Source organism: Acidithiobacillus concretivorus (genome assembly GCF_018853445.1).
GTDB classification, from domain to species: domain Bacteria; phylum Pseudomonadota; class Gammaproteobacteria; order Acidithiobacillales; family Acidithiobacillaceae; genus Acidithiobacillus; species Acidithiobacillus concretivorus.
On the sequence record NZ_JABELD010000118.1, the window covers coordinates 1 to 53655 of the forward strand.

Annotated in this window: 71 protein-coding genes (1 of these 71 only partly in view); 40 read left to right on the plus strand and 31 right to left on the minus strand. The window is 49.9% G+C overall.

All coding sequences use genetic code 11. The features are described from left to right. Positions 1 to 960 (plus strand): ADP-ribosylglycohydrolase family protein (locus tag HJG40_RS12700; protein ID WP_226857441.1); only part of this gene is annotated, 960 nt, incomplete at its 5' end. 217 nt (positions 961 to 1177) lie between these two features. On the opposite strand, the gene HJG40_RS12705 is transcribed toward HJG40_RS12700, so the two are convergent. From HJG40_RS12705 to HJG40_RS12740, 9 genes are all read right to left on the minus strand, one after another. Beyond that, on the minus strand, positions 1178 to 1438 hold the full coding sequence (locus HJG40_RS12705; protein WP_215864534.1) for a hypothetical protein: 261 nt from the start codon (positions 1436 to 1438) through the stop codon (positions 1178 to 1180). Positions 1439 to 1500: 62 nt separating this feature from the next. Then, positions 1501 to 1749, minus strand: coding sequence for a hypothetical protein (locus HJG40_RS12710; protein ID WP_215864535.1), 249 nt, complete (start codon positions 1747 to 1749; stop codon positions 1501 to 1503). 410 nt (positions 1750 to 2159) lie between these two features. After that, positions 2160 to 2345 (minus strand): antitoxin PaaA2 family protein, encoded by a 186-nt coding sequence (locus HJG40_RS15460; protein WP_368356169.1) that lies wholly within the window; start codon positions 2343 to 2345, stop codon positions 2160 to 2162. 114 nt (positions 2346 to 2459) lie between these two features. Continuing rightward, the gene (locus tag HJG40_RS12715; protein WP_215864536.1) at positions 2460 to 2681 is read right to left on the minus strand and encodes a hypothetical protein; all 222 of its coding nucleotides are present in this window, start codon (positions 2679 to 2681) and stop codon (positions 2460 to 2462) included. 10 nt (positions 2682 to 2691) lie between these two features. Then, complete coding sequence (locus HJG40_RS12720; RefSeq protein WP_215864537.1) at positions 2692 to 2886, minus strand: hypothetical protein; 195 nt, start codon at positions 2884 to 2886, stop codon at positions 2692 to 2694. 188 nt (positions 2887 to 3074) lie between these two features. Next, complete coding sequence (locus HJG40_RS12725; RefSeq protein WP_264317570.1) at positions 3075 to 3563, minus strand: M48 family metalloprotease; 489 nt, start codon at positions 3561 to 3563, stop codon at positions 3075 to 3077. 13 nt (positions 3564 to 3576) lie between these two features. Then, positions 3577 to 4047: a hypothetical protein gene (locus tag HJG40_RS12730; protein ID WP_215864602.1), complete on the minus strand. Its 471-nt coding sequence runs from the start codon at positions 4045 to 4047 to the stop codon at positions 3577 to 3579. Next, positions 4044 to 4829 carry a L,D-transpeptidase gene (locus HJG40_RS12735; protein WP_215864538.1) on the minus strand — a complete coding sequence of 262 codons (786 nt, stop codon included), beginning with the start codon at positions 4827 to 4829 and terminating at the stop codon, positions 4044 to 4046. The genes HJG40_RS12730 and HJG40_RS12735 overlap by 4 nt, the downstream gene beginning before the upstream one ends. A 209-nt stretch (positions 4830 to 5038) precedes the next feature. Beyond that, a complete protein-coding gene (locus HJG40_RS12740) occupies positions 5039 to 5527 on the minus strand; it encodes a COG4315 family predicted lipoprotein (RefSeq protein WP_215864539.1) in 489 nt (162 codons plus the stop codon). Positions 5528 to 5847: 320 nt separating this feature from the next. Between HJG40_RS12740 and HJG40_RS12745 the strand changes: the two genes are divergently transcribed. The 12 genes from HJG40_RS12745 (at position 5848) to HJG40_RS12805 (ending at position 13889) form a co-directional block, all read left to right on the plus strand. After that, positions 5848 to 6585, plus strand: coding sequence for an MBL fold metallo-hydrolase (locus HJG40_RS12745; protein WP_215864540.1), 738 nt, complete (start codon positions 5848 to 5850; stop codon positions 6583 to 6585). After that, positions 6582 to 6944 (plus strand): ArsR/SmtB family transcription factor, encoded by a 363-nt coding sequence (locus tag HJG40_RS12750; RefSeq protein ID WP_081577664.1) that lies wholly within the window; start codon positions 6582 to 6584, stop codon positions 6942 to 6944. The genes HJG40_RS12745 and HJG40_RS12750 overlap by 4 nt, the downstream gene beginning before the upstream one ends. Continuing rightward, complete coding sequence (locus tag HJG40_RS12755; protein WP_226857443.1) at positions 6941 to 8152, plus strand: MFS transporter; 1212 nt, start codon at positions 6941 to 6943, stop codon at positions 8150 to 8152. Before HJG40_RS12750 ends, HJG40_RS12755 begins: the two co-directional genes overlap by 4 nt. Positions 8153 to 8289: 137 nt before the next feature. Further along, positions 8290 to 8571 carry a BufA1 family periplasmic bufferin-type metallophore gene (locus tag HJG40_RS12765; RefSeq protein WP_081577720.1) on the plus strand — a complete coding sequence of 94 codons (282 nt, stop codon included), beginning with the start codon at positions 8290 to 8292 and terminating at the stop codon, positions 8569 to 8571. 111 nt (positions 8572 to 8682) lie between these two features. Beyond that, entirely contained in the window at positions 8683 to 9171 is a 489-nt protein-coding gene (locus tag HJG40_RS12770; RefSeq protein ID WP_215864541.1) for a DoxX family protein, read from the plus strand. An 85-nt stretch (positions 9172 to 9256) separates the two neighbouring features. Beyond that, positions 9257 to 9559, plus strand: coding sequence for a BufA1 family periplasmic bufferin-type metallophore (locus HJG40_RS15605; protein WP_153940342.1), 303 nt, complete (start codon positions 9257 to 9259; stop codon positions 9557 to 9559). A 92-nt stretch (positions 9560 to 9651) separates the two neighbouring features. Further along, on the plus strand, positions 9652 to 10530 hold the full coding sequence (bufB, locus tag HJG40_RS12780; RefSeq protein WP_215864542.1) for an MNIO family bufferin maturase: 879 nt from the start codon (positions 9652 to 9654) through the stop codon (positions 10528 to 10530). Continuing rightward, complete coding sequence (locus tag HJG40_RS12785; RefSeq protein WP_215864543.1) at positions 10523 to 11239, plus strand: HvfC/BufC family peptide modification chaperone; 717 nt, start codon at positions 10523 to 10525, stop codon at positions 11237 to 11239. Before bufB ends, HJG40_RS12785 begins: the two co-directional genes overlap by 8 nt. A gap of 80 nt (positions 11240 to 11319) precedes the next feature. Next, positions 11320 to 11952 (plus strand): thioredoxin fold domain-containing protein, encoded by a 633-nt coding sequence (locus tag HJG40_RS12790; RefSeq protein WP_215864544.1) that lies wholly within the window; start codon positions 11320 to 11322, stop codon positions 11950 to 11952. A gap of 135 nt (positions 11953 to 12087) precedes the next feature. Next, on the plus strand, positions 12088 to 12747 hold the full coding sequence (locus tag HJG40_RS12795; protein WP_215864545.1) for a sigma-70 family RNA polymerase sigma factor: 660 nt from the start codon (positions 12088 to 12090) through the stop codon (positions 12745 to 12747). After that, a complete protein-coding gene (locus HJG40_RS12800; RefSeq protein WP_215864546.1) occupies positions 12744 to 13040 on the plus strand; it encodes a zf-HC2 domain-containing protein in 297 nt (98 codons plus the stop codon). The genes HJG40_RS12795 and HJG40_RS12800 overlap by 4 nt, the downstream gene beginning before the upstream one ends. A 312-nt stretch (positions 13041 to 13352) precedes the next feature. Then, a complete protein-coding gene (locus HJG40_RS12805) occupies positions 13353 to 13889 on the plus strand; it encodes a carboxymuconolactone decarboxylase family protein (protein ID WP_215864547.1) in 537 nt (178 codons plus the stop codon). Between the two features lie 32 nt (positions 13890 to 13921). Here HJG40_RS12805 and HJG40_RS12810 read toward each other — a convergent pair whose 3' ends face one another. The 4 genes from HJG40_RS12810 to HJG40_RS12830 all read right to left on the minus strand — a co-directional run bounded on the left by HJG40_RS12810 (position 13922) and on the right by HJG40_RS12830 (position 15925). Next, a complete protein-coding gene (locus HJG40_RS12810; RefSeq protein ID WP_215864548.1) occupies positions 13922 to 14224 on the minus strand; it encodes a type II toxin-antitoxin system RelE/ParE family toxin in 303 nt (100 codons plus the stop codon). Continuing rightward, positions 14221 to 14667 (minus strand): type II toxin-antitoxin system RelB family antitoxin, encoded by a 447-nt coding sequence (gene relB / locus HJG40_RS12815; protein ID WP_215864549.1) that lies wholly within the window; start codon positions 14665 to 14667, stop codon positions 14221 to 14223. Before relB ends, HJG40_RS12810 begins: the two co-directional genes overlap by 4 nt. Continuing rightward, positions 14660 to 14836 carry a hypothetical protein gene (locus HJG40_RS15160; RefSeq protein ID WP_226857452.1) on the minus strand — a complete coding sequence of 59 codons (177 nt, stop codon included), beginning with the start codon at positions 14834 to 14836 and terminating at the stop codon, positions 14660 to 14662. The genes relB and HJG40_RS15160 overlap by 8 nt, the downstream gene beginning before the upstream one ends. Before the next feature lie 825 nt (positions 14837 to 15661). Next, positions 15662 to 15925, minus strand: coding sequence for a hypothetical protein (locus HJG40_RS12830; RefSeq protein ID WP_215864550.1), 264 nt, complete (start codon positions 15923 to 15925; stop codon positions 15662 to 15664). 238 nt (positions 15926 to 16163) lie between these two features. Between HJG40_RS12830 and HJG40_RS12835 the strand changes: the two genes are divergently transcribed. Genes HJG40_RS12835 through HJG40_RS12850 form a run of 4 tightly spaced genes read left to right on the plus strand, consistent with a single transcriptional unit; the run spans position 16164 to position 22500 of the window. After that, positions 16164 to 17441 carry a TolC family protein gene (locus HJG40_RS12835; RefSeq protein ID WP_215864551.1) on the plus strand — a complete coding sequence of 426 codons (1278 nt, stop codon included), beginning with the start codon at positions 16164 to 16166 and terminating at the stop codon, positions 17439 to 17441. Continuing rightward, positions 17438 to 18817: an efflux RND transporter periplasmic adaptor subunit gene (locus HJG40_RS12840; protein WP_215864552.1), complete on the plus strand. Its 1380-nt coding sequence runs from the start codon at positions 17438 to 17440 to the stop codon at positions 18815 to 18817. The genes HJG40_RS12835 and HJG40_RS12840 overlap by 4 nt, the downstream gene beginning before the upstream one ends. After that, positions 18810 to 21920: an efflux RND transporter permease subunit gene (locus HJG40_RS12845; RefSeq protein ID WP_215864553.1), complete on the plus strand. Its 3111-nt coding sequence runs from the start codon at positions 18810 to 18812 to the stop codon at positions 21918 to 21920. The genes HJG40_RS12840 and HJG40_RS12845 overlap by 8 nt, the downstream gene beginning before the upstream one ends. A 22-nt stretch (positions 21921 to 21942) precedes the next feature. Further along, positions 21943 to 22500: a hypothetical protein gene (locus HJG40_RS12850; protein WP_215864554.1), complete on the plus strand. Its 558-nt coding sequence runs from the start codon at positions 21943 to 21945 to the stop codon at positions 22498 to 22500. Positions 22501 to 22675: 175 nt separating this feature from the next. Here the strand turns inward: HJG40_RS12850 and HJG40_RS12855 are convergent, their stop codons facing one another. From HJG40_RS12855 to HJG40_RS12870, 4 genes are all read right to left on the minus strand, one after another. Beyond that, positions 22676 to 22837 carry a COG4705 family protein gene (locus tag HJG40_RS12855; RefSeq protein ID WP_253253671.1) on the minus strand — a complete coding sequence of 54 codons (162 nt, stop codon included), beginning with the start codon at positions 22835 to 22837 and terminating at the stop codon, positions 22676 to 22678. Positions 22838 to 22903: 66 nt separating this feature from the next. Continuing rightward, the gene (locus HJG40_RS12860; RefSeq protein ID WP_215864555.1) at positions 22904 to 24403 is read right to left on the minus strand and encodes a Do family serine endopeptidase; all 1500 of its coding nucleotides are present in this window, start codon (positions 24401 to 24403) and stop codon (positions 22904 to 22906) included. A gap of 176 nt (positions 24404 to 24579) precedes the next feature. Continuing rightward, complete coding sequence (locus HJG40_RS12865) at positions 24580 to 24888, minus strand: hypothetical protein (protein ID WP_215864556.1); 309 nt, start codon at positions 24886 to 24888, stop codon at positions 24580 to 24582. A 126-nt stretch (positions 24889 to 25014) separates the two neighbouring features. Next, on the minus strand, positions 25015 to 25422 hold the full coding sequence (locus HJG40_RS12870; RefSeq protein ID WP_215864557.1) for a DUF4168 domain-containing protein: 408 nt from the start codon (positions 25420 to 25422) through the stop codon (positions 25015 to 25017). Positions 25423 to 26533: 1111 nt separating this feature from the next. Here HJG40_RS12870 and tnpA point away from each other — a divergent pair. Beyond that, positions 26534 to 26965, plus strand: coding sequence for an IS200/IS605 family transposase (gene tnpA, locus HJG40_RS12875; RefSeq protein WP_215864558.1), 432 nt, complete (start codon positions 26534 to 26536; stop codon positions 26963 to 26965). Between the two features lie 153 nt (positions 26966 to 27118). On the opposite strand, the gene HJG40_RS12880 is transcribed toward tnpA, so the two are convergent. From HJG40_RS12880 to HJG40_RS12910, 7 genes are all read right to left on the minus strand, one after another. Continuing rightward, positions 27119 to 27568 (minus strand): DedA family protein, encoded by a 450-nt coding sequence (locus HJG40_RS12880; RefSeq protein ID WP_226857446.1) that lies wholly within the window; start codon positions 27566 to 27568, stop codon positions 27119 to 27121. A gap of 77 nt (positions 27569 to 27645) precedes the next feature. Beyond that, complete coding sequence (locus HJG40_RS12885; RefSeq protein WP_215864560.1) at positions 27646 to 28236, minus strand: cytochrome b; 591 nt, start codon at positions 28234 to 28236, stop codon at positions 27646 to 27648. A gap of 35 nt (positions 28237 to 28271) precedes the next feature. After that, positions 28272 to 28943, minus strand: coding sequence for a hypothetical protein (locus HJG40_RS12890; protein ID WP_215864561.1), 672 nt, complete (start codon positions 28941 to 28943; stop codon positions 28272 to 28274). Next, complete coding sequence (locus tag HJG40_RS12895) at positions 28937 to 29203, minus strand: hypothetical protein (protein WP_215864562.1); 267 nt, start codon at positions 29201 to 29203, stop codon at positions 28937 to 28939. The genes HJG40_RS12890 and HJG40_RS12895 overlap by 7 nt, the downstream gene beginning before the upstream one ends. Then, a complete protein-coding gene (locus HJG40_RS12900; RefSeq protein ID WP_215864563.1) occupies positions 29200 to 29868 on the minus strand; it encodes a hypothetical protein in 669 nt (222 codons plus the stop codon). The genes HJG40_RS12895 and HJG40_RS12900 overlap by 4 nt, the downstream gene beginning before the upstream one ends. Beyond that, entirely contained in the window at positions 29868 to 31415 is a 1548-nt protein-coding gene (locus HJG40_RS12905; protein ID WP_215864564.1) for an OpgD/OpgG family glucan biosynthesis protein, read from the minus strand. The genes HJG40_RS12900 and HJG40_RS12905 overlap by 1 nt, the downstream gene beginning before the upstream one ends. Positions 31416 to 31896: 481 nt before the next feature. Beyond that, positions 31897 to 32211 (minus strand): hypothetical protein, encoded by a 315-nt coding sequence (locus tag HJG40_RS12910; RefSeq protein WP_215864565.1) that lies wholly within the window; start codon positions 32209 to 32211, stop codon positions 31897 to 31899. On the opposite strand from HJG40_RS12910, the gene HJG40_RS15250 reads away from it, so the two are divergent. Continuing rightward, positions 32203 to 32496: a hypothetical protein gene (locus HJG40_RS15250; RefSeq protein WP_215864566.1), complete on the plus strand. Its 294-nt coding sequence runs from the start codon at positions 32203 to 32205 to the stop codon at positions 32494 to 32496. The two genes, HJG40_RS12910 and HJG40_RS15250, sit on opposite strands and share 9 nt — an antisense overlap. Before the next feature lie 256 nt (positions 32497 to 32752). Here the strand turns inward: HJG40_RS15250 and HJG40_RS12920 are convergent, their stop codons facing one another. Beyond that, complete coding sequence (locus HJG40_RS12920; protein WP_215864567.1) at positions 32753 to 32893, minus strand: hypothetical protein; 141 nt, start codon at positions 32891 to 32893, stop codon at positions 32753 to 32755. Positions 32894 to 33180: 287 nt separating this feature from the next. Next, positions 33181 to 33852: a hypothetical protein gene (locus tag HJG40_RS12925; protein ID WP_215864568.1), complete on the minus strand. Its 672-nt coding sequence runs from the start codon at positions 33850 to 33852 to the stop codon at positions 33181 to 33183. 532 nt (positions 33853 to 34384) lie between these two features. Here HJG40_RS12925 and HJG40_RS12930 point away from each other — a divergent pair. From HJG40_RS12930 to HJG40_RS15465, 13 genes are all read left to right on the plus strand, one after another. Then, entirely contained in the window at positions 34385 to 34621 is a 237-nt protein-coding gene (locus HJG40_RS12930) for a hypothetical protein (RefSeq protein WP_215864569.1), read from the plus strand. Between the two features lie 412 nt (positions 34622 to 35033). Then, positions 35034 to 35624, plus strand: a complete 591-nt coding sequence (locus tag HJG40_RS12935; RefSeq protein WP_215864570.1) for a cytochrome P460 family protein — start codon at positions 35034 to 35036, stop codon at positions 35622 to 35624. 24 nt (positions 35625 to 35648) lie between these two features. Then, the gene (locus HJG40_RS12940; protein WP_215864571.1) at positions 35649 to 36140 is read left to right on the plus strand and encodes a DsrE family protein; all 492 of its coding nucleotides are present in this window, start codon (positions 35649 to 35651) and stop codon (positions 36138 to 36140) included. Between the two features lie 155 nt (positions 36141 to 36295). Next, entirely contained in the window at positions 36296 to 36604 is a 309-nt protein-coding gene (locus HJG40_RS12945) for an HU family DNA-binding protein (RefSeq protein WP_215864572.1), read from the plus strand. A 137-nt stretch (positions 36605 to 36741) separates the two neighbouring features. Beyond that, a complete protein-coding gene (locus HJG40_RS12950) occupies positions 36742 to 37017 on the plus strand; it encodes an HU family DNA-binding protein (protein WP_215864573.1) in 276 nt (91 codons plus the stop codon). A gap of 10 nt (positions 37018 to 37027) precedes the next feature. Continuing rightward, positions 37028 to 37375 carry a hypothetical protein gene (locus tag HJG40_RS12955; RefSeq protein WP_215864574.1) on the plus strand — a complete coding sequence of 116 codons (348 nt, stop codon included), beginning with the start codon at positions 37028 to 37030 and terminating at the stop codon, positions 37373 to 37375. A 122-nt stretch (positions 37376 to 37497) separates the two neighbouring features. Further along, a complete protein-coding gene (locus tag HJG40_RS12960; protein WP_215864575.1) occupies positions 37498 to 37737 on the plus strand; it encodes a DUF4282 domain-containing protein in 240 nt (79 codons plus the stop codon). A 194-nt stretch (positions 37738 to 37931) separates the two neighbouring features. Continuing rightward, a complete protein-coding gene (locus HJG40_RS12965) occupies positions 37932 to 39137 on the plus strand; it encodes a J domain-containing protein (RefSeq protein WP_215864576.1) in 1206 nt (401 codons plus the stop codon). 44 nt (positions 39138 to 39181) lie between these two features. Then, the gene (locus tag HJG40_RS15315; RefSeq protein WP_215864577.1) at positions 39182 to 39433 is read left to right on the plus strand and encodes an SEC-C metal-binding domain-containing protein; all 252 of its coding nucleotides are present in this window, start codon (positions 39182 to 39184) and stop codon (positions 39431 to 39433) included. A 373-nt stretch (positions 39434 to 39806) separates the two neighbouring features. Further along, a complete protein-coding gene (locus HJG40_RS12975) occupies positions 39807 to 40232 on the plus strand; it encodes a putative toxin-antitoxin system toxin component, PIN family (RefSeq protein ID WP_215864578.1) in 426 nt (141 codons plus the stop codon). After that, entirely contained in the window at positions 40229 to 40483 is a 255-nt protein-coding gene (locus tag HJG40_RS12980; RefSeq protein WP_215864579.1) for a toxin-antitoxin system HicB family antitoxin, read from the plus strand. Before HJG40_RS12975 ends, HJG40_RS12980 begins: the two co-directional genes overlap by 4 nt. 114 nt (positions 40484 to 40597) lie before the next feature. Then, complete coding sequence (locus HJG40_RS12985) at positions 40598 to 41314, plus strand: PAS domain-containing protein (protein ID WP_368356170.1); 717 nt, start codon at positions 40598 to 40600, stop codon at positions 41312 to 41314. Then, positions 41311 to 41556, plus strand: coding sequence for a transposase (locus HJG40_RS15465; RefSeq protein WP_215864581.1), 246 nt, complete (start codon positions 41311 to 41313; stop codon positions 41554 to 41556). The genes HJG40_RS12985 and HJG40_RS15465 overlap by 4 nt, the downstream gene beginning before the upstream one ends. Here the strand turns inward: HJG40_RS15465 and HJG40_RS12995 are convergent. The 5 genes from HJG40_RS12995 to HJG40_RS13015 all read right to left on the minus strand — a co-directional run bounded on the left by HJG40_RS12995 (position 41531) and on the right by HJG40_RS13015 (position 43012). Beyond that, positions 41531 to 41809 carry a hypothetical protein gene (locus HJG40_RS12995; protein WP_215864603.1) on the minus strand — a complete coding sequence of 93 codons (279 nt, stop codon included), beginning with the start codon at positions 41807 to 41809 and terminating at the stop codon, positions 41531 to 41533. The genes HJG40_RS15465 and HJG40_RS12995 overlap by 26 nt on opposite strands. Positions 41810 to 41908: 99 nt before the next feature. Further along, positions 41909 to 42112 carry a DUF2283 domain-containing protein gene (locus HJG40_RS13000; protein ID WP_215864582.1) on the minus strand — a complete coding sequence of 68 codons (204 nt, stop codon included), beginning with the start codon at positions 42110 to 42112 and terminating at the stop codon, positions 41909 to 41911. After that, positions 42109 to 42363: a DUF2442 domain-containing protein gene (locus HJG40_RS13005; RefSeq protein ID WP_215864583.1), complete on the minus strand. Its 255-nt coding sequence runs from the start codon at positions 42361 to 42363 to the stop codon at positions 42109 to 42111. Before HJG40_RS13005 ends, HJG40_RS13000 begins: the two co-directional genes overlap by 4 nt. Positions 42364 to 42368: 5 nt before the next feature. Next, entirely contained in the window at positions 42369 to 42575 is a 207-nt protein-coding gene (locus HJG40_RS15470) for a DUF4160 domain-containing protein (protein WP_368356171.1), read from the minus strand. A gap of 44 nt (positions 42576 to 42619) precedes the next feature. Then, a complete protein-coding gene (locus HJG40_RS13015) occupies positions 42620 to 43012 on the minus strand; it encodes a tyrosine-type recombinase/integrase (RefSeq protein ID WP_215864584.1) in 393 nt (130 codons plus the stop codon). A gap of 576 nt (positions 43013 to 43588) precedes the next feature. Here HJG40_RS13015 and HJG40_RS13020 point away from each other — a divergent pair. From HJG40_RS13020 to HJG40_RS13055, 8 genes are all read left to right on the plus strand, one after another. Continuing rightward, positions 43589 to 44707, plus strand: coding sequence for a KpsE/RkpR family capsule polysaccharide export protein (locus HJG40_RS13020; RefSeq protein WP_215864585.1), 1119 nt, complete (start codon positions 43589 to 43591; stop codon positions 44705 to 44707). Next, positions 44697 to 45497 carry an ABC transporter permease gene (locus tag HJG40_RS13025; protein ID WP_215864586.1) on the plus strand — a complete coding sequence of 267 codons (801 nt, stop codon included), beginning with the start codon at positions 44697 to 44699 and terminating at the stop codon, positions 45495 to 45497. The genes HJG40_RS13020 and HJG40_RS13025 overlap by 11 nt, the downstream gene beginning before the upstream one ends. A gap of 117 nt (positions 45498 to 45614) precedes the next feature. Further along, complete coding sequence (locus HJG40_RS13030; RefSeq protein ID WP_215864587.1) at positions 45615 to 48266, plus strand: glycosyltransferase; 2652 nt, start codon at positions 45615 to 45617, stop codon at positions 48264 to 48266. A 639-nt stretch (positions 48267 to 48905) separates the two neighbouring features. Then, positions 48906 to 49805: a glucose-1-phosphate thymidylyltransferase RfbA gene (gene rfbA, locus HJG40_RS13035; RefSeq protein WP_215864588.1), complete on the plus strand. Its 900-nt coding sequence runs from the start codon at positions 48906 to 48908 to the stop codon at positions 49803 to 49805. Then, complete coding sequence (gene rfbC / locus HJG40_RS13040) at positions 49802 to 50350, plus strand: dTDP-4-dehydrorhamnose 3,5-epimerase (RefSeq protein ID WP_215864589.1); 549 nt, start codon at positions 49802 to 49804, stop codon at positions 50348 to 50350. Before rfbA ends, rfbC begins: the two co-directional genes overlap by 4 nt. A 180-nt stretch (positions 50351 to 50530) precedes the next feature. Continuing rightward, positions 50531 to 52756, plus strand: a complete 2226-nt coding sequence (locus tag HJG40_RS13045) for a glycosyltransferase family 2 protein (protein ID WP_215864590.1) — start codon at positions 50531 to 50533, stop codon at positions 52754 to 52756. Positions 52757 to 52814: 58 nt separating this feature from the next. Further along, entirely contained in the window at positions 52815 to 53576 is a 762-nt protein-coding gene (locus HJG40_RS13050; protein ID WP_215864591.1) for a class I SAM-dependent methyltransferase, read from the plus strand. A gap of 26 nt (positions 53577 to 53602) precedes the next feature. Continuing rightward, on the plus strand, positions 53603 to 53655 hold the start of the coding sequence (locus tag HJG40_RS13055; RefSeq protein ID WP_215864592.1) for a sulfotransferase family protein. Its footprint extends 838 nt past the window's final position; 53 of the gene's 891 nt are visible here — the first part of the coding sequence; it begins with the start codon at positions 53603 to 53605; its stop codon lies beyond the right edge, outside the window.

Consider the following 53655-nt stretch of genomic DNA (forward strand, 5'->3'; position numbering starts at 1 on the left):
CAGGAATGCGGCCCCTGGATTACGGATTATCTTACGCCGCGCCCTGGCCGTTATCATGGTGGTCTGCTTGCCGGTGACCTTTCCCAAACCGGACTGCTACTGGTCATGCTGATGGAATCGTTAATCCACTGCGCGGGTTATGAGGAGGACGATTTTACTCATCGACTGGATACGGAACTATTTCCCCAATTGGACGGAACACCCATGCAGGGACCGGGAGGCTACACTAACCAATCCATTCGGGAGGCTTGGCGGAAGCGGGTGTCGGAAAAACGCCCATGGGGAGCATGTGCCGGTGACGCAGACACGACGGAAGGTGCCGAGCGCGCCATTGCCATTGCTGCTTTTTTTGCCCTGCAGCCGAAAAAAATGGCAGAAGCGGCGTGCAGTAACATTATCCTGACTCAGCGCGATCCGGCCATCGTCGCCATGAGCGTTGCATTCAACGCCGTTTTGAGTCAGTTGATCTCTGGGGTTTCCTTGACGTCGCAAATGGGCGCCAGACTTATGGCGCAAGTAACCAGTGGCGTATTACCATTTTATCAGGTAACTCAGGGTCATCTGCACCCACCGCAAGGCGCCGAAAAGATACAGGCTGGTCAGTTTTCATCCCCCGATGCATTGCTCACGGCAGGTTATGCCGCATTGGCCGCCGCAGATCCCGACATCATCATTGAACCCGCCTGGAAGGTGAGTCTGGTATATGGCATGCCCTGTGCCATATATCATCAACTTCCCGCCGCTTACTACCTGGCCAGCCGTTTCCGGGAAGATTATGAATCCGCCGTATTGCACGCCATCAATGGGGGCGGACAAAATATGTCCCGTGCGATGCTGACAGGAGCACTCGTGGGCGCTCAGGTAGGCCTGGAGGGTATTCCCTACCGTTTCATCACCGGGCTGCGTAATTCTCAGCGCTATCTGGCACTGGCGTCGGAAATGGAACAATGCGCTGTATGACAGGAAATGATCAATCCAGGCGCTGAAATTCACTCATAACGGGCCCATTGTAGGTACTGCTTGACACCCCCAAGAGGCCGTTCTCCCAATCCCTCCGAATGACCGTAGGATAAAACGCCTCCCTTTTCCTCATATAACGAGAGGCACATCACCGAGGAGTTACTTGGTTGACCGCATCCATCATACCCTCCCGTATGCCGGAAATTATAGCCGGTCTCTATTGAGGCGCTTTATGTATCTTCCCGGCCTCCCGGGTATGTGCACTGATTAGAAAAAAATCATCTTCATTCAAATGAATTGTCCCGGCATTTTGGGTCATTTGCGCTACATATGAAGACAAGTCAGCCAGTCTTCTCAAACGTGACCGTTTAGCGTCATGTTCCTGATCGGCATTTCTTGCCGCAACCGGGTCATTGCCAATGAGCGCGGCATGACAGGCTATATTAACTTCATGAGCATTAAGTTCTGCAGTGGCCATGATACTCCCTCCCCCCTCTCCAATCATTTTCCGAAAACCGGCGCTGGTACTCGCACTCAACGCTACAATCCAGTCATTCGCGCCTCAACGCCAAGCTCCTTCAACTTTTCCAATATGGCATGAGAATCTACGCAGCTCGGATCATAAGCCACCTTAAAGTGGTGGCCATGATGCTCACGATACTCCCCACCTTGATGTGCACTCAGCACACATTCCATACCCGCCAAAGCCTCCTCGATATGAAGCAATTCATCATGTTCTAATTTGCGAATACTGCTGAACATCATATCACTAACTTGATTATTATTCATGACACACCTCCCATTCTTAATACTGTTAATGGCTGGTATATGCTATATCTTCCATACACCACATGTTTTGAGTATAGCCTTCATTTTAACAATTACAAGCGCTCACAAAAGTTCTGCGTGGTAGATTTATCCTGCGCTTTTTTATTACGTCATTATGGAGTTATGGTGTTATGATACTGCGTCAAATTTGTGTTACAGCCTGTAAAATAAAGCATACAAAACCAAACTGTAGGTTTTATACCTAAAGCCAAAAGTCACCAAAAAATTCACCTTGTAGAAGCTCACGGTGTGAAACATACGCCATAAGATTACCCGATTAGCACGATGTTTAAACTCAATTGAAGTTTCACGGATTTTCATATAGTGGCTAGATCGGCGTCGGCCAACTCAAGCCAGAAAATGGGTAGTAATCAGGAAGCTTGTGCTGCCTGAGCTGTGCTAGTCGCTCGGCCATGCGTCGCTCTATCTCGTCGTGCGGGATGCTCGGGCCGGGGGCTGGTTATGCTAGCGGCAGTCTTAGCCTGCAGCCAGCCCGTGTAGCGGGCCTCCTGCTCGGGGGTCTCAAACTCGGAGATGATAGAAAGGTAAAACGGCATTCATTCTGGGCGCCTCTCTGGTATCGATCATCAGCGAGGGCTTTAAAGACCTCATGCGGTCCCCGAAATCAGCAACACCACAGAAATGTGTCTGGTTCCGAAATGACCAACGCGTTAACTCGGACTCATATCGTCTGGATTTTTCCATTCATGACGCAAGCTTTCCTTAGGGAGCTTGTCACCACTGAAACCTTCTCGTTGCAAAAAATCGGCCAAGGCTACTGCTGCTGTCCCTGCCAGTTTGGCATTGTTCTGAATATTCTGGGCAATATGTTCCGCCTCATTGGCGCTCAGAACTAACTCCACACTGTGTTCCTTTTCTTCACGAATCTGCATGGAATCCTCCTTATTCAAAAGCGTGCGGGGGCTGCTGGAAGTGATCGTCGATCCGATAGTCTTGTTCGGCTAGCAGGTAAGCCATGTCCAGAGTATCTTTAGCAAAACTTTCGGCGTTTTTAACGAGGGGTTCAACAATTTTCGACAGATCTTTTTTGTCAAAACGAATGGTGATGCTTTGGGCATCCTTGTGGACGAGCTCCATGAGGTTCTCCTCTTTGTAGTGAATAATCATGCTATGGAAATCCAAGCTGTGCTCTTAGGTTTAGTAGATGAGGAGATACTTGTCAAAATTCGCTTAGATCTGCGGTCGGGATGCCGTTCTTCTCTGGCCACGGCAATGGATGGGGTGATACCCAGCGCTTCTATTGGTGCCAGGGTGGTTCCTTATGGTTACCAATGAAAGCCTGACAAATGGTGCCAACGTGGTAGATCCTTGGCTGTGGGCAGACTCGCGCCATGGTCCCAAGCCCATACTTCCGGATGTCTCATGGGAGGCACTGTGGCGAAAAGACGGTGAATGCGGTCTTCCGTCTTTGGGTGGGTACGCAACCATGAGGGAACAACCACTCTGCCCAGTGTGGGAAATCGTAATTTTAATTCCCGTTTCTGAGCATCCTCCATCTGTCGTAGTGCACTGGCTAAGCCCTGAGGATCTAGTGTGAGTTCCATAGCGCCACTATCCGCCTCAAACTCACGCGTGCGAGAAAGTGTCAATTGCAAAGCCATACTCACAGAGGGTGCGACAATCAGTAAAAATATCAGTCCCCAGGGCATGGGGTACTTATGCATCATCCACAGGGGTAAATTGATCAGGATCAACACCTGGCCTAACAGACAGAATGTCCAGGTCACCTGACTGAAAAGATCCGCAACAATCATGACCCAGATATCCTTATGACGGATATGGGAGATCTCGTGCGCCAATACGGCAACCGGCCAGAGGAATGGAAGTCGTATGGAATAAACGGGAGGCCTGCCAGAGATAAAACACCAACACAGGAGACAGCGCCACAATATGACCGTTTTTTGTGACAAGAGCGGCCTGCAAAGTGTGTTTTCCACGATCTACCTGATTCAGAGTGAAAAATGGTCGCTTCCAAAATCGGCGTCGAAATTTTCCATCCAGTCGCATTCTGATTCGCAGGCCATCCTGAAACACGGACCCCGGCAAGACCAAAAGACCCACAGTGATCTTATCCTGATTATTATGGATCGCCTCTCCCGCACGCGGGGTCAGTATCTTCAGTACAATAGGCGCATTCACGCTGGTAGTGGTCGCGCTGGACGCCAATGGGACAACAAGCACCACAATAGCCAACAAGCACCACGGCACATATCGGCTGAGTCGCATCAAACGGATCATGGCATCACCGTCACTGGCGTACCGATATGCATTAACCCATAGGCCCGTTGTGCTGCTTTTAATGGCAACTCCACACAACCATTACTTTGCCGAAATCCATACGCCAGACGGGGGAAATAGTGTACCGCCCGGCCATCCCAGAAATAATTGACGAAGCGTACATCTGGATCGTTATAACACTCACCATGAGGGAAACAGCCGGTCATGCGCGTGCTTGGAAAGCGCGCATACACCGCCCAGGTACCATTGGGCGTGATTGCGCCGGGCACGCCCGTATTGGTCAGACTATGTAAAACCCATTTGCTCCAGTTCTTTTCCGCGTTGTACCTCCAGATGGACAAAGTTTCTGGCGTACCTTTGCGCACATAAACCCACACAAACGGCTTTGGCGCGTCTTCCCGATGCCGGCGACGGGCGGCGAGGACGGCCGCATAAAGACGATGGCGGTTACCCTGATCAAACCAGTCGCTGCTTTGATTAGACCAGGGTAGCCCATGCACCTTGGCAAAAAAATCCAGGGCGCCGAAGAGTAAGGGCGATCCCGGAGCATCCGGGGTGAGTTTCTGCAACGTTGGCGGTGTGTTCGGCGGCCATAACCACCAGATTTGTGGATTGGCCGTATGTAGGCCGGTCCATCCTACTTGCCCCGGTAAATAATGCAGCTGCGCGAGTACCCTGGCAACACGCAACCAAGTCGGCGGCTGCGTCGTCACCGCCTGGGCACTGCCAGCAGCTACAGTAAGATACAGTAGCAAAAACAGTGAAATGCAATATTTTTTCATGTGTCGCATTCCTGCCGCCCTGCCCCCTCAATCGGTACCGCTGTACCTTGCATGAACACACTCCTCAATCGTCGCCTCACGCCGATAGGCAACCTGCGCAGACTAAGAGAAGACACAAAGCCTCCCTCTACCCCTGTAGGCCAGCAGCGAGGCAGTGGCCCCACCTCAGGAAACCATTATGCCTCATCGGCACCAATGGACAGCCTGCATTACCAACCGGTGCTTTTATGGGGCGCAGGCTGAGTACTTGCTGTACTCAAAGGCTTGACCGTGGGCGTCACAGCCCACCAGGTTCCGCCAAATATTCCGTTGCCATTCGCCTGGCTGGCAGTTTTGTCCCCTTGGAATGTATATAGGGGATGCCCTTGATAATTCACTTGCCAACCATTGACACCTTTTGTGGAAGAGAACTTGCCAGGGATTTTTTGGACGTGTGAAGCAATGGGACCGCTGGTCTGCAGAGGGGGCCACATTGCCGCGCAGGAAGCTGTGCAGGTCGCCTTATCTGCGCTATCACGGGTGAAATAATATAAGGTGTGACCATCCAGGGCAGTCAGCACTTTTTCTTGGTGCCCAGATACCTTAGCCAATCCAATATGTACCGGAGCTGCAAGAGTTGCTGCAGATGCCGCTGAAACCAAACCCAAAGACACCGCTACCATGAGTGATAGGCTGAAATAGGATTTTTTCGATATCATAGCGATTACTCCTTGGTTATTTAGAAAAACCAGATATTACCAACATCATTGGTACAGCATATCGTGCTGAATATTCACGCCATCTTATCTTCATGCGAAACCAAAGCCCACAATTACAGACTGCTTTTTAAATGTAGTCGGCCAAGGTAACTGGTGCAAGTATTCATAAAGTTTCCCTTGAAACCTTCCGTATCAATGTGTTGTTTGGAGCCTCGTCATTTCAACCGGTACTGGCCCTATACGATTCCTTGACGGAGAGCGGATGGCCTTTCTATACTAGTCAATAAATATATTAACTTTATTACATATGGAGGTGTCTCATGTTTTTCCAGCAAAGACGTGGTGACGATGGAACCCTGTCTTACTTCTACGGCTGTGGTGGTAAAGGTTTTGCCGTCGCGGTAGATGTGGTGGCTGGTGATGAGGAGTGGTTTATGGCCGAGGCCCGGAAAGCGGCCGTGCGCATCAGCTTTGTCATTGATACGCATATTCATGCCGACCATCTTTCGGGCGGGCGAACCTTGGCGGCGCTGGCAGAAGCGCCTTACTGCATGCACGAAAGTGACGAGGATCAGGTACAATTTCCGATCCGGGGTCTCAAAGACGGCGAAATACTGGAGACCGGCAATGTGATCACCCAGGTGCTGCATACTCCCGGTCATACCCCTGACAGCCTTTGTCTTTTGGTCAGCGATATCCGACGCAGTAAGGCGCCCTGGTTTGCCCTGACGGGCGATACCCTTTTTGTGGGCGGCGTGGGACGACCGGATCTGGGGGGTACGCCAGAGGAAATGGCAGCGAAACTCTATGACAGCCTCCAGCAGAAACTGCTACCCCTTCCGGATGATCTGGAAATCTTTCCGGGTCATGCTGCCGGCAGTGTCTGCGGGGCCGGCCTTTCGGGAAAACCCTCGTCGACGATCGGCTTCGAAAAGCGCTGGGACCCGTATTTGAGTATGGACCGGATGACCTTCATGCACGAGCTGACCGCCAACATTCCGGAACGACCGGCGGAGATGGCGCGCATTGTCGCCAGCAATCTGGGGAGGGCGGCATGAAAAATCAGGAAACCATCCGCTTTGCGCTGTTTTCGGAAGTGTTTGCGGCCATTGCCCATCCCAAGCGTCTGGAGATCATTCACTATTTGGGTGAAGGGCAAAAAACCGCCAGCGAGCTCACCGAACTGACAGGCATGTCGAAAGCCAATGTTTCACAGCACATGAATATTCTCAAGGCGAGAGGTCTGGTGCACTGCGACAAGTGCGGTACTTTCTGTCATTACCGCCTCACCAGCCCCAAGGTTTTGGAAGTCTGCGAGATTGTTCGGGAGCTCATTCTCGACCAGATGCAGATTACCGCGCATAACCATGCAGTACTGAGTACCGTGGTAACTCTCCACAAAAAAGGCACCGCATGAACGTCACGGCGGACCATGCAAGCGCTTACATCCGGGGCATTGGCTGTAACCGTGGACAGTTTCTGCTGCAGACAGTTCAGGTCTTTTTTGTGGGTCTGATCATCGGCATGGAACGCAATGTGTTGCCCAGCATGGCGGAGCACTTTGGTGTGGATAGCCACGCCTTTTTCTTCCTGGCTTCCTTTGTGATTTCCTTTGGTCTGGTCAAGGGCGCCCTGAACTTTGTGGCGGGCGGGCTTGCCGATCGCATCGGCCGCAAGCGGGTTTTGCTGCTCGGCTGGATAGCTGGCATTCCCATTCCGATCCTGATTTTCTTTGCCCCCAACTGGTGGTGGATTATCGGGGCCAACATTTTCCTCGGCTTCAACCAGGCCTTCACCTGGACTATGACTGTTACCAGCCAGATTGATCTGTCGGCCAATCATCAGCGCGGTCTGGCGGTCGGCATCAATGAGGCCATGGGTTACATTGCCGTGGGTGCAGCGGGTCTGGCCACGGGGTATCTGGCCGTTTTGTATGGTCCCCGCTGGTCCTTGCTGGTCTTTGGGCTAGTGGTCATTGCGCTGGCGTTGGTGCTGCTGCTGTGGATAAAAGATACCATTTACTGGGTGCGGGCCGAGCATACACAACAAGAGGCTGACAACCCGGCAGCGGCACCCGCGCAAAGTATGCCCAGCACTTTCCTGCAGGTTTCCTTTCAGGATCGGACCTACCGGGCGCTTTGCCAGGGCGGAGTCACCAACAAAATTGCGGACACACTGGTCTGGGTGTTGTTCCCGCTATTTTTCAAGTTCCACGGCCTCGGCGTTATCTATATCGGCTGGATTACCGGCGTTTATGCCATGGTCTGGGGGCTCTGCCAGTTCTGGACCGGGCATCTGGCCGATCGCATTGGTCGCAAGCCACCGGTTTTGTTGGGCTTTGCCCTGTTATCCGCAGGATTGGCAGGAACCGCATTAGTGAACCACTTTGCTGCATGGATGGTCACGGCTGCGCTGATGGGGCTCGGCATGGCACTGCTTTATCCCAATTTGATTGCCGCCATGTCGGATATTGCTCCAGCCATGCAACGGGGTCGGATACTGGGCACGTATCGTTATTGGCGCGACACGGGTTACGCCATCGCCGGTGCCATGTTGGCAGACAACAAAGACGTTCGCTTGTTTCTTGACGGTCAGGGCGTGCTGATCCTGAGAGGCTTGGGATAAAATCCGCAACAGTGTGCGCAGTTTGTCGGGCGAACTGTTGGCAGAACAAATTTAATTCCGCAATTCTGTAAGAATTTCAGCATAGCCACGACTAAGAGATTGAGGGCCATTATTTCAATCTCTAAGAGGAGGCTACAATGAAATCCACAAATAACGATCATCATCTGTCAAAGCAACTGATTTTGGCTGGCATGTTAGCTCTTGCCGGGACTGTCGGGGCGACAACTCCAGCATTCGCGAGCCATGCCCCATGGGTCAAATGTTACGGTATTGCCAGAGCACACATGAATGATTGTGCAACCACCACCCATTCCTGTGCAGGCCAATCTATCCATAATGGTGGCAAGTATTCCTTTCTGCTGATCCCACAGGGACTATGTCAAAAAATAGTCGGAGGTAGTCTGACGCCTGGCAAATAAGACAAGATCATCCACCGCTATGCTATTCATGCATTCCGCTTTTGCGCTAATGGATCAACAAGCATCGGGTGAACCATGAAAAACGATCAGTTTTCATCGGGAGGATTTTGCATGGCTACTTGCTCTATTGCTTTCCATAAAATGGAAAAATGGTACGAAATTATTGTGCACTGGTTGCATTATCTCGCACCTGTGGCAGATCTGGCGGCACGACTCTGGGTGGCGCGGATATTCTGGATGGCAGGTATGGTCAAACTGCAAAGCATGACGGCCACTGTGGCCCTTTTCAGATATATGTATCACGTGCCATTAATTCCTCCCGTATGGGCAGCCTATCTGGGTACGGGTATCGAAATCCTTTTTCCCATACTGTTGGCGTTGGGTCTGGCGGGTCGTTTTGCTGCCGGTTTTTTATTCATCTACAACATCATTACGGTGCTTTCTTATCCGCAAATGGGTGTTGCCGGAATGATGGATCAGGTGCCTTGGGGCATTTTTCTGCTATTTACGACGGTTTATGGTCCTGGCCTCTTTTCTTTGGATTATGGTTTGAGTCGTATTTGGAAACGTATGCCACCTGCCGCCCAAAAAGCGGTCTAATCAAGCATTGTCTTGCACCATTGGGGTGTAAGACATATTTCCCTTTGGGGAAAACCACGTGGTTGTTATGAAAAAGGAGTTAATCATGAGTAAGGAAATGATAAATCGCAAACATACTTTCCAGCGTGCACTATTTGCTGGGGCTGTCGCTATGGCTGGAGTGGGTTTTGCCGGGACTGCGATGGCCGGAATGATGCCACAGGGCTATGTCAAGTGTTACGGCATTGCCCGTGCGCATCAAAACCAGTGCATGTCCATAGGTGGTGTTACGCGTGGTTCCGCAAAAACCAATGGTAATCCGGATGCCTGGCTGGCCGTACCCAAAGGGGTTTGCCTGAAAATCGTGGGTAGCAGCCTGACCCCCGGAAAGACCCCCGCTAAGAAATAAATAGGGGTGCCGAGGCCTTACTGGCCTCGGCATATTTGCAGAATGCTGAAAAAACCTTTTTTGAGCATTTTGGTAGCCAGGAGAACAAGTTCATGATCCAGGACACTACGGCAAATCACACGAGCACCTTATCCAAGGAGGGGATTCCTGTAGATACAGGAATTGGTCTACGTGCCTGCCATTATCCCGATTTCCAAAGCGGCAAACCGCCAACAGCCTGGGTCGAGGCACATAGTGAAAATCTGTTTGCTGCGGGAGGCTTGCCCCATCGGGTGATGCAGCAGGTGCGCAGTCATTATCCCTTGAGCCTTCATGGCGTCGGCCTGTCTTTGGGGAGTATGGACCCTTTGAATAAGGAACATCTCCAACAACTGCAGCAAGTGATCAGCCGTTATGAACCGGGACTGGTTTCCGAACATCTCTGCTGGGTAGCGTCGGAGGGACGTTATCTTCACGATTTATTACCCATACCTTATACCGAAGACATGCTGCAGCATGTCAGTGATCGGATTGATCAAGTGCAAAATGTTCTTCGACGACAAATTCTGATCGAAAATGTTTCGGCCTACCTACATTTTGCCGATGATCAAATGACGGAATGGGCTTTTTTAAATGCCCTGGTACGGCGTACGGGATGCGGATTATTGCTGGATATCAATAATCTCTACGTCAGCAGCCAGAATCTTGGAATCCACAGTGATGAGTATTTGGTAAACCTCAAAGCGGATGCGGTCCAGGAGATTCATCTGGCCGGGTTTTCGGTAGAAACCGCGTTGGGTCAGGAAGTACTCATTGATACCCACAGTCAGGCAGTCTGGCCTGAGGTCTGGTCTCTTTATCGTCGTGCCTTGCACATCCTCGGACGCAGGGTGCCTACTTTAATTGAATGGGATACCAACATTCCGCCACTTGATGTCTTGTTAGGCGAGGCACAGAAAGCCCAGTATATTCTGGAGAATATCCATGAATGATGACGCACTGGACTGGCAAAAATCCTTTGTAAATGCCGTCATGTCACCGGAAGAAGGCCGTGTTATTTCCGGACTGAGCGGATCGATTTCTGCTGCGGCTGCAACCGCCATTTATCGCAACAACATTCTGGAAGGCTTTAACGAAAGCCTCAAAAATATTTACGGTGCGATCTTCGTGCTGATTGGGGAAGATTGTTTTCGTGAAATTGCATATTCCTACGGCCGCTCCATTCCCTCTTTATCTGGCGACCGCAACGCCTATGGCGCGCACATGCCTGCCTTTCTCGCCCACCATCCACTCACCCGGGAAATAGTTTATTTACCCGATATGGCACGGTTGGAATGGGCCAGTCATGAAGCTTACTCTGCAGCAGAATACTTTATTGGTCATGGATTACATGCTTCCCTGCGCCTGGTGGAGTCGAGCTATCCGTTAATGGCGCTCTGGCAACTGTGCCAGCATCCCGATGCAGAGGGTACGCTGGATTTGGATGCACTTGGTGGTGATAGCGTCCTGGTTGTGCGCCCTCAGGACGATGTTCTGATGCGCAGCTTGTCCCCAGGCGAGGCCGCCTGGTATCGGGCATTACAGGAAGGACATCCACCAAATCAGGCCGCAAACGCCGCCCGAATTGCTGAACCGGGCTGTAACCCTACGATCTATTGGGAAACAGCAGTAGATGACGGGGTGTTACAACAACAGCACTGAGGTTGCGAACACGCATGAAGCATTCAGTTTTGAGTAGCACTTTATCTGAAATAATCGGTGTACCAGGAGAATGACGCGCTATGAAAAACAGAATTAGAACCAACTTGCTGAAATGGCTGGGAATCGGAATATTCAGCAGTAGTCTATTACTTTTTGGCACGACTTTCGCTGAAGCTCAGGCAAACACGGATACTGCTACAGCTGTACCGCCCAAAAAGCTGACGGCGAATGAACTTTGGAAGCATATTCTGGCGCATCACCTCACTTATATTCAGGAAGGCCACCATGGTCCCATCATTTATGATTTTCAGGATCCCAACTGTCCTTATTGCCATGTGATGTACACTCATGAGGCCGCCTTGATCAAGGCTGGGAAATTGACGGTCCGTTATGTGCCCGTGGCAATCCTGACGCCGCAAAGTCCGGCAGAAGCCGCCGATTGGCTGCAATCTCCCCATCCTCTGGCAACCTTAAAACATTTTGAATCCATAGTTGGCCCTGCATTACGTAGCGGTGACTATCACAATCTCCCCAAGGCCACACCCACAGCAAAAACAACTGAAGATCTCAAGCATAATCTGGAAATGATGCGTGCATTGGGTTTCGATGGTACGCCCGCCATGTTGTATCGTCTCAAAAATGGTCATATTGGCAGCATCCCCGGAATGATTTCTGAAAAACAGCTTTCCGGACTGCTACCGCATTTACGGTGAGTATTACAGGGACGCTGGGTCGCTGGGTTATTCCTCTCCAGAAAGTGCCACCGAAGATTTGTTGCCCGGGAGAGAATGCTTTTTTAGGAAATGGCAATGTAACGAGCGCTTTTGTTTGCTTGTGCCCATTTGGGCATGAATGATTTCTATGAACGGGGTCTGGTCTTGAATGACAAAAACAATGTGAATACCCAAGAAAATACCCCAGAAGATCAGTCGCTCCGCGCCTGTCATCCTGAACAATGGTTGGATCAATATGGTGACGGCCTCTACCGACGGGCACTTTTTAGAACAAGCAGTGCCGAAGTGGCAGAAGATCTTGTGCAAGAAGCTCTATTGGCGGCATGGCAATGTCGTGAAAAATTTTCCGGGGAAGCGCAGGAGCGCGCTTGGCTCTATGGTATTTTGGAACATAAAATTCAGGATTATTATCGCCGGAACGCGCGGACTCCGAAAATCAGTAATCTGGAAGTCGATGATCAGGATTCGGACATTGAGGCATCGGCGTTTCAAAGTAATGGTACTTGGGCCAGCAAACCCGGTGCATGGGGTCGTGACCCACAAGAGGCTGCGGAATCTAAAGACTTTATGCGCATTATTCAAGGCTGTTTAAATGAGCTTCCAGAGCAGCAGCGTTCTGCATTTATGTTGCGCGAATGGTATGGCGAAGAGATTGCACTTTGTGCAAAAACGCTGGCTGTCACCGCTAATCATCTCTCTGTTTTACTCCATCGCGCACGGCTCCAAATCAGTCGCTGCCTGGAATTTCGATTTGCAGGAGGAGAACAACATTGAAAAAGCGTTTTATGCTGACTTGCCAGGATGCCTCAAGACTCCTGTCTAAAGCTCAGGAACACACATTGCCCTTTCGCGAACGCTGGGCACTCAAAATACATCTTTTTTTCTGTGTCTCCTGTCGCAACTATGCCCGACAAATCGGTTGGATAGACCAGGTTTTTCACCTGGTCGCTCATCAATGGAACACCTATCACCTGAGCCACGAGGCTAAAGAACGTATTCGTGAGACGTTGAAAAAAGCCGAGCCAGGATTGGGTTGTGATCATAGCAAAGAGGAGGACCACCTATGAACGGGATGATGACTGAACAGGCAAGCAGTAATGAGATTGCAGGATTCTCCGGGGCCAATGCGGTACAAGACGATTTCGCGTCCGCCTGCAGAAATCCGTTGCACCCGGATCTGGCCTTTCAGCACCAATAAATATTGGATGCAGGGAGTGCCCGTCCGTGTGAAAGGGCGTCATGATGCTACTACAATATGAGGAGGGAGGCGCTAAGCAGCATTTTAGTCCGGCAGGGTCGTCTGAGCGCTTTGTTGTTTTTGACAACATACCGGACAGTTGGTACTTTATGTTTTCATTATCTAATAGAGGAGAATAGTCATGACCACACTTACACTTACCCCGCCTTCGGAAGCCACGGGCGATCTGGCAGAGCTGTATGCAGCCATTGAAAAATCCTTCGGAGGCGTTCCGGAAGGTCTGCAATTATTTGGCGTCAGCCCCAAATTGCTGGCTATTCAAATGCAGTTGTTGGGGTATTTCGGTCAGCATCCACGCCTTTCGGGTAATTTCCTGGCATTGCTGCGTTATATTCTTTCAGAAGATGGACACTGCCAGTTTTGCATCGGGTTCAATCAGTCGCTGCTGGTCAATGCAGGAATCCAGCCCGAAGCTATTCAAAAGGCTGTCGAGAATCCTCGTAACGGACCCCTGGCGGAGCGTGAAAACCTGTTGCTGGATTATGTGGTCCGTGCGGTGAGAAATCCCCACGGCGTTAAAGATGCTGAGATCGACCAACTGCTCCAGGAAGGCTGGACGGATCAGGATATTTTCGACGCTGTTGCCCATGGTGCCCAGCATACTGCCGTAGATATTCTCTTTGAAACGTTTCGGGTGGCCCCCTTTATAGCCTCCTGAAAAAACCGATGTGAGCGCGCAGTGACTGGCAATCACGGCATTTGTTGCGCCGTGTGCTTCACTCTCAGAATCTGGACAGTGCGGGCCACGGTCAGCACACGATAAAAAACGATGTAGTTCGGATGCACGAGCAGTTCGCGCAACCAGTCTGGCAAGCCTGGCCGTCCCTGACGGCCTAGCTCGGGATACTGTGCAAGCGGTTTGGTCTTGTCGCGCAGTTCCTGGCCGAAGCGCTTAGCCCGCGTCGGGTTGTCCTTGCCAATGTAGCGTATGATGGCGCGTAAATCCTCTTGAGCCATAGGCCGCCATTCAACGCGGAAGGGCTTGGCCGTCATTCGCGCTTTTTCTTCGACAAGGTGACCATGTCGGCGGCCATCTCGGCCATGACTTCATTGTGCGGAATGCTCGGCCGTGGGTCGTCAATGGATGCCTGAATCTCGCCGGCCAGCCACTGGTTATAGGCTGCGGCTTCATGCGCATCGCGCATGGCCTCGGCTCGGTTCGGCCGACTGCGGGTCATGTCTTTTTGGTCAGGATTCCAGTTGGTAGCGTCAACCTGCGCAACAGCAATACCCACGTCGCGCAATACGATCAGCGCAGAAGCGGGGTTGCCAAAACGGCGCGGTACGATACTCCGGGCCTTCGCCAAAACGGCGTTCTGGCCGCTGCGGGTGGCGATTTCAATGAAGAAGCCGCCGCCCTGTCCTTTCAGGGTTACACCTTTCACGCCACCAGCGCTGGCCGTAGCACGTAGCTGCTCTAGAGTTATGCTATGCATGGTGCACTCCTTTATCAAGCGTGGTTAAAAGCAAGAGCCTATTGTGCATAAGAGGTAGAAACCATGCAATTTGTTTGCATTCCTTGACCGCCACGATCAATGCGGCAATCTCGGCTTTACCGCGCACTACGGCGTCTCCTGGTTCCAGCGTGACATCCGTATTTTCCACGCCGGGCACGCCTTCCAGTTCCAGGGTAGAGAATCCAAACTGGATCGGTTCCCCGGTGAGTGGATAGCGCCACGACCGGGCGGCCAGCGCCGCCAGGGCCGTAGCCAGTTCCCCGGGTCCGGTGGTGCGGCCAGCAAGGGGCTAATGATCGCAAAGCGCAACAGCGCCCAGCGATCCCGTTGAGGGGATTCGATACGGGTCTTCATCATGTGGTCTCCAGAGGGGTGCTGCCCAGGCAGCACGGGAGACCCAGCGCCCGAAAAACCGTACAGAGGGAGAGGTTCTGCGCTTGCGGCAGAGACTACAGCAGAAACTGAAACGCGAGGCGTACGCTATTCTGATATCCCGTAAACAGCCTCTGGGCTTGCGCGGATAGTCTGCCCGATGCCACTTCCCGCCACAGGCACAACGGGTGGTCCTGGTTCCTTCGGCAAGGACTTCATCTACGCGGTACAACCACTGAAATATTTTGGGGTCCTGCAGGAGGTTATGGCACACTATTGAGGTCCTTATTCTTGGTCGAAAAAGTGACACTCCCCCAATAGGCGCTTTTGTTCAAGTTCTTTGAGGGGGGTTACCCTCAGCCCCTCACGCTACGTGACCGTCAGCGCGTCTAAAACCATCAATGTCTCTGACCGTACTCATTTAGGACTGCACGTTCTGTCACTGACTGACCAATACAATTCCGAAAACATTTTCGACTTGAAACTGAGGAGAAGCGAGTTTGACCATTTCCTCACAACGCCCTCCATGCGCTCTGTTTTACATTTTTAAAAAATGTTGTCAGAGTAGTTACTCTGATTGAGATCTTCTGGTCGAGTTATGTTAAAACTTCGCCGCTACTTTCGTTCGCTGGCAATATTGTCCTTGTTCCTTATTGGAACCTGGATGAGCAATGCTGCGGTGGCGATGCCACAGGGTATATCCTGTGTTGAAATGTACGGGATGTCCATGATGGGCATGTCGATGGCGAACATGCCTTGTTGCCAGGGTAATCCTGGCATGGGCATGGGCATGGGCATGATGCTGATGAATCCCCATTCCGAAGCGATGAGTAGTCAGTGCATGGCGCTCTGCGCAGAGACGCATGCGCGAGGCGGATTGCGCTTTTCTGGAATCTCTGTGCAGACTCCCATGTGGATTGGTTCTGTGACATGGACCCGCTCTCAGTTTGTCGCGAAGGATCGTCCCAGTTTTTTCCTCCCTGAATCCTCTTACCATCCTCCACCGCTTCTTCACATACGATTGACCCTTTAAGTTCTCCTCAACAAGTGGGCACTCCTTTTTTCAAAGGAGATAATGTCATTGATTTGCTATGGAGATTTTCATGGATGTCAATCTATTCGAGCAATTATTAGCCAAAAACAGAATAAGGCTCTTGGCCGGGATAGTGCTTTGCTGTTCAACGACCACAGCCTGCGCTGATCCGTTAAGTTTGCAGAACGCGCAAACCATTGCCTTGCGTCAGAACCCGGGGCTCGGCGCACTGACCCAAAAAATTGTAGAACTAAAACATCAGGCCGTATCCGTAGCCCAGTTGCCTGATCCGCATCTGTCTCTGGGTGCTGAAAATTTACCCCTCAACAGTTTCTCCATGAACCAGCAGCAGATGAGTATGCTGAGTGTGGGGTTGAGTCAGACTTTTCCCTCTTTCGGTAAACTGGGGCTGGAAAGCCGGCAAACGCGCGTGGAAGCTGCAGCAGCCACTGACACCCTGCAAGGCCAGTCCGCCGAATTGGTGTTGTTGTTACGCCGCGTCTGGCTGCAAGCGCTCTATACCGACAAAGTCATAATGACGGTCCGGCATCAGGAACAGTTGCAAGCCGAGAGTGTGCAGGCCGCACTAGCGCTCTATCGATCCGCACGGGGATCGGAGGCCAATGTGCTCCGGGCCCAACTGGCACGAGACGATCTAGCGAATGACATTATCAAATTACAAGCCGAACGAACGCACTATCTTGCACAAATTGCCCAGATCCTGAATCTATCGAAGCCACCTTCCATTCAAAACCGATGGCCGCATCTCCCGTCGCCCAAAACCTTGCGTACCGCAGAAGCCCGTCTTATGGGGCAACCCCTCCTGCGCTCTGCACAGGCGCAATCGCGCGCTGCGCAAATCGGGGTACAAATCGCTCAACGGAGCTATTGGCCCAATGTTACCGTCAGCGCTGCCTATGGTCAGGATTTTCATCCGGGTAGCCCAAACTGGTTGTCTGTGGGCGTAAACCTGAGCCTGCCTATCTTTCCGGAAGACCGTCAGGCTCAGAATGTTGACTCCGCCCGAGCCAAGGCACTGCAAGCCCAATATCGTTATGACGATCAGCACCTGGTGCTGATCCAGCGGTTACGCAGCACATTCGCCCGTTATACCGCTCTGAAAAAAGAATGGACACGGACTGATGAACGCCTACTACCCAAGGCACAGCAGGCATTTTCTGCGACACTGGCTGCTTATACCTCGGGACAGGCCCACATGGATGCGGTGTTGCGCACGCAAAATGTGGTATTGCGCTATGCGCTGACCCGTTTGCAGTACCGCCGTGATCTCGCTCTCAGCGTCGCGGAGATGGATTTCCTCACCACTCAAGGGAGGGCATCGTCATGAAGTTCCGTCAATGGACCCTCCCTGTGGGACTCCTTGCGCTGGGTATTGTCATGGGTGCAGCCGGGGTATGGTGGTTACGAACGCCCAGTGTCGTGCCCAGTCTCGTCAAAAACCAGCAACCTTCCCCAAACAGCAGCACCGACAAGCGCCATATTCTCTACTGGGCTTCCCCCATGAATCCCAAGATTCATTCGAATCACCCGATGAAAGACAATATGGGCATGGCCTATATCCCTGTCTACGCTCCCGGTACCAATGCACAAAAGCCCTCGGGATTGCATATCAACTCACAGATGGCGCAAAACCTGGGTGTCCGTCTTGTGCAGGTTCAGGAACGGCAGATGGGTCACACCATTCACACCGTAGGAACCGTGGCCGTGGATGAAAACCGTGTATATTCAGTCAACCCGCGCTTCTCCGGTTGGGTGGAACAGTTGCCTGTCCGCGCTGTGGGGGACACGGTGCAACGTGGCCAAGTGCTTGCCGAGATTTATTCTCCGGCATTATACAGTGCCCAGCAGGAGTATCTCATTGCGCGGCGTCAACAGGGATGGACGGCAGATCCCGCCCTGCTGGCGGCTGCTCAGACGAAATTGCAATTACTCGGAATGTCCAGAAACGAGATTGCTGCACTCGCCTTGCACGGCCATGCTGAGCGGGATGTCGCATTAAGGGCGCCGGCTTCTGGAGTCATTGAAACGCTCAATGTGCATCAGGGCAGCTATATCTCACCGCAGACCGAACTTTACCAAATTGCCAATCTGGACAGGGTTTGGGTGAACGTGGCGCTCTACACCTATCAGTTACCCTGGATACAGACCGGTGACTCTGCCCGCCTGCATTTACCCGCTTACCCAGAGGTGCGCTGGAAAGGGTCTTTGAGCTTCCTGTATCCGACGCTGAATGCCCAAAACCGGACGGTTACAGCGCGCCTGAGCGTACCCAATCCAGAGGGGAAACTCCGCCCCGGCACCTACGCCGATGCCACTATTTTAGCCCGGTCTGAGAAGTCACTGGCCGTACCAAGCAGCGCCGTACTGCATACGTCTCAGGGCGATTTCGTGATGCTTGGCGAGGGTCATGGGCATTTTCTACCGGTACAAGTCCGCTTAGGGCCAGAGTACCGGGGATGGGTAGCTATCTCAAAGGGCCTCCAGCCAGGCGATCGGGTTGTGGAAAGTGCGCAGTTCCTGCTCTATTCCGAATCGCAATTTCAATCCGTGCGGGCGCGCATGTTGGGCTCAAATACTGCCCGAATGGATTCTGCGCCGCCCGTTGTGGCACAAAACCGGTCAACACCTGTTTCGGAAAAACCCAAAAACCGTGCTGCAGCGACCATGGCCAACATGGATATGGGAGGCAAAAACCATGATTAAGGCCGTGATGCGTTGGTGTCTCAATAACCCATTGTTGGTGATTATTGCCAGTCTGGTCGTGATCATTGCGGGAGTCATCTCCATCCTGAGCATTCCACTGGAAGCGCTCCCTGATATTTCGCCGACCCAGGTCATTGTCAAAACCAGTTATCCGGGACAGGCTCCACAAATCATTCAGGATCAAATCACCTATCCCCTCGAAACGACTTTGCAGGAAGTGCCCGGTGCCAAAGCCGTACGTGGCTATTCCATGTTCGGGGATTCCTATGTTTACGTGCTGTTCAAGGGAGGCACCCCGATTTTTCAGGCTCGGAATCTGGTCCTGCAATATCTCAACCAAGCCCAGGGTCAGTTACCAGCCGGGGTAACCCCAGCCCTGGGGCCGAATAGCTCAGGGGTGGACTGGATTTATGAATATGCCCTCACAGATCCCAGTGGCTCACTCAACCTTGCACAACTTACCACCTTGCAAAACTGGTTTCTGAAATTTGCCTTGCAAGGCATTCCCGGCGTGGCCCAGGTCGCCACGGTGGGCGGGATGGAGCAGGAGTATCAGGTGGTTGTCTTCCCTAATCGTCTGCTGGCCTACAACCTCACCTTGCCACAGGTCGAAGCGGCTATTCGTGCGGCCAATGGCGAAACTAGTGGTTCCGTCGTGGACATGGGAGAGTCGCGCTACATAGTGCGTACCTCTGGCTATATTCATTCTTTGAAGGATTTACAACAAACCCCGCTTGGTGTGCGCGACGGCGTGCCCGTGACGCTGCAGCAAGTGGCACGGGTACAACTAGGCCCGGTTCTACCCAGTGGTATTGCCGAACTGAATGGTCAGGGTCAAGTGGTGGGTGGCATTGTCATGATGAATCAAGGAGGAAACGCCAATGCCCTGATACAAAAGATTCAACAAAAACTTAAAAGCTTGCAGGCCTCGCTGCCGGCTGGAGTGAAGGTAGTGACCACATACAGTCAGCGCCCCCTGATTCAACGCAGCATTCAGACGCTCAGTGGCAAACTGCTGGAAGAGTGTGTGGCCGTCATGCTGGTGACTTTGCTGTTTTTATTACGGATCCGTTCGGCGCTGGTGGTCCTGATTGCATTGCCGATCGGTATACTTGGCGCTTTTATCGTGATGTATGCTCTCGATATACCGGCAAATATCATGTCCCTTGGGGGAATCGCCATTGCGATTGGCATTATGGTCGATGCGCCCGTGGTAATGATCGAGAACATGCATAAACATATGGAGAAAGGAGAAGCCCTCAACCCTTGGCAGACTGCCGGGATAGCGGCGATGGAAGTTGGGCCCGCGCTGTTTTTTTCCTTACTGATTATCGCGGTTTCCTTTCTGCCCATATTTGCGCTGAGTGGACAGGAAGGGAAATTGTTTGCGCCGCTCGCTTTTACCAAAACCTTTGCGATTGCCGCCGCAGCCATTCTCGCTATCACCCTGGTGCCCGTCCTGATGGCCTGGTTTATTCGAGGAAAAATTCCCGTTGAACGCAAGAATCCTTTAAACCGGGTGTTAGCGAGGTTGTATCGTCCTGTCATACACAGCGTATTGCAAGCCCCTTGGCTGGTCGTTATCGGGGCCATGCTGGTGGCTGCGACGCTTGTTTATCCCTGGCAAAGACTGGGTACCCAGCTCATGCCGCCCCTGGAAGAAGGGACACTGCTGTATATGCCCGTTGCCCAGAATCCTGCCATTTCTTATGGAGAATCTGCGGCGCTTTTGCAGTTGACGGATCGCATTATCAAAACATTTCCAGAAGTGAAAACCGTTTTTGGAGAAGCGGGACGGGCGCAGACCGCCACCGATCAGTCACCCATTTCCATGTTTGATACAGTGGTCACCCTTAAACAGCCCGATCATTGGCCCGCCCACATCAGCATGAACAAACTGCGTGACCAGCTGAATCAGGCCTTGCAGATTCCCGGTCTGAGTAATAACTGGACACAACCCATCAAGGGGCGCGTGGACATGTTGACGACCGGACTGCAAACCCCTCTCGGGCTCAAGATTACGGGACAGAATTTGGCTACCTTGAGTCTTCTAGGGCAGAAAGTCCAAGCGGTGCTCCAAAAAGTGTCTGGTACCCAGACAGCGTATGCCGCCAGAGTAACCGGCGGACGTTATATCGTCGTCCATACGGATCGGGCCGCCGCCGCACGCTATGGCATTTCAGTGGCCGACGTGAACCGATTGGTGGAAACGGCTATCGGCGGCAAGGTCCTAACTACGGCCGTAGAGGGTGTGCAACGTTTTCCGGTGGATTTGCGCTATCCTCGCGATCGTCGGCAATCACTTTCGGCGCTGATGGACAGTCGTGTGGCAGCGCCCAATGGTGCGCAGATTCCCCTCGCACAGTTGGCGCGGGTAGACATGGTCAATGGGCCAGCCATGCTCACCAGTGATGATAGCCAACTGAACAGTTGGGTGACCATTGATCTGAAACCGGGGACGAGCATTGGCACTTATGTGGCCAATGCAAAACGGATGCTCGCGCATCAGGTCCATCTACCGCCGGGGTATACCATAAACTGGGTCGGAGAATATCAGAGTATGCATCGCGCCAATCAGCGTTTGCAGATCGTCGTGCCGATGGTTTTGTTACTGATTGCCTTACTGCTCTATCTCAATTTTCGTAATGTGGTCGAGGTGGGTATTGTCCTGGTCACTTTACCATTCTCCCTGGTAGGTGGCCTCTGGCTGGTTTATGTGCTTGATTACAAAATCTCTGTAGCGGTGGTCGTGGGTTTCATCGCCCTCGCCGGTGTGGCCGTCGAATTTGGGGTAGTCATGCTCCTTTATCTGGACCAGGCTCTGCAGCATCGGCGGGCCCGCGATGCCTTGCAAAACTGGCACGATCTGCAGCTGGCGATTACGGAGGGGAGTATGCTTCGCCTGCGTCCGCTGGCCATGACGTTTACCTTGGTCGTTGTGGGACTGCTGCCCATCATGCTCAGCAAGGGCACAGGCGCTGATATGATGAAACGGATTGCAGCACCTATTATCGGCGGCATGTTGAGCGCAACGCTGCTAGCCTTGCTCGTTATCCCTGCTCTATATGCCTTATGGCAACGGCGTCGTCTAAGATTGCGGTAATACTCAGAAAAGGAGAAATGTCATGGACAGAAGACAGTTGTTGAAGTCGATATTGTCGGCACTGGCTATAGCAGGTTATGTACAGGCAGACCGGGCTAATGCTTCTGGTATGGGCAGCATGATGGGAAACATGATGGAGGGTAATGACCATGACCACGAAGGCATGCGTGCCATGATGTCACCGGAGAATCGTGGACCCATGCGTACCGGGATGGAGTTGTTCCAGGTGCATGCAGAGGTGCATCGCAAAGTAACTTTTTTGCCCAATGGGATACACGCGGTCACGATTTCAGCCGTGCCACATACGGTTGCATTACTCCAGGCACATGTGACCCAGATGTATCAGCGCCTGGCGGAAGACCAACCTTTTCCCTATCCGGCCAGTCAAAGTGTTCCCGTCATGTTTGCTCATCCAACGCTATACCAGCGAAAACTGGACTATCTCAAGGATGGGGTGGCGGTGACAGAAACATCATCAGATCCGGAAATGATCCAGGTGATTCATGCCCACGCGCGTGAAATTACGCGCTTTGTCAAAGAGGGCATGCCTGCGATGATGCGGGGAATGATGTCCTCATGAGATGCAGGGATGCGGGCTCAATATTTCAGACTGTTTTGGATTCAATAAGCGTGAAATTTTTGTCGGTGTCCATATCCTTCTCTATACTGAGCCATTCCGAATAGTGAACCTTACGGTCGGACTCCAGCTATATCTCCATCATGAAGAATCTGTAGATGGACCAATTGCCTAAATTTCAGTTGGGATCATCTACTCTGTAAATTATCAAGTAGATGAGCAGCATCAGAATAACCAGTGTTAGCGATATGCTCACCGGGCCCGTACCCAGACCAAGGCCACCGAACTGAAGGGGTTTGTCTGTCCAATCTGCGAAAGAGGCTCCCAATGGTCTTGTCACTGTGGATGGAAAGAGTCTTTGTCCATTTTAGTTTTTGGGGCAACACGAGTGCAGAGGTATCATGTGCTAGTTCTTTGCCAGGGTAATGACCACATAGATGCTCGCTTTACCCTGACGGACCAACATGGGAATGGGTTGATCTTTGGGCAACCTGGCGACGATGCGCGCCAGCTCGCTGACATTATGGACATCCTGCTGATTGATCTGCTGAATGATCATTCCGGGCATGAGTCCCGCCTCGGCGGCCGGGCCTTCACTGACACCCACCACCACGACACCATGGTGAACATCCAGTTGTTTTTCAATGTCTGGAGTTAGATTTTGAACATGAATATCCAGCCTGTCGATTTTCTGGACCTTCGTCGGAACGGCCGGTTGGTTACTGCTGGTCTGCTCATCCATGTTTTTCGGCAGGGCAGTGACCAGAACATTTTTGGTTTCCGCCACACCATGATGGAGGATACCCACGCTGGCATGAGTGCCCGGAACGGTGTTACCGACCATGGGCGGCAGTTGGCCGACGTTGTAAACCGGTTTGCTGTCATAGGTCACAATGACGTCACCGGGTTGAATGCCGGCCTTGGCGGCGGGGCTGCCCGGCATCACCGAAGCTACCAGTGCCCCTACCGGCTCCTGAAGATGCAGAGCCTGGGCCATTTGTGGAGTGACGTCCTGTACTTCGACACCCAGGTACCCGAACTGAATGGGTTTGTGATCCTTGAAGTCCTGCACCACGCGCATGACGGTATTGATGGGGATTGAGAATGACAGCCCCATGTATCCACCGCTGTTGGTGTAAATCTGATCATTGATGCCGATTACCTGGCCTTTCATGTTGAAGAGCGGACCACCGGAGTTGCCGGGATTGATGGGCACGTCACTCTGAATGAAGGGAATATATTCGTCATCGGGCAGCGGCCGGTTCATGGCGCTGACTACCCCTTGGGTGACCGTATTGTAGAACCCGAAGGGCGCACCCACCGCCAGCAGCCACTGGCCGACTTTCAGGTCATCAGAATTGCCGATGGGAACCGTGGGGAGATCCTTGGCATCAATTTTCAGCAGGGCCGTGTCGTAGCGTACTGAAAGTCCAATCAGTTTGGCTGGATAGGCATGATGATTGGTCAGGGTGACAACAATATGATTGGCACCCCGTACTACGTGACCGGCAGTGACTATATAACCATCCGGGCTGATGATAAATCCGGAACCCAGTGACTGGATTTTTTCATGCTGCTGGTGGCTGGGTCCCGCTTGTCCGGGTGCGCCGAAGTGCTGAAAAAACTGGTAAAAAGGAGAGTTTGGCGGAAACGGATTGCTCTGCTGATGGATGACTTTGTTGGTGGTGCTGCTGATGTTCACCACCGCCGGACCATAGCGGTCAATGATAGGGGTAAAATCCGGGAGGGCAACCAGCGCCTGTTGTGGTGCCGTGTTGGTGTTAATCGACAAGGCCGGTGCCGTAGGGGTGGCGTCAGCCTGTGCCCATTCGGTGGCGCCCAGGGTAAAACCAAAGCACGCGGCAACAACAGCAGTAATCAGTAGTTTCGGGCGATTATTCGCCATAGGACTCTCCTTTGAATCGTAATGTTGCAGAATGCATAAATAGGCCCAAAACGTGGAGCCATAATTGACACTTGCCTTGATTTTACCTGGCAATACAATGGGCAAAATGGATACTTAATGATTCAGTCCTCAACTCATCATCAACTGCGACCCAAATACGCGCTGCCATGACAGAATTAGTTCAGATGATTATTATTGACGACCTCCCAATGACTTCCACCTAATTTCCCAATTTCGATCATCTGAATTTGACCATTCCTGATTATGGAGCATCGGTAAACCAGGCCGTGTAGCTGCCTGCAATGATTGATTTTTGTTTCTTTAACTTCCTGATCAATATGCTGCATCTGAATCTTGGTCATATTCATGTCCATGTTGTTGCCTTTAATCGCGCGGATAATATCTGCTTGTTTGAGTGCTTGACGCACATCCTGATGGCTAGGTCCGAAGACACATCCAGATAGCCCGATAACGGTAAAAAGCAAAAGAAAGCGCCTTGAAAGATTCATCATTATGATTTTGGATAAGAAATAGAATGGGGCCGACAAAAACCGCCAGAGGTACCATGAATGGTACCCTGACGTTCCATGAATCACCTACCAAGGTAGGGACTATGCACCGGACTTGATAGCGGCCTCTACCTTTTGGGCAAACTGTGGATCACTGTGCGCTTTTCTCATGAGCATCTCATAAGTGCTTGCGGAGAGATCGTTTTTGGCCAGAATCCCGTGAACATCCTTTGCATAAGTCTGTTCAAGTGCTTGTTGCTTGGCTTTGCTCACACCTTTTTGCATAGCTTCAGTACGCATTTTGGAGCTCAGGGGTCCGATTTCCCGCAGAGCGGAAGCAAAATGCATGATCTCACCGTTACTCACCGCAGGGCCCGCCTGAGGTGCAGAGGGCATCATTGGCTGGGAGCCGGATTGCACCCCCGCTTGCGGCGCTCCAGAAGCCATAGGCGGTGTAGACGCACCGTTCTGCATCGCTGGTGAGGACGGTTGGGGTTGAGTGGTGGTCATGGGGCTGCTCATGCTTGCAAAAGCAACGGATGTGCTGAACACGAATATTCCCAGCGCGGTGATTACGTTAGTCTGAATGCTTTTCAATAGTTCATCTCCCTTTTGGGTGAAATAAAAGAGCATGGATTATGCTCATAATAGCTTGAGTAAAATTGCACAAGCATTTTTACGGTAACAACGGTTAATCTGTATTGTCAAATAAATGAATCAAATTTAACAAACATTGAAACGGGTCAAAAAATAAGTGTTGCGTATATTCAACATGCATCCGGTGAGATTGTTAATATTCATGAGAAATATTTTCTTTGGTTTAACAAAAAACTGATATACCACATTAATATTTGTTTTTTTACCACCACCCGTGTAGATAAGCATGCTGACGTGATCCATGGGTAATCATCATTCCTAGATACGGCAATTCATGCGCAACGGATTCTACGATCAGCATAAATTGCGTTTGCGGATGATCTTGCGGAGACAAGACCACCCGGCACCTAATGGTTATGATGTTTTGGCTGGCGGTTGATTCGGGTTCGATTGGGTCGCGGGTTGACCTCCGGGGGATTGAGCAGAGGCTGAGCCACCATGCTGCATAGAGTATGAGTGTGAATGTCCCGGAGAATGGTATCTCGGGGTTGCCGCTCTGGCTGATGACTGTCCTCTGTAAGGCTGGGCAGAGGGAGGGGCGCCATGCTGCATGGAGTGTGAGGATGATTGTCCCTGTGGTTGATATCCTGGGGTCACCGCATTGGCAGGGGTCACGGAACTCGCAAAAGCCATAGAAACGCCTAAAGCGAATACACCAAAGCCCATAATTAATCTGGGATTTGATTCTTGCATTAAGATCCTCCATCTAAAAAATCGATAGAAAGTTGTCAAATAGATATTGACCGTAGTACGTGGAATTCTCCACGACGTCATACGCTATCAATCCAAAATGGAGTTCGTCAAACTCTAATGAACGGTTGATTTTATCACAACAATAGTGTTCCTTAATGAACACACACAGAATCAGTTATCGAATTATAATTATCAATCATAAGGTTTAAACCACCGGCTTTAGCCGGTTAGCTTTAGCTGCGACAATATGCTGCACGGAAGGAGGTGCGGCGTGGAAGACAGATACGGCAGTCATACGGTTTTTCAAATTGAGTATCACTTTGTATGGGTAACGAAATACCGATACAAGGTGCTGAGTGGCGAGGTGGCGGAACGCATTCGAGAGTTGGTGAGAGAGACCTGTGAAGCCTTTGAGATCAGGATAGTAAAGGGTGTGGTGAGCAAGGATCATGTGCACATACTAGCCAGTTGCCCCCCGAGCATGGCGCCGAGCGAGATTATGAGGCGAATCAAGGGTCGCACGTCGAGCAAGCTGTTCGAAGAGTTTCCGCACCTGAAAAAGAAGTATTGGGGCCGACATTTCTGGGCAAGAGGCTACTTCTGTGCCACGGTAGGCCAGATGACGGAGGCAATGATTGAGCAGTATTTGGAGCATCACTTTGAGCCGAGGCCGAACGATGATTTCAAAATGGAACCCGATTAAGACGCGTCGTTCAGGCGACGCGTATCCGGACTTTCAGTCCGTAATTCAAACCCACCGGCTAAAGCCGGTGGTTGTTTAGTCTGTCAATAGAAATTATTATAACCCTCCATTTCACATTTCAAAGTAACTTTCTGAATATCAAGTCACAATTATCTACAGCATTCCCAAAAAATATCCAGCGCCGCCCCAAAACGCAACCCATATGACTGCACCTGATATATTCCAGAGATAAAAATCCTGTAGTGTTGTTTCTGCGGATCCAGAGATATAGCCTTGAAGCTGTCGCAACGGAACAATGAATCGACCAAATAGCACCACTATGGAGCCATATTTGTTCATGAAAGCATGCGCCTTATTAAGACGTTCTGCTGTGATCCCTATCCATCGACCATGTTTTTTGACCCATTTGATACCGACTTTGAAACCTATGTAATAGGCGGCGAACCAACCGGCACTGGTACCTATTATACCGAGGGCAAATAATACTAGCGGATTAAAGGCACCTTGGCTGGCTACAAAACCTGCACCAATCAACAGGGTCTCTCCAGGCAAAAAAATGACACCGGCGCTTTCCAGAAACAATCCAGCCACGACTATGGCCAATCCATATTGATCCACCACACCCGAAGCCGAAACGACTGCAGCATGGAGATAGCTCAAAAAATAGCTGGAAACTGACATCAGGATTTGGGGTCCGTACGTGATAGGCGAACAGGTAACATTCTGGTCAGCGTATGATCGCGAAGCATGTAATGATGATAAAGTGCTGCCAGACTATGAATAACGATTAGATACGCTAGCGTCAACGCTACCGCTGCATGCCATTGCAATACAGTAGAAAAAGCAAAGTGAGGATCGGGGGTAATGGGAAGCGGCATATGCCATGCCAGAATCGTCAAGCCCTTACCCAGAAGCCCCATCATCCAGATTCCGATGGCGCATTCAACGAAAATGAGCACATAAAATGCACCATGGACCATCTTGGCGCATAGCTGGTGATTTGGTTGCGCACCTGCACCTGATCTTCGTCCAGTAATGACCCGTATAATAAATAACGACAGCGTGAGCAATAAAATAAGTAGTCCAATCTCTTCATGCACCACAATGGCACTTGCCAGATGTTCTTGCAGCCAGGCTATACGTAAGTTGGCAGCACCCAATAGGCCCTGAAAAACAATCAGTACGGCGATAGACCAATGCAATACTTTGAAAAGGCTACTCTCCCCAGTGGACGACGTTTCTGCAATTTGTTCAACCTCATTGGGTGTCATTCATGCTCCTATTTAAATGTTTCATGCGCATCAAACTAACGAATAGCACGCATCTGTTGCTTTAATTTGGGTAACCAGGGATTGTTTGAAAAACCAGGTTCACGAAAGAGCTTTTCTAATGCTTTTCGGGCTGCACCATGGTCCTTGTCTGGTAACCAGAGGGTCGCCTGCTTTTCTGATTTAAGAATGCTGCGATTCGCAACGCGGCGTCCATACCATTTTTCAACGCCTGCAAAAAGTCCTTGTGGTGGATGTTCAGCAGCATGAAGCATGAGATGATAGATATGCGGATGGCGCAAACTGGCAATGCCTACCAACCATAACCATGATTGCTCTGCAGGGTCTAACCGTTTGAACCAGTTAGGCGTGGCGGCTATACATTCCGCCTTTTTGCCAACAATGGCTGTGATGTAAGGCGCATCTGGAATATGGGCGACATGTCTAATAGACTGAGGCTGGTCTATATATAGGGCAACCCTTTGCCTGGACCATGATTCTGCAGTGTGGGCCGAAGCCTGCATGTCACGATTTGTGATGGCATGTCCCTTGAGATAGTCGCAAGCCGCTGTGGAATGCAAGAAGATATGTCCTGCAGCGGGTAGGGCTATTCCTTGCCCTCCTATCAGGGCAAGGATATACAGTAAGTTGCGCGCCCTGTATGGAGATTTTTTGCGAACCGTTGTCATTATTTTTCCAATCGTTAGCAATGCTGGTGAATATACCAGATTTTACGAAGGGTTTTTTTCATCAACTGGGTGTCATGCAGGGCTGTTTTCCAATGGTGTGCCTTCAAAGCCAAAATAGTGTCATAACTGAGCCGTTCCGCCTTGTTTTTCAGTATTTTTGTTTGATATTTAGGATTTTGTGGGGCATGATCCTCATGGGCCACAGCATGAACTGACGTTAAACATAAAATACTTGCAACAAGTGATTGAACCATCTTTTTTCGATTCATCTTTAAGCTCATGCAAATCTCCACGAGGTTTCTGGTTTAGCCAGATTGAAATACTCCTGGGATAACCACGCGGATCGCTTGAACTCCCCAGAGATCCGGATGATTGCATAGGTCTTGCGTGTCTGTTGTGCAGGAGAATAAGGGTATGAAGAAGACCATTTTTTTGAACATCCTGAAATCTGTTGTGGGCCCACATGAATAACTCTTTGCCTTCCCGTGTTTTTCGCGCAGGATGTTGTCCTGGGGGTCCGTATTGTTATCCAGTCTTCCCGGATATATTCCCGAATCTTCCGGACGAATCGTTTTGACGCCATAGAAGAACGCAATATTGCCGGAGATTGTTGCCGTTCAAACCAGCATGCTGGATGGTTTTGCGCGCTAGTTGCCGGTAATGCAGTGGCCAGACGTGTGTTGAGTTCATCACCATCCTCAGCTAACGCGCCAATAGCAGTTTGCATCAGTACAAACCAAGTTGGATTTATTGCATTGATTTTACCAGCCTGTGCTTGTAGACCTCTTATGACCTGGCTTTCTATCCACTTCCGTTGTTCGGAAGACAGCTCGAGCCTGTCCAGGTAATGTGTTGCAGCAGTGGGTAGTCTAACAGGGTGGATGGACGGGTCGTTACTGGGGCGAATTGGATGCAGGCTATCGAAATTATCCGGGCTTCTATACATTATGCTGCCTCCTTTTGAGGGGGTAATAAATATAACCAGGTGTCACTAAGCACTTTCCCTTGTGAAGCCAGAAACAGGCTGATGTTACGGGGATGATGTCTGGCAGGGAGAATTTGTGCGTTCACCTGCCATTGGTGCTTCAAGGGATTGAAGTGCACTGACGAATGGAGAATATGCACCCCTGCTCCGACCGTAAAATGGGCGTGCATGGGGGTTTGTGCTGGAAGATGACCTAATCCCTCTCCGGCGAAATCCACAACCAATGTCTTGGCGCCCTTCATGTGCGGGTCGTTTCCCAAAAAGGTAGCGACTGGATGCCCGCCAGATGGGAGCTGTTTGTTGTTCCGAAAAAACCGTATCTGATAATGTACCCGAAGTGATTCACCCGGGCGTAAAGGTTTCGCGGGGACCCAAAAGGTCACGATATTATCGGTATTACGGTTGTTTGTGGGCAACTCTACCAGTTCTACCTGTCCTTTACCCCAATGATCAAGCGGATGGATCCAGACGCTGGGCCTTTTTTGATACTGTGTAATTAATCCTTCATAGCTAGAAAAGCGGCGATCCTGTTGAAAGAGTCCGAAACCAACGGGGTTATTGAGAATGTAACGGGTCACCTGGATGTGCAGGGGGTTATTCAACGGTCTTGTGATCCATTGACCATCACGGGCCGCCATGATCAGATCGCTGGAATCATGTTGTTGAGGGTGCCAGTCCCCGGCTCTTATACCTCGACCACGACCATGCCAGTACATGCTTGAAAGCGGGGCAATTTCAAGCTGTTTGATTTTTTTGCGCGGATACAAAACGGCCCGTACGCGGATGCGTGTACTTTTTCCAGGGGTCACAGTAAACCGGTAGGCCCCGGTTATTACAGGGCTATTCAGCAGGGCATAAATGATCATGTGCCGCGCTCCGGGTTTGGGTCGTTGTAACCAGAACTCCTGGAAATAAGGAAAAATTTCACCGGAAGGTAAAGCCGTATCTATCCCAAGGCCTCTGGCTGAAGTTCCATAGACGGCGCCCTTGCCGACAGCACGGAAATAACTGGCACCGAGGAAAGACACAAACTCGTTGTGGTAAGGAGGGGTATCCAGTGGGTAAAGCAAAGAAAATCCTGCGTATCCTCCTTTACGCGGGAGTTGCGACTGACTAACCACCCCATGGGTAGCAAACAGCCTGGCACTGTAGGGCAGCGGAAAAGACCGCCCGTGCTGAATGACATTCATTTGTACGGGATGGACAAAGGTATGCCCCAGTGGATAAAACACGACTTCAAACGGTAAACTCTGCCGCTGCCAGAGGGGGTGTACGTCCAGAATCCGACCATATGCCTGCGGGCTCAGCCTGCGCAGATATTGGCCAGCGGAAATGGGGCGCGGTTTCCAAGCCCTGCGGGACAACTTTTGTGCAGATTTCTGGACAGTTGCAAAGGAAAAAGGATCTGCAAATGCAGCAGAAACGCCTGAGAGCGCAAATATCGCACTTAATCCCAGCACACCATATGAGAAAAGCGGGTTTTTATTTTTTGAGATAAAAATAAACATAATAGAATTTAAGCATATCCTATGCCAAATCTATAATCATATGATTATTATATTGTAAATATTAATAACCAACCATTTACGGCGACGTATGTCGCCGTAAGGACACGCTTATATTTTCAATTGCTGAGCACAGTTTTTTCTTATATTAAAAAAATATAAAATAAAATCATTTAGTTGATCATGATAATTGGGTGATTTCATAAAAACATAACAATGTCGCCGATAAGCGACATTTAAGCATTTAATCCTGCCTGTGCGAAGCCGGTATGGCTGGCAGAGAAATAAACCTGCAATATATTCGATGTGGTATAGGACATGACAAAAATCGCATGATAAAAATTTTCATGCAATAGCGCCATAATTCACTAATGATCTGAATACAGGACGGCATTCGAGCCAATCCCATATCTACGATATTTTACAAATAAGGAGGTCATATAGGCCAGAGACGAGCAACCTTAGGCAAGTTGCCCATCTCTCATTAGCTGTTCCAATTGGTAACTGTACCTGCAATTTGCGACCTTCCTTTCGAAGGACTAATGTGGCCCCGGTCTTCCGGGTCCTTCATGTGGAGGACCTCCGGCCGGTCCTTGCTGAAATTGCGGCCCTGGTCCAGGCTGTGGCGGCCCACCAGCCGGTCGAGGTTGAAAAAGCGGCCCACCAGGTCTGCCGGGGCCACCATCTTGTGGCCTTCCTCCAACCGGCCCATGTTGGAACTGCGGGCTTCCAGGCCTGCCGGGACCATTCTGGAACTGAGGCCCCGGGCCACTCCGTGCGGGGCCTCCAATTGGCCCATGATAAAACTCTGGACTTTCGGGTCTCGGCCTGTTCGGCTGCGGGCCGAATCTCGGTCTATCCGGATGGAATGGATAAGCCCTCGGTGGCCCAGGAGGTTGGAGTAGTGCCGCCCCAGGTGGGGGCGGAGGGGGTTGCCGCACGCCCAGATAATGGAAAAAATTACCGGGCGGTGGCAGCGGTGCACCAGCAGGCGGTGGCGGAGGGGGCGGGGCTCCTGCCTGTAGCGGTGGAGGGGGGGATGGATAGTACTGATAATAAGACTGAGGATAGTAATACCACATGATATACTGCGCATAAAGCGGTTGGCTGTAATAACTGGTATAACCAGCGGGAGGCTGAAAGTAGGCATACTGCTGAGGCCATCCGTTATTACCAATATTAATGCCAAAATCACCCAGCAATACGCTAATATCAAAGGGTGAGGCAGCTGCGGGAACAAAGCAGGACAGCAATCCTGCGCCAGCAAGCGCCAAAGGAATACGCATAAAAATGGATTTATGAGACATTTTCCACTCCTTAATTATTAAGGATGTTATAGATCACACGATCTGATTTTTAACCTGAAGGCTAGTTGCCATACCGATAATTTCCAGAACCAGGACCATACACCGGCGGCGGCGGGCGATGACCTCCATATTGGTTGTTGTATCCCTGCCAGCCTCTCTGATGATAATAGCCATGATCGCCGTACCCTCTGTGAGGGAATATCATACATCCAGATAAGAAGACAGCCCCCAAGGAAAACAAAAAGACTTTTATTGTGGTTTTGAGTTCCATCATAGATTCCTTATGTAGCTGAAATAGTAGAAACCACTTATCGAGAACTGATTTATTTAATTGATGTGGTCAGTCATCTCCGCGAAAAAATTCGGCCCATGTGCTCATACTCAGAGATAAAATGGACATCCAGAGCATCTTTTTACCCTGGATTCCGTATATGGCATCAAAAATTGCGCTAATGAATGGGCTAAAACTGCATTCCTAAGCCCACATCTCCCCGCAATATATTGGGTGCACCATGCTGGGTGAAATCATCATCGTGTAATCCAATATAAAGGGAGACGTTTGCCATTAATGGGTAATAAGCATTTACACCCATTTGCAACAGATCCGATGAGCTGTTGAATGTCGTGGGTGCCAACCCTGAGACGTGTTGGGTCTCTGAAATACCACCAAGGTATCCGATATATCCTGTCAAATTGACGACGGGTAACGAGGCCGCCGCATACAAACCACCACCCAAGCCATTGGTACTGAGGGAAGAATGATAGTCATAGTAACTGTTGGACTGGGCAAAGCGGTTATATTCATATCCTACGTAGGGCCCAACAGCCAGCATGTTGCTGGCATTGAAAAGATAGCCAAGTTTGAGTCCGATCGTATTGGTATTGCCACCAGTATAGCCCTGATAGGTAGCTCCGAATTCGTGACGATATTTCGCAGTACCAAACAACCCGCCATTGTAGAGACTGGCGCGTAGACCCAATCCGCCGGTGGTATTTCCATACTGATTGGTGGCGCCCTGTAGGCTGCCTGAAACACCAATCTGGTTCATCACGTCATATACGGATGCCTCCGCAGCTATGGGCAAAGTGAGCGCAAGGGCGAATGCGGTTAACCCAATTTTTTTCTGGATCATCGGAATCTCCTGTCTGTTTAAACTAAAAAAGCCTGATTCTGAAAGAATAACTTGAAGTCATTCCCCAACAATCAAACCGCCATTTGGGTTATGACAGTAGGCATGACAACCTCACTGGCAAACTTAGCTCTTGGACAGCAGGATATATGCCAAAGGTTCCATTAGAATGAGATTATTAACAAATTCAGCATTCTGCATAACATACATAAAAGTTTACTTCGCTGAATCCATGAGTTCTCAGTGCGAGCCCAACCATTCTTCGCTGTATCTGTTGCATTAAAGCGACAATCTTCACCAGGGCTTCTTCCCGACTATATGATTCAGATGAATTCAGGTAAGTCAGCTAAGCTTGTTTCCATAGCCTCCTGGCGGGGAGCTTGATGAGTATAACCTGTTCATCATTATAGGGATGCTCCGCTTAATTCGAAAAACATGACCACAAAGCGGAAAAGTGGTATGAGTAGATTAATTGATTTACGGACACCCGTGATTGATTGATGAAGTAACACCCGATCCATAGAGGAGAAACCACATGTTGGATAAAGCTCTTTGCGTGTTAAGACGACACGTGTGGCAATCTGTTTTACGTATAGCTATCCTGGGTCTTTTGGCGGCATTGGCGGGCTGTTATGCCTACCGTCCCGGCCCACCCAGGGGACCTGCCGGTTATTATGCACATCCCGCACCACCTCCTCCGCCTGGAGGGCCGGTAGGTCCTGGTGCTTATTATCAGCAACCGGGTCCGCCGCAGCCGCCGCCTCCTCCGTGAATGATTCTGTCAGACGATTCAAAATTCAGGATGGATTAGTTTTCAGTGTAAGACCGAGCAATTAACGCTCCATTGATTACAGAATGGAGCGTACTTTTTTAGAAAATGTTCAAATGGCAGATTTTTCTTAAAGTTAGTTATCCAAGCCTCTGCAATATTAAAATAACAAATCCGTACCGGTTACTGACGGATTATCCAGCACTACTCAAACGCTACAGGGGTCAAATGTAGCTGCAGTGTTTGCTGATGGTGCTCTTGGTCTTGCCCATTCAACCAAAAAATGCCCAGTAATCACTTAAGACCAGCGATTCTGTGCAAAACCATCTATAATAAGTGCCTACTTCCTGCTTTTGGTCCAAGCCAGCTTCTGTAATATATCGGTGAAGTAGTTTAGAGGCTGAGGAGAGGACGCATGTCAAAACTGAAAATTGCCGTTCTGTTTACCGTCACCTGCTTTTTTTCCAGCTGGGCTTGGGCGCATGCAGCCGGACCCACTCCTGAAGCTCTGTGGAAAGAAGTGCAAATTTTGCAAAAAACGCACGCCATAATGCCCGGAAGCACGCCCTTTCAGCTGGGATCTCGGACGGTGGATCCATACACTGTGGACTTGGCCAACCCTTTGGCAATATCCAGTATAGAAAAAGCCGGTGGGATACTGAAAGTGACCCGCTATAGTAACAGTAGCCTGGTGATCAAAGAAAATTACAATGCCCACAAACAGTTGGTTGGCGTTACCGCCATGCTGAAGGCCGCAAAATTTGATCCTTCAGACCGCAACTGGATCATGGCAGCCTATGATCCTACCGGTAAAGTCCTGGCTTATGGCAAAGTAGGCAGCTGTATCGCCTGTCACGTACTGGTCCGCCATCAGGACTTGGTTTTTGCTCCACCGCCAACACAATTATTGCCGATCACCACTTGGAAAGCGTTTTTCTCCAAGCAGGAAATGAATCCGGCTTACGTGGCACTGATTCATAAACATCCCGAGGCTGTCGTTCAGTAGCCGCTCATCAAGGAGGATATTCCCATGCAACGTTTTATTCTGGCCTTTCTGTTTCTCTCTATTGGCTGCCTATTCACCAATGCCCAGGCTGAAAAGCTCAATGACACTACGGCACTATCCGGCTTGCATAATGCAAAGGCCGTGTTTTTGGTGAATATGCGTAACCCGGCGGCTGTGGATCACCTGGTTCAGGTCATCGGTTTAACACGCAAGCAACTTCTGCAACAAAAGGTGACGCCGCACTTCATCGTGGTCTTTATCGGTCCAGATGTCGCATTTCTGACCAAAGATCGTCGGGGCATACCTTACACAGAAGAAAGAGATATCGCGGGGATTCAGGGAGAAATCCAGAAGCTCAGCCAGAAAGGCATCCAGTTTCAGGCTTGTGGCGTGGCGCTACACGGTATGGACGTATCTCCGAGCATGTTGATTCCGAGCGTGACACCGGTTGAGAGTGGCTTCATCTCTACCATCGCCTACCAAGAAAAAGGCTATGCTTTGGTTTCCGTTTATTAAAATAATGCATATCTGCTTGTATCTTGCCCCCCACTGTTGGGTCGGCAAAAGTAGGTAGTGCGTTAAGTCGGGTAGCGCTTTTTATGTGCATGGCATATCTTCTAACATCCCAATCCGATTGCATAACTAACCTACAGCAAGCCAGAGAAAGAACGATGAATAAATCAACCATGATGGAAAATATCTATCATCAGTTACGTGTTCAGGGATACAAAGACTTATCACGACAGGATGTCATTATGGCCGTCGGATTGATCCTTGATCATTGTGCCCACGCCTTGGCCGAGGCGGAGCGTATTGAGATTCGGGATTTTGGGGTGTTTTCCCTGCACATTATTGCGGCCCGCGCGGGGCGGAATCCGAAGACGGGGAAATCGGTGGATGTCCCCGAGAAACGCACTGTACATTTCAAGCCCGGTACGGCGATGCGCGTACAAGTCAATCAGAATAATCGTAGCTTTTGATGAAATGACGCTGATCACCGACATCACTTCTTCGGGTAAATACTATCCACCACGCATCGCCTGTCCATACACTGCATTGCGCATTTTATGACATTCCTCTACATTCCAGAGGTGCATATTTTTGAAAGAGGTCTCTCATGAATAAATCCGAATTTGTCGCCGCACTGGCCTTGCATGGTGCCATGTCCAAAGCGGACGCAGAAAAATGTTACCAGGTGTTTCGACATACTCTGGAGACCGAATTGCTGGTCGCCGGAAAAATCACCTTCCCCGGATTCTGTTCTGTTGAGATCGTGGATAAACCCGCGCGTAAAGCGCGGAACCCGGCTACGGGACAGGAAATTGAAGTGCCTGCCAAGAAAAGTATCAAGTTCAAGGCGGGGAAAGAGTTTGCCGATAAAGTGAATCACTGAAGGACAGAACATGACAGAAAGTAAAAAACGGGTGCGTCGGACTCCAGAACAGCGAATCGCGGATCTGGAGAAAAAACAGGCAGCGATTCTGGAGCGTCAGAAAGCGGCGCTGGCCAGAATTGAGGCCGCAAAAAAACGGCTGATGCAGTCCCCATCAGCCCGCAAGGACAGAATGGCGCAGGACAAGCGCTTTGTGCGGGCGGCACAGGCGCTGGCTCCGGAATGGGACTCTCGACACTTTATCGCCGCCATCGAAAAAGCCCTTCAGGAAGATGCGGATGTGCTGCAGGCGCGTGGAGAATCCCTGTTGAAAGAACATGGCCAGCCCAAGCGGGGTAGACGGCCCCGGGGTAGTTAAACGTGCGGACGACAGGACGCCGCCAGGTGACCGGTTTTATGGGGATAGCAACGCGATAAGGAGGAAGCGGGACAGAGGCTATCCGCCCTGGGCATGGGGTCAGAGGGTGCCCGCGAAACAACATGATTAAAGCCCTGTTTTCTAATTTTGAAGAGATGATTACCCCCCGAATTATTTCGGTGGTTTTCATTTTGCTGGTGATTTTTGATTTCTTTTCGGCCATTGGGGTGATGAGCCAGTTTTTTGGAGGATATGACACAGGTGCGCTGACGAACATCATCGGCATTATTGTCGGGATTTTCTATTTTGTTTTTTCGGTAGTGGTTAGTCGGGTGTTTTGCGAACTGCGCAGGGGATTTTGAAACACCTAGACAGCAATAACGGATGACTTGCTGATGGGTTCGTCATGGATAGCGCTGCCGAGTAGGTTCGTCTCAGAGAATGGGAGAAGCCTGTGTGCATATCGCCTATATTCCCTTGAGAAGCCTCTCTCAGGCGCAGGGAATACCATGATGCTCCCCATCAGGGCTGGATCTCCCTGCTGGAATACCCCGAAATGACGGATTCCCAACGGTCTTCTGCAGCAAGTCTGGTGATTACGTCCGCGCCCAGCGTGCCCTTATCCGCTGCTCAGAAAAGCTTTAATCGGCTGAGTCGGCAGATTGCCCGGATTCAACGGGACATTCAGGACTGGGAGACGACCATGGCGCAGATCCAGCGGCGCGCCTTAGAAGAACTGGTGCCGGTGCAGCAGCAGTTTCAGGCATTGCGCCAGGATCTGTTGCTGCAGCTGGATGCGAGCAGTCAGACGCTGCGGTTCGGCAAGGTCGCCCGGGCGACTTTGTCCCAGTCGATCAGCGAACTGGCCCTGGGTTTGCTTCAGGAGGTCCCGGAGGGGACCGCATCTCATGGAGCGATTCAGGAGATTTACCAGCGGCATACGCCCGAGCCCGAGAGTCCTCTTGACGACACAGCGTTGCGCGGTGCCGTCGCCGAGTATTTTGATCTGCCTCCCGAAGCCATAGCCGAAGAATCCCCGGAGTCCTTGGTCGCGTTCGTGGAACAGATGCTGCGCGAACGGTCGGCGGCGCAATTGGATGCGCAATTGGCGGCAGCGCGTCAGGAGAATGCAGAAGGCGGCGACGACCCGGAAGCGCTAGAGCCTTCCCGGGAGAAGGGGCAAACATCGGCACAAAGTGGCCGGGAGAGTCAAAGGGCCGCCCAGGCGGAACAGATCCGTCAAGCGCTGCAGACGATTTACCGGCAGCTGGTTCGGGTGATTCACCCGGATCGGGAGCCGGATGCCGAGCGGCGACTTCACAAAACGGTTCTGATGCAACGGGCCAATCAGGCTTATACCGAAAAGGATCTGCTGCAGCTTCTGGCCCTGCAGCAGGAACTGGGACAAATCGACGAGCAGATGTTGGGGACCTGGGGAGAAGAGACCCTTAAAACCTACAACCGGGTGCTCAAGGCGCATGTCGAAGGGCTGCAGCATCAGGTGGAGGAAATTCAGGCGCGGGCATCGGCCTGCGTGGGGGTGCCGACTTTCTTCACTCTCACCCGCCGGGATTTGATGCGGGATTTTGAGGAGACGCTGCGGGAGATGCGGGCGGCCGTAGTGGGAATGCAAGTGGACCTGCAGAAGTTGCAGTCAGAAGAGCCCCTGAAGGCTTGGCTGCAACAACAGCGCCGTGCCATCCGGCGCCAGGCGCAGAGGGATTGGGATACGGAGATGTACTGGGTACAAAATGAGGCATAAAGTCTCGTTGGTGGCTCAAATATTAGACTAAGGGAACATGACAAATGGCAAAATTAGGCAGCAAGAAAAGACCGATAATCGTGCGTGTTGAGTCCGAAGCTACCGCCCAATATGTGGCTGAAACCTGTGAGTCAAGAGGATGGCAATTCATCATAGGCTTTGAGTCACCGGAAGATTTGACTGACTTGGAAAACGCTTTGAATCCACCAATACCCGTACAAGTTGAAAAAATCGATAGAAATGCACCTTGCCCATGTGGAAGCGGAAAGAAATACAAGAAATGCTGTGCCTTGTAGTGTGTTGGAACACCTCATTGCCAATCAGCGAAGAGCCAAATGGAATTTTAGGTACACCGGGTTTTTCTGCGCGTCATCGGCGGCCCTGTTTCCAGCTGTTCCAGCTTCGATTTTTGGGGATTTACCGGGTGTGGTGAGATGCACGACCAGGATGTTTCAACCAGAGAATCTTTGATGAAATCCAGACTGAATTTTACCGATGTTAATGTATGCCCGGTAGAAATGCTGTCTTGCAATCCCGGCCAGCTTTGCCGCCTCTGTAACCGTCACTTTTGTCCTGTCACCTTCTGGAACATTTAATGTCTTGGTGACATTGTAAATTGTCGCCTCTCGAAAATCATCATTCTTTCATTTTTGTGATATCCTATGAGATATGCTAAAAATCGTTCTCGATACCTCCGTACTGACCAGCGCCCTGCGTAGTAACTTGGGGGCCAGCCACGCTGTAATGCGGCTGGTCGGGTTGGGGCAGATAACCGTATTGGCAACACCCGCTTTGTTCATGGAGTACGAAGCGGTACTGACAAGACCCGAGCAATTAGCAGTGTCTCAGCTGACCATTCAAGAGGTCGGTCGATTCCTGGACGCTTTTGCTGGCCTTTGCAGCCCGGTAGACATTCATTTCCACTGGCGGCCACAACTCAACGATCCGAACGATGAAATGGTTCTGGAGGCCGCCGTAAACGGTCACGCTGATGCTCTAATTACTTTCAACATGGCGCACTTCGCGGTGGCTGCGCCCCGCTTCAATCTCCCCCTATGGCTACCCAAACAACTTTTGATGGAGGTTCGCCAATGAACAAGGCCGCCTATGCCCTGAAACTGCCACAATCCCTCAAGACCGCTGCCCAACGGCTGGCACGGGAAGATGGGGTATCACTCAATCAGTGGATCACGGTTGCTCTCGCTGAAAAGGTCGGTGCCGTGGAAACGGCTGCCGATTTCTTCAAACGGCGCGGCAGTAATGCAAGCCCTGCTGACTTTCAGGAGATTCTGAACAAGGTCAGAAGTAACCCGCCAGCCAAAGGCGACGATCTGCCTGAATGGTGATGGATTCTACCCTTGGCTTGACGCATCATCTGATGAGAATGACGCAACGGATTTTTCAGGTGATCACCGTAATGTCCCATCATCGGTGCCTAATGCGTCGGTCCCCCTTTGCCGGTGCGTAATCCGGGACACCCCCATCATCCACACTGGGTGGTACCACTTTTCCTGGGGGCACAAGGGACGCCCTATCGACATTCCGTGGTTGCCAACGTGGTGGCCCTGCTGCCCTTGCAACACGGCCAATTCCCTTTTTGGCGCAATCTGCCGCTTCCTGCCTTGAGTTCGGTCTTTCTGCTGTGCCGGGATGGCTTTCTGGAAAGCCGTTATCCGCCGCCCACGCAAAGCACCTTTGGTGCCCCCCAAAACGGCATTGCTGCCCAGTCCATCCGGGCGCATCCCCAGGCCCGCTCTGCCAGCTTTTATGGCCTGGCTACGGCAGTCAATCAATGGCGGCTCGGGGCCTGGAACCAGGTGCGGGGCTATCCGCTGGTGGCCGGTGTGGGACTGCCGCGTTCCTTTCTGCTGGCCGCCTGGTGGAATCGGATGACCGGACCTTTGGCTGCCATGCTGGCTCTGCTGCTGCTTTCGACCTTCGGCTATTGGACCTTTCGCCGCATCGGCGAAGACCGGCAGCGTGAAAGATCGGCCCATGATCTGATGTTGTGGGAGGCCAAGGAGCGGGCGGAAGTCACCCTCCATTCCATTGGTGACGGGGTGATAACGACCGACACCCAAGGTCGGATCACGGATGTCAATCCCGTGGCTGAATCCATGCTGGGTTCTGCCCGCTCAGATATTCTGGGGCAAAGCGCGGGAGATACGCGCCTATGATCAGGTCTTTCTGCTCAAAACCCTGCGCTGCCCGGTGCGGGTCGTCTGGGTCTTTCGCAAAACCCAGTGGGTGGCCTTTCTTCACGACGGATCTGACCCTCTCCGTCACCCAGATCATCGAATACTATGGCGCCCGCTGGAAAATCGAAGCCGGCTTCAAAGAAATCAAACAGGAAATCGGGAGCGCCCGCAGCCAGAACCGTACCGCCGACGCGGTCACCAACCACCTCCATTTCTGCTAATTGCTATTGTAGAAGCCCAACCGAGGGCTTCGGATTCTTCTTGGTTTATGTGAAAAAGTGGGTAGCGGAAGGGGCGATCTAGTGACGGGATAAACCTTAATTGCGCGTCGATAGGGTGGTCAGTGTAATAGCCACATTTAATCTTCCCCTCTGCCCCTAACCGCAGCAGCACATCCTCTGATCTTTCCCACCTCTCCGCCACTTCTGCCAGGGTGTAATATTCTGGCTCTAGCAACTGTGGTACGGCCATCATGCGCTCCTTCTCTGCGCTTCCTTCGGGAATAGGTGCCGATTCCAGCGGGAGAAGGGTTTCCCGTTTTCGCCCCGTCGGGCTATGAATCGGCGGTACAACTCAAATCATCATGCTGCGTGCTGCGTGCTGCGGTATAGGCCATGCGCCGGATGCCTTGGCGTCTAGGATCACGATCTCCACAATGCTTCCGTCATCGGCATAGGCAATATTCAGGTTCCAGTCTTGCGACACTTCGCGGCTGACCGGCTTATCGGTGAAGTGGAGCACCAGAATATCGTCGGTGGCGTCATAGTCGGTTTTCATGCTGCGTGCCCTTGCTGGTGCTGTAACAGGTCCAGCAGATATTCGGGTGCAAGGTCTGCGCCGTTGGGCCAGGTCACGGTATGGAACAGGCTGTGGACCTCTACCCGGCTGAACAGGTCATCATCCCGTAATGCGTCGAATACCGAGCCAGTCAGTTCTTGGGATAGGTCCACATCGCCCTCTTGTCCCGTGCTGAATCGGACGTGCAGGCGATGGCCGGGTAGTGCTTTTGCTTCGGTGATATGTAGCATGGTGATTACTCCAATGGCTCGATGGGGTGAATGGGTTCTTTTCGGCTGGCGTGTTCCCAATTGGCGGCCAGTTCGTCCAGGTGTTTTGTGCGCCAGTCCTCCACCAGTTGCAGAGCGCGGCGCGGCAGGCTTCCGGCTAATAGGGTGCCGTCCAGTCCGATCTCGGCCTCATGCCCTGCATAGTTAAGTATGAAAGTGGGGCGGCAAATGATCCCGCCAAAACATCGCTAACACGATACCGTAAAAACGGCTGATCTCAGGCATGTTTGCGCCCCTTCTTCAAAGACACAACCGCAGCAGTGGGCTTAACGCCAGCGGCCACGAGAATGGCATCGGTGCCTTTCTGCCAGGCATCGGAAACAGGGTCTTGCGCCAGCCTTGCATAAACGGCGGTGGTTTGCTGGGAATGGTGCCCTAGCCCCTTGCCGATAACGGCCAAAGATACTCCAGCATCGATCTGGAAACTTGCCAGGGTCCGGCGTAGATCATGAATACGCAAGTCCTCGATGCCAGCCCGCTCCAGTAATCGCGCCCAGCCCTTTTTAGGCTCTACAAGGTGCCCTGTCTTGCCAGTGCTGGGGAATACCCATCCTTGTGCGCCATTAGCCTCTGCGCGGGCCTGTAGCACTTCTATGGCGGCGCTGCTCAAGGGTACGGTGTATTGTCCTTAGCCGTAGTATCTGCCTAAGTGTTTGATACATCAAGATACATGGGGGTTGATAAAGTGCCATAAATGCCCGGCTTTGAGATTTGTAATCAGTGGGTCTGGGGTTCGATTCCTCTCGCCAGCACCAAATAAAACAATGGGTTGGAATTCTTGCCAAACCATTTTTTACGTCTCGGCTAGGATTCTGGCGAGAGTTTTCAAATGTCCCGCACTGCCTTTGCTGGCGAAGTGATCCGGCCATCGACACCCTACTGACCTGCATGGCGAGATTATGGACCAAAGGGGTGGATTACTGGATGACGGGAACCATCACGATTGGCATTATGCCGCAAGAAAATATCCGCGAAAAAGAAAATTGAGCCGTAAGGCAGAAAGTCCAGGCGATGCTGAATGCGTAACATGTGTAAGGTTGACGAAACACCCCAGCTTTCGCACAATGCACAAGCGGCCATTGTGAAGGCTTTGGACTCGCAACGCTAATGTAACTAGGATTTTTTCAAGGCTTGTCAGACTGTGTTGATTATGCAGAATGGTTTTAATAACTTTTAAGGATGCTGTGTGATCAAACCACTTTGGACACGAATCAAGAATCTGAACAAACTGTTTATCTGGATTGTCCTTGTTCCTACAGGGCTTTCCGTCCTGTATTTTGGGTTCATAGCTTCTCCTATTTACATTAGCGAAGCCCGTTTTGTGGTGTACAGTCCCAACCAGCGGGTGAGTAGCAGTGGACTAGCCTCCCTGCTCAGTAATCTGGGCGGCAGTAATTCCACCAGTGCAGCACAGACCATCAGTTCTTACATTTCGTCCTGGGACGGCATGATGGCGGTCAACAAGCTGTATCCGCTGAAGCAGGTTTATGGCAACGACCAGATAGATATTTTCAACCGCTTTGGTGGCGTGTTTCATCCTTATTCATCCATGGTGCGCCTGTGGCGTTACTACCAGAATATGGTGGCCGATACGCTGGACAGTACCAACGGCATCAGCGAACTGAAAGTCCGTGCTTTTAACGCCCATAATGCCCAGAAAATTAATGATTTTTTACTGGAAAAAAGTCAGGATATAGTCAATCAACTGAATGATACGGCCCGCCATCGCGCTGTGGATTATGCCAAGCAAGATGTTGAACAAGCCAAACGGACCCTAAGGGATGCCACCCTGGCCCTGGCCGAATACCGCAATAACCGCCGGGTATTCAGCCCACCCGCACAAAGCAGTTTGCAACTCGGCATGGTCAGCAAATTGCAGGACCAGTTAATCGCCATGCAAACCGAATTACAGTCCATTGCCGCTCACGCTCCGGACAACCCGCAGATACCAGTTCTCAAAAGCAGTATTCAGGCGCTGAAAGGCGAAATTGCTGCCGAACAGTCCAAGGTGACTGGGGACAGGGAATCACTAGCCAGCAAGGATATTGAATTTGAAAGGCTGACCGTCAATCAATTGCTGGCACAAAAGTTGTTGGAAGCGGCGGTGACGTCGCTGGAACAGGCACGGTTGACGGCTCAGAAGCAGGAGCTGTATCTGGAAACAATAAGCCGCCCAAATTTGCCGGATGCACCGCAGGCACCCAAACGATTTGAGGATATTCTCGCGGTATTGATTGTTTCTCTAATGGTCTGGGGCGTGATAAGCATCTTGTATGCAGGCGTGAAGGAACACCATGAACGGTAGCGCACCAAAGGAAACATTTTGGTATCAATTGCGCCTGCAACTGCGGGTGATCTGGGCGTTGATGTTGCGGGAAACGGTCACCCGATTTGGACGGGAAGGGCTGGGGATGCTGTGGATGATTGCAGAGCCAGCCCTTTTTGTGATTGGTGTAATGATTATCTTTTCATTTATTGATTCTGCATACCCATATGGAATCAGTCCTGCAGAATATCTTGCGGTCAGCTACCCGACTTTACTGTTTTGGAGAAACGGTACAGGTCGTGTGACTGGTGCCATTAATATCAATCGAGCACTTTTACACCATCAACCTATCAGACCAATGGATATTGTGTATTCGCGAATTTTTCTGGAATTTTCCAGTAGTATGGCTGTTTTTTTGTTCTTGTTTCCGATTTTTGTCGTGATAGGTATCTGCCATTACCCCGCCAGCGTCTTGACGATGGCATTAGGTTATATGTTGATCATTTGGTTTTCCTTTGGATTTGTACTGATTATGGCAGGTCTAGCAGAATTGAGCGAAACTATAGAAAAAACATCACATATTTTTTTATATCTAATGCTACCATTTAGCGGGGTATTTATTCCAACATTTATTATTCCTGAGCCGTATCGTAGTTATTTATTATACTTTCCTTTGATTGATGCAGTGGATTATTTTCATCATGGTTATTTCGGGAGTGTTGTTCCTAGTTACTATAATATTCCATATACTTTATTAGTCTTGATTGTTATGACGCTGTTCGGATTGGCGATCTCAGGTCTGGCAATAAAAAGAGTGAAAGCATCATGATCTAAATTGAAATTGCAGATTATTTCGATAAGATAGGGCGTCTATTACAATCATTAAAATGTGATAGTTTTGATAATTTATAACATAAATTTAAATTCAAACAAACAAAGGATAAAAATGAAAGAAGGAAAGGATATAAAGCGGTTGCTTAAGTTTGAAGGCTCAAGCTTTATTAACGAGGCTTATTTGCTCATTCTAAATAGAAGGCCAGACCATGAAGGACTCTCTTACTATATGCGAAGGCTAGAATTTGGTTATTCTAAAGAATCAATTATATATCAATTATATCAATCTACAGAAAGAAATGTCGAGCTTAAAAGTTCTATTTTTTTTGTAAAAATTTATCTAGTAAACAAATTTCTTAATCTACCAGTGATTAATATTTATTTAAAAATAAGAAAATATAAATATGAATTATACTCTACAAAAATAGACTATAAAAAAACCATTGAAGATATTAGCACTGATTATAACAAAATGCTACTCGAGCAAAAAGAATATGTGAAGATTCTTGAGAGAAAAATCAACGAATCGAATAACGATAATTTTTGTGATTCTCAAATTGATCACAGCGAAAATTCTGAACAATTTAAAAAAATTATATTATTAACCATGGTTAAGAATGAAGCTGATATTATAGAATCATTTATACGTCATAATCACATTTTTTTTGATAAGCTGATAATTATAGATAACGGATCAACAGATGGAACAAGAGATATTTTAGAAAGTTTGAAAAGAGAAGGCATTTCAATCGAAATAGAATCAGATATGGAGGCTGGTTACTCACAGAAAGAAAAAATGATTAGACGCTATACTGAATTAACAAAGCATGAAAAATTCGATTTTTTGGTTATTATTGATGCTGATGAATTTATTAATTCAAATGATAAGGATTACTTAAGAAGAACATTACAACATAAGGATACTAAATATTTTTTTGAATGGGCTAATTATGTACCGATAGGGATTGGTTATAACGATATCTCTGATCCTCTGCGAAGAATCACTCGTAGGAATGCTAAAAAAAGTTTAAGAAAAGTGGTGATTCCTAATTTTGGTGATGAATCTATTTTTGTGCAAATTTGGCAAGGGAATCATGACTTTGACTTTAGTGTTCGTCATTTGCATTTTGCCATTTTAGAAGTGAAACTAGCTCATTTCCCTGTCCGTAGTATCAATCAAATAGAATCAAAAGCTATAATTGGTTGGTTATCTTATTTGATAAAAAATAGAAATGCAAAATGGTCACATGAGGGGCTTCAGTGGCGAGTTATATATGAAAGAATACAAGATGGAGATATTAGCGAACAAGATTTGAGTATAATAGCAAATTGTTATTCAGACGTTGAAAATATTAATTTTGATAATAAATTAATAGATGGTAATTTAATTTATGATCCAGTTATGCCCAATTACAATTCGATAAAATATTGGTCTGAACCTTCAAAAGCTTTGTCGAAAGCTGCACAATTTTGCGAAAAAATTATTAATAAAAACTGGGAACTTCGTAGCGATTTGGAAGTGACAAGAAAAGTTGATTCTGACAAACAAAGGGTTGAAAGTTCTTCCGTCCATTCAAGTAGCAAAGATCATTCTATTGAAACAAAAGAGGCTATCAATAGAGATGATGATATTGCAAATAAATATCTTGTAAAAAATTTATTTAAAAATGCAAATAATATTGATATAATTTTCATTTCGGAATTTAAGCATGTTAAATTTCAGACGCTAAGATATCGTTGTTTTAATCTTATAGATTATCTTTCTACGAAAGGATGGAATTGTGGTGTTATTTATTCCGGTGAGGTTGGTGAACAATGGTTTACAGATTTGCATCCAACCATCGCTGTATTCATCCGCGTGGAACAAAGTACAGCTATAAAAAACTTAATTAGTAGATACAGAAAAAATGGTGTTAAAATTATATTTGATATAGATGATCTTGTTTTTGATGAAATAGTTTTTCTACAAAAAATCACTGTACCAGGTATTTCTAAGATACCGGAATTGTTAAATTCTGAATGGGCAAGCCCATATCGTGAAGAAGCACGATTTTATCGGCATGTTATTCAGTTAGCAGACGCAGTAACAACTACAACCCCGTATTTGGCTAATGAAATTTCACCTTTAAATAAAAACGTATTTGTTATTAAAAACTCACTGAGCAATTTCCAAGTTGAGATTGCTAAAACTCTTTCTTTGAGTCGGCAAGATAATTATATTCGAGTGGGTTATTTTTCTGGATCACCAACTCATAATGCAGATTTCTTGATTGCAGCGGAACCGCTGTATTCTATAATGCGCCGGTATAGGAATGTCAAATTAGTTGTTGTTGGTTTTATTCAATTACCAGATTTTTTGCACGCATTGGGTGATGACCGAATCGAAAAGCACCCTCCACTAGATTCTATTGGTTATTTTGAGATCATTGGTCAGTGTGATATTTGCATCGCTCCTCTTGAGGATAATGTTTTTAATCAAGGAAAATCTGAGCTGAAGGTATTTGAAGCATCTGCATGGGGTATTCCTACTATTGCTTCAGCCACGGACACATTAACGCGATGCATAACTGATGGTTTTAATGGTATTATCGCAAATGATAGGCATTCATGGGAGATTGCTCTAGATAAACTTGTTTCTGATCCAATCTATAGAAAGAAAATAGGTGACATGGCGCGTAACACCATTGCAAATGACTTTTCTTTCATCAAGTCTGGTTTTGCCGCAGAGAAATTATATTCTAACATTATTACACATATCAATTAACCAAAGGTTAAACTGATGCTATGGTATTTAAATATAGTGTTGTTCATCTAAGCTTTGACGTAATTAAATACTAATTAAGCAACGAAGTTAGGCGATGATATACGACATATTAACGTCAAGAGATAGTAAGCGGGAGAGCAAATTTACAATGATGTTTATTTCGAAGTTCCGATGTAAGGTGGTTTATGATATGTTTTGAGATGGTCTTGGGGATATATTTCGGGTCTTGGTACGCTATAAAAAGTTGGGTATAATTTTTGATGACCACTGCCGCGCCATCGCCCGAGTTCTGGATTCTGGACAACAGGGTGAGGCCTACATTGTTGGTGGGCACAATGAGGTGCGTAACATCGATGTGGTGCATACGCTTTGTGACTTACTTGACCGTCTTCGTTCACGTACAGACGGCCAAAGCTATCGAACTCGAATTACTTTTGTCACTGACCGCCCCGGCCATGATCGCCGTTAAGCTATTGATGCCAGCAAGATTGGCCGCGAACTCGGCTGGGTACCACAGGAAACTTTCACCACAGGACTGGAGCGCACCGTACAATGGTATCTCGACCATACTGAATGGGTGGAGCACGTCACCAGCGGTACCTATCGGCAATGGATGAACCAGCAATACGGAGCAACGGCATGAGTGGTGACCCCAAGCAAGTTCAACGCAAAGGTATTATCTTAGCAGGAGGTTCCGGTACCCGGTTGCATCCGGTAACCCAGGCACTCAGCAAACAACTTTTACCGGTGTACGACAAGCCGATGATTTATTATCCGCTTTCCACACTGATGCTGGCGGGCATACGCGAGATACTGATCATATCCACACCACAGGATACGCCACGCTTCTCTCAATTGCTGGGTGATGGCAGCCAGTGGGGTTTGAATCTGCAATATGCGGTGCAGCCAACACCGGATGGACTTGCACAGGCTTTTGTTATTGGTCGCGACTTCTTGGGTGATGCCCCCAGTGCCTTGGTCCTGGGTGACAACCTTTTCTGGGGTCATGACCTGCAAAGTGAACTGCAAGCCGTGAATACCCGGACTTCAGGGGCTACGGTCTTTGCCTACCACGTGCATGACCCAGAACGCTATGGCGTGGTGGATTTTGACCATAGCGGCAAGGCGCTCTCTATTGAAGAAAAGCCTGCCCAACCCAAAAGCAACTACGCGGTGACCGGCCTGTACTTTTACGATGAGCAGGTATGTGAGATTGCGGCTAGCCTCAAACCTTCACCCCGTGGGGAATTGGAAATCACCGACGTGAATCGCGTTTATCTGGCACAAGGCGCGCTGCAGGTGCAAACTCTGGGTCGTGGTTTTGCCTGGCTGGACACCGGTACGCACGAAAGTTTGCTGGAAGCGGGCCAGTTCATCGCCACTATTGAAAAGCGTCAAGGCTTGAAGATTGCCTGTCCGGAAGAAATCGCCTGGCGGGCCAAATGGATTGACAACACGCAGATCGAAAACCTGGCTGCACCTCTGCACAAGAGCGGATACGGCCAGTATTTACTTAGAATTTTGCAGGAGAAAGTATGAACGTCATTCCTACCGATATTCCCGAAGTGCTGATTCTCGAACCCAAGGTCTTTGGTGATGCGCGCGGATTTTTTCTGGAAAGCTTCAACCGCAAGACCTTTCAAAGCGTTTCTGGACGCGACCTGGACTTTGTGCAGGATAATCACTCCCGTTCTGCCAAGCATGTATTACGAGGATTGCACTATCAGCTCGTCAAGCCGCAAGGCAAGCTAGTAAGGGTAGTATCCGGTCGGGTTTGGGACGTAGCGGTGGATCTTCGGCGTAGCTCACCCAATTTCGGGAAATGGGTGGGCGTGGAACTCTCTGCGGACAATCATCGACAGTTCTGGGTACCACCCGGTTTTGGACATGGTTTTGTGGTTTTATCAGAGCAGGCTGATTTTCTCTACAAAACGACAGAATACTGGTATCCCGAATATGACCGCAGCATCGTGTGGAATGATCCACAACTTGCGATCGCTTGGCCACTGGAAGGGGAAACCCCGCAATTGGCGGCAAAAGACGCTGCCGCACCGCAATTTGCACATGCCGAAGTCTATGACTGATGTAGTCACTGCAACCTTTTTGAAAGAACGGTTGGCTTGTGAGGCTTCCACAATGCTTTCAGAATTTGATTTGGACTGGACACGTTGAAGGTTGCGCGCCCCTCGCAGCCTTTATCTGATGCTGAACGTGTTTCTCAAGTCAAAGGGCGGCTATTACCGCTAACCCCTGTTGCCCGGTTTATGGAATGGTGGATTGAACGATTACCGCGCCGTCTTGTGTCCGTGCGATTGGTTCCTCAAGAAAATGTTGCGGAAATTGACGGTCTATCTGGAGAATATAAGGGGATTTCTGAATGGCCATCCCTCTCGGTAGAAATAACCTCAGATTTTGCCAAAGGGGGCTGGTTTTATCTGGAAGCGGCACTGGTGCGCCATACAGGAGACCGTGAAGCCCGCTTTTTTGGCAAGAGTGGTGATGATGCCTGCACTGAATTTGAAATTCCTATCTCCAGCAATTTGCGTGGCTCAATACGGGAAGTGTTCTATCTGCCGGGTCCAGTGGCTACCTTGTTTTGGTCGCCAATGCGGGCACCGGGATTTTTTTCACAAAGTCACCTGTTGGTCCACCGTATCAGTGGCGTTGAGAGTTTTTTCAGGCGAACGCATCGCGTTGTTGAAACACTTGTGGCCTTGCGGGGGAGTAGCGGTAAAGCACGCGGTGGTCTGACCTGGCGTGGCGCAGTGTTTCATCTGCAAGACGCTTACATTCGCACCGCGCGTCTTAAAATTCAGCGTTACCATAGTCCTGATTACGGCGAGTTTCTGGCGCGGCATGACACTATCAAGGCGGCTGAATTGAATGCGATTATGGCATCCATACAGGCGGCAGAGGCAAAACCGGTAATCTGCCTGATGGTGCTTTTGCGGGATGCGGAACCCTCTATGCTTGCAAAAATGCTCACTGCCGTTCGGAATCAGCTATACCCTCATTGGGAGCTCCTGCTGGGTATGGATGGGCGTATCTCTATTGAATGTCGCGCGCTGCTGGAAAATGCGCACCGCGAAGATGCGCGTATCATTCTTGAAGAAGTAGATGGTTTATCCGATATGGCGGCAGGACTGAACGCTTTGCTGCAACGGGTCAATGGCGATTTTTTTGCGGTCCTTAACCAGCATGACCTGCTGCCGGAGCATGCATTCGTTTTTGTGGCGAAAGCCATTCAATCCCAAAGCGATGCGCTGGTGATCTACGCAGATCATGATCGGATGGATGATCGGGGTTGCAGGTACGCTCCACACTTCAAACCGGACTGGAACCCGGATTTTTTTACCGCCTATGACTATATGGGCAATTTGCGTTTGTGGCATACGAAGACAGTGCGTCGCTTGGGTGGTTTTCGGCGGGGTTTTGATGGAGCAGAGTGCTATGACCTGACCCTGCGCTGTATAGCCCACTGTACGCATGAGCAGATTGTCCATATACCGCGCGTCTTATGTCACAGCAGGGATTTGGACGAGCAGGATGCCAATATGGAAGCCGGGCTACGCGCTGTTTCCGACCATTTCGAGAGGCTGGGCGCGGTTGTGGTTGCGGGAGACTTGCCGGGGATTTATCGCGTATGTCATCCAATACCCTCATCCGCGCCGCTGGTCAGCATCCTTATTCCTACTCGTGACAAACTCGACATTCTGCAAGCTTGTGTGGAAAGCGTTCAGCAACGCACCGACTATGGTGCTTGGGAAGTAGTCATTGTGGATAATGGCTCGGTGGAAGCGCAGACCTTGGCATGGTTTGAAACTATCCAGCAGGATCCAAGAATTCGGGTGATTTCTTACCCCTTGCCCTTCAATTACTCGGCCATCAACAACTTTGCCGTAGAGCATGCGCAAGGTGAAGTGATCGTATTGCTGAACAATGATATTGAAGTAATCCGTCAAGACTGGCTCACAGAAATGGTAGGCCATGCGCTGCGCCCTGAGATTGGCGCAGTAGGGGCCAAACTGCTTTACCCCAATAATATGGTTCAGCATGCGGGTGTGGTGCTCGGTATTGGTGGTGTGGCAGGTCATGTTCATCGTTATCTGGGCGGTACCGAGCCGGGATATTATTTCCGTGCCGTTGCCACACAGAATTATTCTGTGGTCACGGCCGCTTGTCTGGCGGTACGCAAGTCGGTTTTCGCAGAGGTCGGTGGGCTGGATGCCATCAACCTGAAAGTTGCATTCAATGATGTAGATTTCTGCCTGAAACTGCTCAAGGCGGGTTACCGGAATGTCTTTACACCCTATGCTTTACTTTATCATCATGAATCCCTCAGCCGGGGGCATGACGATACACCGGATAAAAAAGCGATTTTTGAGCAGGAATTCGGGTACATGAAAACCTGCTGGGGAAAGAGAACCGATCCTGCCTATAATCCCAATTTAAGTCTGGAGTTTGAAGACTTTTCTTTAAAAAGGTTTTGAGGGTTGCAATACATAAGCCGGAAGACGTCTGATCTGATCCCAACTAATGAGGCTGCCAATGTCTGATACAGACTCAGATTGGCAGCACATTGCCCGCACTCAGCCTTATTATGGGGTATTGAGGGATCCTGCATTTCGGGAGTCGCAACTTTCTGACGATCAACGGGCCCTTTTTTTTGATTCTGGGCAGAGTCACGTCAATATGGTCCTGGATCAGTGTACGCGCTTATTTGGTGATAATGGGTTTACGGGAAACGCCCTGGACTTTGGTTGTGGAGTAGGTCGGCTCACCTTGCCTCTTTCCCGGCATTTTACGCAGGTAGTTGGATTGGATGTGGCGCCCGCCATGCTCAGCGAAGCCCAACGTTATGCGAATTTGCTCGGTGCCCAAAATGTGCGTTGGCTGTTGGCGGATGACGCGCTTTCAGCAATTGACCAGATGCATTTTGATTTCATGTTATCGTTTATTGTGTTTCAACATATTCCTGAAGCACGCGGACAGAGGATACTGAAAAAGTTATTGCAGCGACTGGCACCGGGGGGCATAGGGGTGTTCCATTTCAAGTATGCGCAAGTAAATCCTGGAAACCGGTTTTACACTTTTTTGAGCCATCAGTTGCCGGGAGGCAGGTTCTTGGTGAATTTTTTACGGGGTAAACCCTTGCGTGAACCGCATATGCAAATGAATGCATATAATCTGAATAGCCTGATGCAGACGATTCAATCTGAAGGTATTCACGAAATCCATGTTCGGCTGGGAGATCATGGCGGCCACTGGGGCGTTGAAATGTATGTGCGGCGGGATGCTGAGACACTTTAGGACTGAATTACAGGAGCGTCATCACTATGGCCAACCCTTGTTGGATACCCGTGCTAGGGATGCATCGCAGTGGTACCAG

Excerpts from the sequence above, each read along its gene's own strand:
- HJG40_RS12705 (WP_215864534.1), bottom strand. The coding sequence starts at position 1,438 with ATGGCCACTGCAGAACTTAATGCTCATGAAGTTAATATAGCCTGTCAT.
- HJG40_RS12710 (WP_215864535.1), bottom strand. The coding sequence starts at position 1,749 with ATGAATAATAATCAAGTTAGTGATATGATGTTCAGCAGTATTCGCAAA.
- HJG40_RS15460 (WP_368356169.1), bottom strand. The coding sequence starts at position 2,345 with ATGCCGTTTTACCTTTCTATCATCTCCGAGTTTGAGACCCCCGAGCAG.
- HJG40_RS12715 (WP_215864536.1), bottom strand. The coding sequence starts at position 2,681 with ATGCAGATTCGTGAAGAAAAGGAACACAGTGTGGAGTTAGTTCTGAGC.
- HJG40_RS12720 (WP_215864537.1), bottom strand. The coding sequence starts at position 2,886 with ATGGAGCTCGTCCACAAGGATGCCCAAAGCATCACCATTCGTTTTGAC.
- HJG40_RS12725 (WP_264317570.1), bottom strand. The coding sequence starts at position 3,563 with ATGATTGTTGCGGATCTTTTCAGTCAGGTGACCTGGACATTCTGTCTG.
- HJG40_RS12730 (WP_215864602.1), bottom strand. The coding sequence starts at position 4,047 with ATGATCCGTTTGATGCGACTCAGCCGATATGTGCCGTGGTGCTTGTTG.
- HJG40_RS12735 (WP_215864538.1), bottom strand. The coding sequence starts at position 4,829 with ATGAAAAAATATTGCATTTCACTGTTTTTGCTACTGTATCTTACTGTA.
- HJG40_RS12740 (WP_215864539.1), bottom strand. The coding sequence starts at position 5,527 with ATGATATCGAAAAAATCCTATTTCAGCCTATCACTCATGGTAGCGGTG.
- HJG40_RS12745 (WP_215864540.1), top strand. The coding sequence starts at position 5,848 with ATGTTTTTCCAGCAAAGACGTGGTGACGATGGAACCCTGTCTTACTTC.
- HJG40_RS12750 (WP_081577664.1), top strand. The coding sequence starts at position 6,582 with ATGAAAAATCAGGAAACCATCCGCTTTGCGCTGTTTTCGGAAGTGTTT.
- HJG40_RS12755 (WP_226857443.1), top strand. The coding sequence starts at position 6,941 with ATGAACGTCACGGCGGACCATGCAAGCGCTTACATCCGGGGCATTGGC.
- HJG40_RS12765 (WP_081577720.1), top strand. The coding sequence starts at position 8,290 with ATGAAATCCACAAATAACGATCATCATCTGTCAAAGCAACTGATTTTG.
- HJG40_RS12770 (WP_215864541.1), top strand. The coding sequence starts at position 8,683 with ATGGCTACTTGCTCTATTGCTTTCCATAAAATGGAAAAATGGTACGAA.
- HJG40_RS15605 (WP_153940342.1), top strand. The coding sequence starts at position 9,257 with ATGAGTAAGGAAATGATAAATCGCAAACATACTTTCCAGCGTGCACTA.
- bufB (WP_215864542.1), top strand. The coding sequence starts at position 9,652 with ATGATCCAGGACACTACGGCAAATCACACGAGCACCTTATCCAAGGAG.
- HJG40_RS12785 (WP_215864543.1), top strand. The coding sequence starts at position 10,523 with ATGAATGATGACGCACTGGACTGGCAAAAATCCTTTGTAAATGCCGTC.
- HJG40_RS12790 (WP_215864544.1), top strand. The coding sequence starts at position 11,320 with ATGAAAAACAGAATTAGAACCAACTTGCTGAAATGGCTGGGAATCGGA.
- HJG40_RS12795 (WP_215864545.1), top strand. The coding sequence starts at position 12,088 with ATGAATGATTTCTATGAACGGGGTCTGGTCTTGAATGACAAAAACAAT.
- HJG40_RS12805 (WP_215864547.1), top strand. The coding sequence starts at position 13,353 with ATGACCACACTTACACTTACCCCGCCTTCGGAAGCCACGGGCGATCTG.
- HJG40_RS12810 (WP_215864548.1), bottom strand. The coding sequence starts at position 14,224 with ATGACGGCCAAGCCCTTCCGCGTTGAATGGCGGCCTATGGCTCAAGAG.
- relB (WP_215864549.1), bottom strand. The coding sequence starts at position 14,667 with ATGCATAGCATAACTCTAGAGCAGCTACGTGCTACGGCCAGCGCTGGT.
- HJG40_RS12830 (WP_215864550.1), bottom strand. The coding sequence starts at position 15,925 with ATGCGTCTCTGCGCAGAGCGCCATGCACTGACTACTCATCGCTTCGGA.
- HJG40_RS12835 (WP_215864551.1), top strand. The coding sequence starts at position 16,164 with ATGGATGTCAATCTATTCGAGCAATTATTAGCCAAAAACAGAATAAGG.
- HJG40_RS12840 (WP_215864552.1), top strand. The coding sequence starts at position 17,438 with ATGAAGTTCCGTCAATGGACCCTCCCTGTGGGACTCCTTGCGCTGGGT.
- HJG40_RS12845 (WP_215864553.1), top strand. The coding sequence starts at position 18,810 with ATGATTAAGGCCGTGATGCGTTGGTGTCTCAATAACCCATTGTTGGTG.
- HJG40_RS12850 (WP_215864554.1), top strand. The coding sequence starts at position 21,943 with ATGGACAGAAGACAGTTGTTGAAGTCGATATTGTCGGCACTGGCTATA.
- HJG40_RS12860 (WP_215864555.1), bottom strand. The coding sequence starts at position 24,403 with ATGGCGAATAATCGCCCGAAACTACTGATTACTGCTGTTGTTGCCGCG.
- HJG40_RS12870 (WP_215864557.1), bottom strand. The coding sequence starts at position 25,422 with ATGACCACCACTCAACCCCAACCGTCCTCACCAGCGATGCAGAACGGT.
- HJG40_RS12885 (WP_215864560.1), bottom strand. The coding sequence starts at position 28,236 with ATGACACCCAATGAGGTTGAACAAATTGCAGAAACGTCGTCCACTGGG.
- HJG40_RS12895 (WP_215864562.1), bottom strand. The coding sequence starts at position 29,203 with ATGAGCTTAAAGATGAATCGAAAAAAGATGGTTCAATCACTTGTTGCA.
- HJG40_RS12900 (WP_215864563.1), bottom strand. The coding sequence starts at position 29,868 with ATGTATAGAAGCCCGGATAATTTCGATAGCCTGCATCCAATTCGCCCC.
- HJG40_RS12905 (WP_215864564.1), bottom strand. The coding sequence starts at position 31,415 with ATGTTTATTTTTATCTCAAAAAATAAAAACCCGCTTTTCTCATATGGT.
- HJG40_RS12910 (WP_215864565.1), bottom strand. The coding sequence starts at position 32,211 with ATGGGCCAATTGGAGGCCCCGCACGGAGTGGCCCGGGGCCTCAGTTCC.
- HJG40_RS12920 (WP_215864567.1), bottom strand. The coding sequence starts at position 32,893 with ATGGCTATTATCATCAGAGAGGCTGGCAGGGATACAACAACCAATATG.
- HJG40_RS12925 (WP_215864568.1), bottom strand. The coding sequence starts at position 33,852 with ATGATCCAGAAAAAAATTGGGTTAACCGCATTCGCCCTTGCGCTCACT.
- HJG40_RS12930 (WP_215864569.1), top strand. The coding sequence starts at position 34,385 with ATGTTGGATAAAGCTCTTTGCGTGTTAAGACGACACGTGTGGCAATCT.
- HJG40_RS12935 (WP_215864570.1), top strand. The coding sequence starts at position 35,034 with ATGTCAAAACTGAAAATTGCCGTTCTGTTTACCGTCACCTGCTTTTTT.
- HJG40_RS12940 (WP_215864571.1), top strand. The coding sequence starts at position 35,649 with ATGCAACGTTTTATTCTGGCCTTTCTGTTTCTCTCTATTGGCTGCCTA.
- HJG40_RS12945 (WP_215864572.1), top strand. The coding sequence starts at position 36,296 with ATGAATAAATCAACCATGATGGAAAATATCTATCATCAGTTACGTGTT.
- HJG40_RS12950 (WP_215864573.1), top strand. The coding sequence starts at position 36,742 with ATGAATAAATCCGAATTTGTCGCCGCACTGGCCTTGCATGGTGCCATG.
- HJG40_RS12955 (WP_215864574.1), top strand. The coding sequence starts at position 37,028 with ATGACAGAAAGTAAAAAACGGGTGCGTCGGACTCCAGAACAGCGAATC.
- HJG40_RS12960 (WP_215864575.1), top strand. The coding sequence starts at position 37,498 with ATGATTAAAGCCCTGTTTTCTAATTTTGAAGAGATGATTACCCCCCGA.
- HJG40_RS12965 (WP_215864576.1), top strand. The coding sequence starts at position 37,932 with ATGACGGATTCCCAACGGTCTTCTGCAGCAAGTCTGGTGATTACGTCC.
- HJG40_RS15315 (WP_215864577.1), top strand. The coding sequence starts at position 39,182 with ATGGCAAAATTAGGCAGCAAGAAAAGACCGATAATCGTGCGTGTTGAG.
- HJG40_RS12975 (WP_215864578.1), top strand. The coding sequence starts at position 39,807 with ATGCTAAAAATCGTTCTCGATACCTCCGTACTGACCAGCGCCCTGCGT.
- HJG40_RS12980 (WP_215864579.1), top strand. The coding sequence starts at position 40,229 with ATGAACAAGGCCGCCTATGCCCTGAAACTGCCACAATCCCTCAAGACC.
- HJG40_RS15465 (WP_215864581.1), top strand. The coding sequence starts at position 41,311 with ATGATCAGGTCTTTCTGCTCAAAACCCTGCGCTGCCCGGTGCGGGTCG.
- HJG40_RS12995 (WP_215864603.1), bottom strand. The coding sequence starts at position 41,809 with ATGATGGCCGTACCACAGTTGCTAGAGCCAGAATATTACACCCTGGCA.
- HJG40_RS13000 (WP_215864582.1), bottom strand. The coding sequence starts at position 42,112 with ATGAAAACCGACTATGACGCCACCGACGATATTCTGGTGCTCCACTTC.
- HJG40_RS13005 (WP_215864583.1), bottom strand. The coding sequence starts at position 42,363 with ATGCTACATATCACCGAAGCAAAAGCACTACCCGGCCATCGCCTGCAC.
- HJG40_RS13025 (WP_215864586.1), top strand. The coding sequence starts at position 44,697 with ATGAACGGTAGCGCACCAAAGGAAACATTTTGGTATCAATTGCGCCTG.
- HJG40_RS13030 (WP_215864587.1), top strand. The coding sequence starts at position 45,615 with ATGAAAGAAGGAAAGGATATAAAGCGGTTGCTTAAGTTTGAAGGCTCA.
- rfbA (WP_215864588.1), top strand. The coding sequence starts at position 48,906 with ATGAGTGGTGACCCCAAGCAAGTTCAACGCAAAGGTATTATCTTAGCA.
- rfbC (WP_215864589.1), top strand. The coding sequence starts at position 49,802 with ATGAACGTCATTCCTACCGATATTCCCGAAGTGCTGATTCTCGAACCC.
- HJG40_RS13045 (WP_215864590.1), top strand. The coding sequence starts at position 50,531 with ATGGAATGGTGGATTGAACGATTACCGCGCCGTCTTGTGTCCGTGCGA.
- HJG40_RS13050 (WP_215864591.1), top strand. The coding sequence starts at position 52,815 with ATGTCTGATACAGACTCAGATTGGCAGCACATTGCCCGCACTCAGCCT.